38 protein-coding genes are annotated in these 45,495 nt (G+C 71.9%); 23 read left to right on the top strand and 15 right to left on the bottom strand.

From position 1 onward, the window contains the following. Positions 1-215 precede the first annotated feature (215 nt). Positions 216-1,445, bottom strand: coding sequence for an acyl-CoA dehydrogenase family protein (locus tag ACZ5PB_RS17920; RefSeq protein WP_399439645.1), 1,230 nt, complete (start codon positions 1,443-1,445; stop codon positions 216-218). A 156-nt stretch (positions 1,446-1,601) separates the two neighbouring features. Here ACZ5PB_RS17920 and ACZ5PB_RS17915 point away from each other — a divergent pair, with 156 nt between their 5' ends. Next, positions 1,602-2,261 (top strand): TetR/AcrR family transcriptional regulator, encoded by a 660-nt coding sequence (locus tag ACZ5PB_RS17915; RefSeq protein ID WP_468692187.1) that lies wholly within the window; start codon positions 1,602-1,604, stop codon positions 2,259-2,261. Positions 2,262-2,404: 143 nt separating this feature from the next. Here the strand turns inward: ACZ5PB_RS17915 and def are convergent, their stop codons facing one another. After that, the gene (gene def / locus ACZ5PB_RS17910) at positions 2,405-2,959 is read right to left on the bottom strand and encodes a peptide deformylase (protein ID WP_468692185.1); all 555 of its coding nucleotides are present in this window, start codon (positions 2,957-2,959) and stop codon (positions 2,405-2,407) included. A 172-nt stretch (positions 2,960-3,131) separates the two neighbouring features. Between def and ACZ5PB_RS17905 the strand changes: the two genes are divergently transcribed. From ACZ5PB_RS17905 to ACZ5PB_RS17890, 4 genes are all read left to right on the top strand, one after another. Further along, positions 3,132-4,370, top strand: a complete 1,239-nt coding sequence (locus tag ACZ5PB_RS17905; protein WP_468692184.1) for a MurT ligase domain-containing protein — start codon at positions 3,132-3,134, stop codon at positions 4,368-4,370. Positions 4,371-4,396: 26 nt separating this feature from the next. Beyond that, the gene (locus ACZ5PB_RS17900; RefSeq protein WP_468692182.1) at positions 4,397-5,125 is read left to right on the top strand and encodes a type 1 glutamine amidotransferase; all 729 of its coding nucleotides are present in this window, start codon (positions 4,397-4,399) and stop codon (positions 5,123-5,125) included. Between the two features lie 132 nt (positions 5,126-5,257). Next, a complete protein-coding gene (locus ACZ5PB_RS17895; protein ID WP_468692180.1) occupies positions 5,258-6,283 on the top strand; it encodes a 6-phosphofructokinase in 1,026 nt (341 codons plus the stop codon). Positions 6,284-6,409: 126 nt separating this feature from the next. Next, the gene (locus tag ACZ5PB_RS17890) at positions 6,410-7,381 is read left to right on the top strand and encodes a cytochrome c oxidase assembly protein (RefSeq protein WP_468692178.1); all 972 of its coding nucleotides are present in this window, start codon (positions 6,410-6,412) and stop codon (positions 7,379-7,381) included. A 34-nt stretch (positions 7,382-7,415) separates the two neighbouring features. Here ACZ5PB_RS17890 and ACZ5PB_RS17885 read toward each other — a convergent pair whose 3' ends face one another. Continuing rightward, positions 7,416-7,577 carry a hypothetical protein gene (locus ACZ5PB_RS17885; protein WP_468692177.1) on the bottom strand — a complete coding sequence of 54 codons (162 nt, stop codon included), beginning with the start codon at positions 7,575-7,577 and terminating at the stop codon, positions 7,416-7,418. Between the two features lie 188 nt (positions 7,578-7,765). Here ACZ5PB_RS17885 and ACZ5PB_RS17880 point away from each other — a divergent pair, with 188 nt between their 5' ends. Then, entirely contained in the window at positions 7,766-9,643 is a 1,878-nt protein-coding gene (locus tag ACZ5PB_RS17880; protein WP_468692175.1) for an ABC transporter ATP-binding protein, read from the top strand. Continuing rightward, positions 9,640-11,361: an ABC transporter ATP-binding protein gene (locus ACZ5PB_RS17875; RefSeq protein ID WP_468692174.1), complete on the top strand. Its 1,722-nt coding sequence runs from the start codon at positions 9,640-9,642 to the stop codon at positions 11,359-11,361. The genes ACZ5PB_RS17880 and ACZ5PB_RS17875 overlap by 4 nt, the downstream gene beginning before the upstream one ends. Positions 11,362-11,375: 14 nt before the next feature. Here ACZ5PB_RS17875 and ACZ5PB_RS17870 read toward each other — a convergent pair whose 3' ends face one another. Then, positions 11,376-11,807: an SSI family serine proteinase inhibitor gene (locus ACZ5PB_RS17870; protein WP_468692172.1), complete on the bottom strand. Its 432-nt coding sequence runs from the start codon at positions 11,805-11,807 to the stop codon at positions 11,376-11,378. A 186-nt stretch (positions 11,808-11,993) separates the two neighbouring features. On the opposite strand from ACZ5PB_RS17870, the gene ACZ5PB_RS17865 reads away from it, so the two are divergent. From ACZ5PB_RS17865 to ACZ5PB_RS17840, 6 genes are all read left to right on the top strand, one after another. Next, positions 11,994-12,992, top strand: coding sequence for a YdcF family protein (locus tag ACZ5PB_RS17865; protein WP_468692170.1), 999 nt, complete (start codon positions 11,994-11,996; stop codon positions 12,990-12,992). A gap of 32 nt (positions 12,993-13,024) precedes the next feature. Further along, positions 13,025-13,837, top strand: a complete 813-nt coding sequence (locus ACZ5PB_RS17860; protein WP_468692168.1) for a maleylpyruvate isomerase family mycothiol-dependent enzyme — start codon at positions 13,025-13,027, stop codon at positions 13,835-13,837. A gap of 178 nt (positions 13,838-14,015) precedes the next feature. Next, positions 14,016-15,329 (top strand): MFS transporter, encoded by a 1,314-nt coding sequence (locus tag ACZ5PB_RS17855; protein WP_468692167.1) that lies wholly within the window; start codon positions 14,016-14,018, stop codon positions 15,327-15,329. Beyond that, on the top strand, positions 15,289-26,550 hold the full coding sequence (locus ACZ5PB_RS17850; protein ID WP_468692165.1) for an amino acid adenylation domain-containing protein: 11,262 nt from the start codon (positions 15,289-15,291) through the stop codon (positions 26,548-26,550). The genes ACZ5PB_RS17855 and ACZ5PB_RS17850 overlap by 41 nt, the downstream gene beginning before the upstream one ends. 17 nt (positions 26,551-26,567) lie before the next feature. After that, complete coding sequence (locus ACZ5PB_RS17845; RefSeq protein WP_468692164.1) at positions 26,568-27,278, top strand: lysophospholipid acyltransferase family protein; 711 nt, start codon at positions 26,568-26,570, stop codon at positions 27,276-27,278. Between the two features lie 64 nt (positions 27,279-27,342). Beyond that, a complete protein-coding gene (locus ACZ5PB_RS17840) occupies positions 27,343-28,392 on the top strand; it encodes an NAD-dependent epimerase/dehydratase family protein (protein WP_468692162.1) in 1,050 nt (349 codons plus the stop codon). Positions 28,393-28,501: 109 nt separating this feature from the next. Here the strand turns inward: ACZ5PB_RS17840 and ACZ5PB_RS17835 are convergent, their stop codons facing one another. From ACZ5PB_RS17835 to ACZ5PB_RS17800, 8 genes are all read right to left on the bottom strand, one after another. After that, positions 28,502-30,112, bottom strand: a complete 1,611-nt coding sequence (locus tag ACZ5PB_RS17835) for an alpha/beta hydrolase (RefSeq protein WP_468692161.1) — start codon at positions 30,110-30,112, stop codon at positions 28,502-28,504. A gap of 173 nt (positions 30,113-30,285) precedes the next feature. Continuing rightward, positions 30,286-31,056, bottom strand: a complete 771-nt coding sequence (locus ACZ5PB_RS17830) for an urease accessory protein UreD (protein WP_468692159.1) — start codon at positions 31,054-31,056, stop codon at positions 30,286-30,288. Then, positions 31,053-31,742, bottom strand: coding sequence for an urease accessory protein UreG (gene ureG / locus ACZ5PB_RS17825; protein WP_468692158.1), 690 nt, complete (start codon positions 31,740-31,742; stop codon positions 31,053-31,055). The genes ACZ5PB_RS17830 and ureG overlap by 4 nt, the downstream gene beginning before the upstream one ends. A 108-nt stretch (positions 31,743-31,850) precedes the next feature. Further along, the gene (locus ACZ5PB_RS17820) at positions 31,851-32,552 is read right to left on the bottom strand and encodes an urease accessory protein UreF (protein ID WP_468692664.1); all 702 of its coding nucleotides are present in this window, start codon (positions 32,550-32,552) and stop codon (positions 31,851-31,853) included. A 32-nt stretch (positions 32,553-32,584) separates the two neighbouring features. Continuing rightward, the gene (locus tag ACZ5PB_RS17815) at positions 32,585-34,342 is read right to left on the bottom strand and encodes an urease subunit alpha (RefSeq protein WP_468692155.1); all 1,758 of its coding nucleotides are present in this window, start codon (positions 34,340-34,342) and stop codon (positions 32,585-32,587) included. After that, positions 34,335-34,646 carry an urease subunit beta gene (locus tag ACZ5PB_RS17810; protein ID WP_468692663.1) on the bottom strand — a complete coding sequence of 104 codons (312 nt, stop codon included), beginning with the start codon at positions 34,644-34,646 and terminating at the stop codon, positions 34,335-34,337. The genes ACZ5PB_RS17815 and ACZ5PB_RS17810 overlap by 8 nt, the downstream gene beginning before the upstream one ends. Before the next feature lie 59 nt (positions 34,647-34,705). Continuing rightward, on the bottom strand, positions 34,706-35,008 hold the full coding sequence (locus ACZ5PB_RS17805) for an urease subunit gamma (RefSeq protein ID WP_362415799.1): 303 nt from the start codon (positions 35,006-35,008) through the stop codon (positions 34,706-34,708). Positions 35,009-35,184: 176 nt separating this feature from the next. After that, a complete protein-coding gene (locus ACZ5PB_RS17800; protein ID WP_468692153.1) occupies positions 35,185-35,466 on the bottom strand; it encodes a type II toxin-antitoxin system Phd/YefM family antitoxin in 282 nt (93 codons plus the stop codon). Between the two features lie 57 nt (positions 35,467-35,523). On the opposite strand from ACZ5PB_RS17800, the gene ACZ5PB_RS17795 reads away from it, so the two are divergent. The 3 genes from ACZ5PB_RS17795 to ACZ5PB_RS17785 all read left to right on the top strand — a co-directional run bounded on the left by ACZ5PB_RS17795 (position 35,524) and on the right by ACZ5PB_RS17785 (position 37,302). After that, complete coding sequence (locus ACZ5PB_RS17795; RefSeq protein WP_468692152.1) at positions 35,524-36,156, top strand: ATP-dependent Clp protease proteolytic subunit; 633 nt, start codon at positions 35,524-35,526, stop codon at positions 36,154-36,156. An 8-nt stretch (positions 36,157-36,164) separates the two neighbouring features. Beyond that, a complete protein-coding gene (locus tag ACZ5PB_RS17790) occupies positions 36,165-36,473 on the top strand; it encodes a hypothetical protein (protein WP_468692661.1) in 309 nt (102 codons plus the stop codon). 349 nt (positions 36,474-36,822) lie between these two features. Further along, positions 36,823-37,302, top strand: a complete 480-nt coding sequence (locus tag ACZ5PB_RS17785) for a C40 family peptidase (protein ID WP_468692149.1) — start codon at positions 36,823-36,825, stop codon at positions 37,300-37,302. A 67-nt stretch (positions 37,303-37,369) separates the two neighbouring features. Here the strand turns inward: ACZ5PB_RS17785 and ACZ5PB_RS17780 are convergent, their stop codons facing one another. Next, positions 37,370-37,801, bottom strand: coding sequence for an ATP-binding protein (locus ACZ5PB_RS17780; RefSeq protein WP_468692148.1), 432 nt, complete (start codon positions 37,799-37,801; stop codon positions 37,370-37,372). Positions 37,802-38,054: 253 nt separating this feature from the next. Between ACZ5PB_RS17780 and ACZ5PB_RS17775 the strand changes: the two genes are divergently transcribed. Both ACZ5PB_RS17775 and ACZ5PB_RS17770 read left to right on the top strand, forming a co-directional pair. Beyond that, positions 38,055-38,903 (top strand): helix-turn-helix domain-containing protein, encoded by an 849-nt coding sequence (locus tag ACZ5PB_RS17775; protein ID WP_468692146.1) that lies wholly within the window; start codon positions 38,055-38,057, stop codon positions 38,901-38,903. 137 nt (positions 38,904-39,040) lie between these two features. Then, a complete protein-coding gene (locus ACZ5PB_RS17770) occupies positions 39,041-39,265 on the top strand; it encodes a DUF397 domain-containing protein (protein WP_468692145.1) in 225 nt (74 codons plus the stop codon). 32 nt (positions 39,266-39,297) lie between these two features. Here the strand turns inward: ACZ5PB_RS17770 and ACZ5PB_RS17765 are convergent, their stop codons facing one another. Beyond that, positions 39,298-40,473, bottom strand: a complete 1,176-nt coding sequence (locus tag ACZ5PB_RS17765) for an 8-amino-7-oxononanoate synthase (RefSeq protein ID WP_468692142.1) — start codon at positions 40,471-40,473, stop codon at positions 39,298-39,300. Between the two features lie 206 nt (positions 40,474-40,679). Here ACZ5PB_RS17765 and bioB point away from each other — a divergent pair, with 206 nt between their 5' ends. The 5 genes from bioB (at position 40,680) to ACZ5PB_RS17740 (ending at position 45,082) form a co-directional block, all read left to right on the top strand. Then, positions 40,680-41,840, top strand: coding sequence for a biotin synthase BioB (bioB, locus tag ACZ5PB_RS17760; RefSeq protein ID WP_468692140.1), 1,161 nt, complete (start codon positions 40,680-40,682; stop codon positions 41,838-41,840). Beyond that, positions 41,833-43,134, top strand: coding sequence for an adenosylmethionine--8-amino-7-oxononanoate transaminase (locus ACZ5PB_RS17755; protein ID WP_468692139.1), 1,302 nt, complete (start codon positions 41,833-41,835; stop codon positions 43,132-43,134). Before bioB ends, ACZ5PB_RS17755 begins: the two co-directional genes overlap by 8 nt. 51 nt (positions 43,135-43,185) lie before the next feature. Next, complete coding sequence (gene bioD / locus ACZ5PB_RS17750; protein ID WP_468692137.1) at positions 43,186-43,902, top strand: dethiobiotin synthase; 717 nt, start codon at positions 43,186-43,188, stop codon at positions 43,900-43,902. A 31-nt stretch (positions 43,903-43,933) separates the two neighbouring features. Beyond that, positions 43,934-44,278, top strand: a complete 345-nt coding sequence (locus ACZ5PB_RS17745; RefSeq protein ID WP_468692136.1) for a VOC family protein — start codon at positions 43,934-43,936, stop codon at positions 44,276-44,278. 81 nt (positions 44,279-44,359) lie between these two features. Next, the gene (locus ACZ5PB_RS17740) at positions 44,360-45,082 is read left to right on the top strand and encodes a class I SAM-dependent methyltransferase (RefSeq protein WP_468692134.1); all 723 of its coding nucleotides are present in this window, start codon (positions 44,360-44,362) and stop codon (positions 45,080-45,082) included. Between the two features lie 31 nt (positions 45,083-45,113). On the opposite strand, the gene ACZ5PB_RS17735 is transcribed toward ACZ5PB_RS17740, so the two are convergent. Beyond that, entirely contained in the window at positions 45,114-45,398 is a 285-nt protein-coding gene (locus ACZ5PB_RS17735) for a fic family toxin-antitoxin system, toxin component (protein ID WP_468692660.1), read from the bottom strand. Positions 45,399-45,495 lie beyond the last annotated feature (97 nt).

Genomic DNA, 45,495 nt, shown 5'->3' with positions numbered 1-45,495 from the left:
AGGGGGGGGGGGGTGGGGGGGGGGGTGGGGGGGGGGGGGGGGGGGGGGGGGGGGGGGGGGGGGGGGGGGGGGGGGGGGGGGGAGGGGGGGGGGGGGGGGGGGTTTCCCCCCCCCCCCCCCCCCCCCCCCCCCCCCCCCCCCCCGCCCACCTCGCCCCCGGTCGGCGCCTTCCGGTCAGCGTCTCCGGTCGGCACCCTCCGGTCGGCGCCCTCCGGTCAGCGGATCGGCATGCCCGAAAGCGTGCGCGCGATGACCAGGCGCTGGATCTCGCTCGTGCCCTCGAAGATCGTGTAGATCGCGCTGTCCCGGTGCATCCGCTCCACCGGGTACTCCCGCGTGTAGCCGTTGCCGCCGAGGATCTGCACCGCCTGCGCGGTGACCTTCTTGGACACCTCGCTCGCGTACAGCTTCGACATCGAGCCCTCCGCCGCCGTGAACGGCTTTCCGGAGACGGCCATCCAGGAGGCGCGCCAGACCAGCAGCCGTGCCGCGTCGATCTGGGTGCGCATGTCGGCGAGCTGGAAGGCGATGCCCTGGTTGTCGATGATCGGGCGGCCGAACTGTTCACGGGTCTTGGCGTAGTCGAGGGCGACCTCGTACGCGGCACGGGCCGTGCCGACCGCCATCGCGCCGACCGCCGGGCGGGAGGCCTCGAAGGTGGCCATGGCGGCGTTCTTCACGCGCTCGCCGCCGCCCTTGGCCGCCCGCTCGCGGGCCCTGGCCAGGCGCTCGTCCAGCTTCTCCTTGCCGCCGAGGAGGCAGGAGCCGGGGACGCGGGCGTCCTCCAGGACGACCTCCGCCGTGTGCGAGGCGCGGATGCCGTGCTTCTTGAACTTCTGGCCCTGGGACAGGCCGGGGGTGTTCGGCGGGACGATGAAGGAGGCGTGGCCCTTGGAGCCGAGGGAGGGGTCGACGCACGCCACGACCACGTGGACGTTGGCGATGCCGCCGTTGGTGGCCCAGGTCTTGGTGCCGTTGAGGACCCACTCGTCCTTGGCCTCGTCGTAGACCGCCCTCGTGCGCATCGACGCGACGTCGGAGCCCGCGTCCGGCTCGGAGGAGCAGAAGGCGGCGACCTTCACGTCGTTGGCGTCGCCGTACATCTGCGGTATCCAGGTGCCGATCTGCTCCTCGGTGCCGTTGGCGAGGACGCCGACCGCCGCGAGGCCCGTACCGACGATGGAAAGTCCGATGCCCGCGTCACCCCAGAACAGTTCCTCCATAGCCATGGGGATGCCGAGCCCCGTAGGGTCGAAGTACTGCTGCGCGTAGAAGTCGAGCGAGTAGATGCCGAGCTTGGCCGCCTCCTGGATCACCGGCCAGGGCGTTTCCTCACGCTCGTCCCATTCCGCGGCGGCCGGGCGCATCACATCCGCGGCGAAACCGTGGATCCAGTCGCGGACCTGCTTCTGGTCGTCGTTGAGATCGAGCGTGAACTCGGCCATGTGCCCTCCAGCGCGTGCACGTTACTTGCGGTAACCCCGAGTGTGTTACCCATGAGTAGCCCCTGTCAACAGCTCTCCCCCGCCGGTCGGTGTCCGGTCAGTGTTACGTTGCGCGGGCGTCACGGAACGGAATCGCTTGGGCGGGGAGAGCACACGATGGAGACCACACAGCAGGCCGGACAGCGTTCGTCCGCCGAGACCCGGCGCCGCGAGCTGCTCGAAGCGGCGGACCGGGTGGTGCTCCGGGACGGGCCGCAGGCCTCCATGAACGCCATAGCGGCCGAGGCGGGCATCACCAAGCCGATCCTCTACCGCCACTTCGGCGACAAGGGCGGCCTCTACCGCGCCCTCGCCAAGCGCCACACCGACGCCCTGCTGTCCGCCCTGCGCGCGGCCCTGGACGCGCCGGCCGAGCGCCGCGAGCGGGTGGAGCGCACGCTCGACACCTACCTCGCGGCCATCGAGGCCAGGCCGCAGGTCTACCGCTTCCTGATGCACCCGTCCGACAGCGGGACGGACCCCGCCGCCGCGCAGCCCGAGCAGGGCTTCGACGTCGGCCGGCACTCGGCGCCGCTGCTGCGGCGGATGGGCGAGGAACTGGCCGAGGTGATCGCCGAGCGCGTGGACCTCGGACCCCACAGCGAGCAGCTGGCCCGGGTGTGGGGGCACGGGATCGTCGGCATGATGCACGCGGCCGGGGACTGGTGGCTCGGCGAACGGCCGTGCTCCCGCGCCGAGTTGGTGAGCAGCCTGGCCGATCTGCTATGGGGACGCCTGGCCGCCGCCGGCGACCGCCCGGGCGGCCCCGGCTTCTAGCCACGCGAAGGACCCGCCCCGCCTAGCCGAGCCCCCTTGGGCGGCGGGGCCGCCCCCCGGGGGCGGAACGGGCGGGCAAGGGGGCGGCCCCCCTCGCTCCGGGCCCACCCCGGAGCTACCCCCCGCTCAGACCCCGTGCACGGTCACCCTTCGCCCCCGCCCCGCCCCCACGACGCCCTCCGCGCCGCCCGCAGCACCTTCGCCCTGCGCCACCCCGTCAACCGGTCCGGGTAGACCTTGCCGTCGAGGTGGTCGCACTCGTGCTGGAGGCAGCGGGCGAAGAATCCGGTGCCCGCGACCGTCACCGGTTCGCCCGTCATCGTGACGCCCTCCACGACCGCGTGGTCGTAGCGCTCGGTCCCCGCCTCCAGGCCCGGCAGCGACAGGCAGCCCTCCGGGCCCCGTACCACCGGACCGTCCGCCTCGACCAGCCGGGGGTTGACGACATGGCCGAGGTGGCGGACCTCCTCGTCGTCGGGGCAGTCGTAGACGAACACCCGCAGGGACTCGCCGACCTGGCTGGCGGCGAGACCCACGCCCTCGGCCGCGTACATCGTGGCGAACATGTCCTCGACGAGCCGGGCGAGGCCGGGGCCGAAGTCGGTCACGGTCTCGCACGGGGTGTGCAGGACCTCCTCGCCGAGCAGGGTCATCGGGCGTACGGTGCCGGAACTGCCGGGAATGGGGCGGTGTCGCATGGGCGCAAGCGTACGTTCACCGCCGCGTCCCGTACCGTCGACCCTGGTCCGCGCCCTTCCCCACGGGTGCCGCGGTTCGGGCACACTGCGGGACCTCGATAGGCTGAGCCCGGACTGTTGACCGGTGGACCTGGGGCAAGTGCGGCGCCGGATGCAAGGAGGATCAGTGACGATGGCAGGCAACACGGAGCCGTTGTCGCCGCGGGCCAAGCTGGCCGTGACGGCAGGCAAGGCCGCGGCGGCGGTGTCCCGTGCCGCGGGACGCGGAAGCGGTTCGGTGATCGGCGGAAAGGTCGCGCTCAAGCTCGACCCTGACCTGCTGGGACGACTCGCGAACCACCTGGACGTGGTGCTTGTCTCGGCGACCAACGGCAAGACGACGACGACCCGGCTGATCGCGGAGGCCCTGCGGGCCAGCGGTCCGGTCGTCTCCAACGCGCTCGGCGCCAACATGCCGGCGGGCATCACGTCCGCGCTGGCGGGCGGCTCGGACGCGAAGTACGGCGTGATCGAGGTCGACGAGAAGTACCTCGCGGGGGTGGCCCGCGATGTGACGCCCAAGGCGATCGCGCTGCTGAACCTGTCGCGCGACCAGCTCGACCGGGCCGCCGAGACGCGGATGCTGGCCGAGAAGTGGCGCGAGGGGCTGGCCGGTTCGAAGGCCGTCGTGATCGCGAACGCCGACGACCCGCTCATCGTGTGGGCGGCGTCCTCGTCGCCCAACGTGGTGTGGGTGGCGGCCGGCCAGGAGTGGAAGGACGACGCCTGGTCGTGCCCCTCCTGCGGCGGTGTGATGCAGCGTCCCGGTGACGACTGGTTCTGCGGCGACTGCGGCTTCCGCCGTCCGACGCCGAGCTGGGTGCTCTCCGGCGACCACGTCCTGGACCCGCACGGCTCCGCGTGGCCGATCCACCTCCAGCTGCCGGGCCGCGCCAACAAGGCGAACGCGGCCACCTCGGCGGCCGTCGCGGCGACCTTCGGCGTACCGCCGCAGGTGGCACTGGAGCGGATGTACCAGGTGCAGGCGGTGGCCGGCCGGTACGACGTCGTCCCGTTCCAGAACCGTGAGCTGCGGCTGCTGCTGGCGAAGAACCCGGCCGGCTGGCTGGAGACGTTCTCGCTGATCAACCCGCCGCCGACGCCGGTGATCCTGGCCGTCAACGCCCGTGGCGCCGACGGCACCGACACCTCGTGGCTGTGGGACGTCGACTACACCCGGCTGGCCGGTCACCCGATCTTCGTGCTCGGCGACCGCAAGCTGGACCTGGCCGTACGGCTGGAGGTCGCGAATCTGGACTTCCGGGTGTGCGAGACGCTGGACGAGGCCGTACAGCTCGCGCCGCCGGGGCTGATCGAGACGATCGCCAACTACACCGCCTTCCAGGACCTCCGCCGCCGCGTCGGCAACTGACAGAAACGGCGAAGATCATGACTCGCATGAACGACAACAGCCTGCGGCTGGTCTGGATCTACCCGGACCTCCTCAGCACGTACGGCGACCAGGGCAACGCCCTCGTCGTCGAACGCCGGGCCCGGCAGCGCGGCCTCGACGTGCAGCGCGTCGACGTCCGCAGCGACCAGCCCATCCCCACCTCGGGCGACATCTACCTGATCGGCGGCGGTGAGGACCGCCCGCAGCGGCTGGCGGCCGAGCGGCTGCGCAAGGACGGCGGGCTGAGCCGCGCCGTGTCCAACGGGGCGATCGTCTTCTCGGTCTGCGCCGGGTACCAGATCCTGGGCCACGAGTTCATCAACGACCTCGGCCAGCGCGAGCAGGGCCTCGGCCTGCTCGACGTGATCTCCACCCGCGGCGAGGGCGAGCGCTGCGTCGGCGACGTGCTCGGCGACATCGACGCCCCGCTGAACCTCCCGCAGCTCACCGGCTTCGAGAACCACCAGGGCATCACCCACCTCGGCCCCACCGCCCGCCCCTTCGCCCGGGTCCGCATCGGCAAGGGCAACGGCACCGGCGACGGCACCGAGGGCGCGTACAACGACACCGTCTTCGGTACGTACATGCACGGCCCCGTCCTGGCCCGCAACCCGCAGATCGCGGACCTGCTGCTCAAGCTGGCCCTCGATGTGAACGCACTGCCGCCGACCGACGACCGGTGGTACGAGGCGCTGCGCGCCGAGCGCATCGCCAGCGCGACGCAGCCCGCCTGACGGTCTCTCACCGTGCGCGTCCACCCGTTGGACGCCGGGTTCGGTCCCGTCACCCCGCGCTTGTAGGGTGACGGGACCCGCCCGGACGACGTGGTCCGGTCATTCGGCCCACGTTGCAAAGGTTTTCGCGCCATGCGCATTGGTGTCCTCACCTCCGGCGGCGACTGCCCCGGCCTGAACGCCGTCATCCGCTCCGTCGTCCACCGTGCCGTCGCCGATCACGGCGACGAGGTCATCGGATTCCACGACGGGTGGCGCGGCCTCCTCGACTGCGACTACCGCCCGCTCGACCTGGACGCCGTGAACGGCATCCTGGCCCGCGGCGGCACCATCCTCGGCTCCTCCCGCGTCCAGCCCGCGCACCTGCGCGGCGGCGTGGAGCAGGCCCGCGGCCACGTCGCCGACCTGGGGCTCGACGCGATCATCCCGATCGGCGGCGAGGGCACCCTGAAGGCGGCGCACCTGCTGTCCGAGGCGGGGCTGCCCATCGTCGGCGTACCCAAGACCATCGACAACGACATCGCGTCGACCGACGTCACCTTCGGTTTCGACACCGCGGTCGGTGTCGCCACGGAGGCGCTGGACCGGCTGAAGACCACCGCCGAATCGCACCAGCGGGTGCTGATCGTGGAGGTCATGGGCCGGCACACGGGGTGGATCGCGCTGCACTCCGGGATGGCGGCCGGCGCGCACGCCGTCGTCGTCCCCGAGCGCCCCTTCGACATAGGGGAACTCACCGAGCTGGTCGGCAAGCGGTTCTCGGCGGGCAAGAAGTTCGCGATCGTGGTCGTCGCCGAGGGCGCCAAGCCGCGCGAGGGGTCGATGGAGTTCGACGTCGGCAAGAAGGACCAGTACGGGCACGAGCGCTTCGCGGGCGTCGCCAACCAGCTCGCGATCGAGCTGGAGCAGCGCCTCGGCAAGGAGGCCCGCGCGGTGATCCTCGGCCATGTGCAGCGCGGCGGGACCCCGACCGCGTACGACCGCGTCCTGGCGACCCGGTTCGGCTGGCACGCGGTGGAGGCGGCGCACCGGGGCGAGTTCGGCATGATGACGGCGCTGCGCGGCACGGACATCGAGATGGTGCCGCTCGCCAGCGCGGTCGCCGAGCTGAAGACGGTTCCGGTGGACCGGTACGCGGAAGCGGAGTGCGTGCTCTGACCCTGCCGGGTCCCTGAGAGTTCCTGCGATTTCCTGCGGGTTCCCGAGAACTGCCCCCGGTCGCCGACGCGGCCGGGGGCAGTTCTACTCTGGACCGGACAACCGGCACGAAACAGGAGTCAGTGGATGGATCACAGCGGGCACGGCATGAACATGGATCTGCCGCCGTTCACGCTGGGACGGGGCCTGGAGCTTTCCCCCGATCCCTTCTTCCTGGTCGGGTGCCTGGCCGCGCTCGCCCTGTACGGGTGGGGCGTAGTGCGGCTGCGCAGGCGCGGCGACGGCTGGCCGGTGGGCCGGACGGTCTTCTTCGTCGTCGGTGTGCTGACCGTGCTGCTGGTGATGTGCACCAAGCTCAACGACTACGGCATGGTCATGTTTAGCGTGCACATGGTGCAGCACATGATCGTCAGCATGCTGTCGCCGATCCTGCTGCTGCTCGGCGCGCCGATCACCCTGGCGCTGCGCGCGCTGCCGGTGTCGGGGCGCAGCAGCAAGGGGCGCAAGCGCAAGGGTCCGCGCGAGCTGCTGCTCGCGCTGCTGCACAGCCGGTACATGAAGATCATCACGCACCCGGCGTTCACGATCCCGCTGTTCATCGCGAGCCTGTACGGGTTCTACTTCACGCCGCTCTTCGACACGCTCATGGGCAACCCGGTCGGGCACGTCGTGATGATGGTCCACTTCCTCGCCGTCGGCCTGGTCTTCTTCTGGCCGATCATGGGCGTCGACCCGGGGCCGCACCGGCCCGGCTATGTGATGCGGATGCTGGAGCTGTTCGCGGGGATGCCTTTCCACGCGTTCTTCGGCATCGCGCTGATGATGGCGTCCGAGCCCATGGTGGAGGCGTACAAGAGCCCGCCGGTCTCGCTGGGCATCGACGCGCTCGCCGATCAGAACGCGGCGGGCGGCATCGCCTGGGCGTTCAGTGAGATCCCGTCCGTGCTGGTGCTGATCGCCCTGGTCTTCCAGTGGTACCGCTCCGAGCAGCGGGTGGCACGGCGCACGGACCGGGCGGCGGACCGGGACGGCGACAAGGAGCTGGAGGAGTACAACGCGTACCTGGCGTCGCTCCAGGCGCGCGGCGGTCAGTCCTGACGGGTCCAGTGGCGGGCAGTCCGGCCGCCCTCGGCTAGCGGCCGCGCGTCGTGGCCGCCGCTCCCACCGTCGCGAGCAGCAGCACCACCCAGCCGAACCACAGCCAGCCGTTGCTGCCCATCGCCGCCGTGTACGCCGTGACGACCACCAGCGTCCCGACGGTCAGCACCCCCATCGTTCTGGATGAACCGGGCATACGCGCCGCCTCCTTCGAGTGGAGGACATAGTCACCCGGCGGGGCCGCCCGCCGCTACGGCTCGGCGGCCCTCACTTCGTACGACCACCCGTTTCGACCACCCACAACGGCTCGTCCGCACTCCGCGGGCGGGCCGTTCGCCGTGCTCGGCACTTCACAGCGCCGGGCCGGGATGCTACTTTCCGAACATGTTCCTAAAGTCACGCACCACACCCGGAGAAGGCCTCGGCGGTTTACTCCGCCCCCATCTCCGCACCTTCACCGCCCTGGTCGCCCTCCAGCTCGTCGGCGCCGTCGCCGGTCTGGCCCCGTTCCTCGCGGTCGTCGAACTGGGGCGCACCCTGCTCTCCCCCGGGCCCGTCGACCACTCCCACGTCAGGTTCGTGGTGATCGCGGGCGCCGCCGGTCTGCTGGTCCGGCTGGTGTGCACGGCCGCGTCGTCCGCCATCGGGCACCTGCTCGACGGGCAGGTCCAGCTGGGCTTCCGGCGGCTGCTGGCCGCGCGGCTGGGGCGGGTGCCGATCGGCTGGTTCTCCCGGCGGCGCACCGGCGAGCTGGCCAAGGTCGTCGGGGACGACGTGAGCGCCGTGCACCCGCTCGTCGCGCACACCCCGGGCGAGCTCATCTCCGCCTTCGTGGTGCCGCTGGTGTCGCTCACGTACCTGTTCATCGTCGACTGGCGGCTCACGCTGATCACTCTGATCCCGGTGGTGCTGGCGTTGGCGCTGGTGCCGTTCCTGATGATGCCGGCCAGGCTGCGCGAGCAGCGGGACTTCGATGTGGCCATGGGGCGGATCGCGACCTCGGTCGTCGAGTTCGTGCAGGGCATCGCGGTGGTCAAGGCGTTCGGCGCCGCCGGGCGCGCCCACCGGAGGTTCCGTGACGCCACGGACGACTTCACCCGGATCTTCTACCGGATGGTGCGGGGGCTCTCCGGGGTCGCGGCGGGGATGCAGGTGGCGCTGTCGCCGCCGTTCGTGCTGCTGGTCGTACTGGCCGGCGGTGCGATGTTGATCACGGACGGCTCGCTGGCCCCGGCCGATCTGCTGCCGTTCCTGCTGCTCGGGCTCGGTCTGACCGCGCCGGTGGCCGCCCTCCAGCACGGTTTCGACGACCTCCAGGCGGCGCGGCGCGCGGTCGGCCGGATCCGTGACGTACTGGCGGTTCCGCCACTGCCGGAACCCACGCGTCCGGCCGTGCCCGAGGGGTTCCGGGTGGAGCTGCGCGGCGTGCGGTTCGGGTACGAGGCGGGGCACGAGGTGCTGCGCGGGATCGATCTGGTGCTGGAGCCGGGCACGGTCTCCGCGCTCGTCGGTCCTTCCGGGAGCGGGAAGTCCACGCTGGTCCAGCTGCTGCCGAGGTTCTTCGACCCGACCCACGGCTGCGTACTGCTCGGTGGGGCCGACCTGCGCGAGCTCGCCGGGCGGGACCTCTACCGGACGGTGTCCTTCGTCTTCCAGGACGTACGGCTGCTGCGCGCCTCGGTCGCGGACAACATCGCGCTGGCCGTCCCGACGGCGGACCGCGAGGACGTGGTGCGCGCCGCCCGCGCGGCCAACATCCACGACCGCGTGCTCCAACTCCCGCACGGCTACGAGACGGTGATCGGCGAGGACGTCAGGCTGTCCGGCGGCGAGGCGCAGCGGATCGCGCTCGCCCGCGCGCTGCTGGCCGACACCCCCGTACTCGTACTGGACGAGGCGACCGCCTTCGCCGACCCGGCGACCGAACAGGCCGTCCACCGGGCCCTGGCCGCCCTGGAGGGCGAGCGGACGATCCTGGTCATCGCCCACCGGCCGGAGACGATCGCCGACGCCGACCGCGTCGTGATGCTCGACGACGGCGTGATCGTCGAGCAGGGACCACCCGCCGAACTGCTGTCCCGGCGCGGGAGGTTCGCCGATTTCTGGGAGTCCGGGCTCCGGGATTCCGGGCATCCGGAGGGCGCGCGACCGGACGCCGGATCCGACGCGGCGGCCGCGAAGGTCGGCGCAGCGGTGGGCGCGCCCGGCCCCTCCCCCGTGACCGTCCACAGCCACGTACCGCAAGGAGACGACCCCCGATGATTCGCCTGCTGCTCCGCATTCTGGGGCCGGAGTACGCCCGGCCCGTGCGCCGGACCGTGGCCCTGATGACGACGGCCTCGGTCTTCGAAGGGCTGTCGTACGCGCTGCTCGTCCCGGTGCTGCGGGCCCTGCTCGGCAGCACCCCCGGCGACGCCACGCCCTGGCTGATCGCGTTCGGTTCGGCGGTCGCGGTCTACGCGGTCCTGCGGTACGTCGGCGACCTGACCGGATTCCGTGCCGGGACCACCCTGCTGCACGGCATGTACCACCGGCTCGGCGACCACCTGGCCCGGCTGCCGATGGGCTGGTACAGCGCGGCCCGGGTCGGCGAGGTGTCCGTGCTGGCCAGCAACGGTGTCCTGCGGGCGATGGGGGTGATCGCGCACCTGCTGTCGCCGTACATCTCCGCCCTGGTCACGCCACTGACGATCATCGTCGTGATGCTCGCGTTCAACTGGCAGCTGGGGCTGGCCGCGCTGATCGCCGTACCGCTCGTGGCGGTGATCCAGGTCCGGGCGGGGCGCGCGGCCTCGGCCGGTGACGCCGAGCGTGCCGCACGCGACCAGGAGGCCACCGGCCGGGTCATCGAGTACCTCCAGGCCCAGCCGGTGCTGCGGGCCGGGGGGCGCACCGGCGAGCGCTTCGAGCTGCTCGACGACTCGCTCCGGGAGCTCCGCCGCTCCGGCCGCCGCTCGGTACGGGCGGCGCTGCCCGGCGTGCTGGGCCTGGCCGTCACCGTGCAGGCCGTCTTCAGCGTGCTGCTTGCCCTGGGCGCGTACCTCGCGCTCGGCGGGAGCATCGGGGCGGCCGAGCTGTTGTCGATACTCGTTCTGGCCGCCCGCTGTGCGGATCCGCTGCTGTCACTGGCCGACCTGGGTGGTCAACTACGGGCGGCCCAGCACGAGTTGGAGAGGATCGAAGTGGTGCTGCGGACCGAGCCGCTGCCCGCCGCCGCCAAGCCGGTGCGGCCGCGGGGGCACGGCCTGGAGTTCGACTCGGTGGTCTTCCGGCACGGCGACCGTACGGTCATGGACGGTGTCTCGCTGTCGGTCCCCCAGGGGCAGCGGCTGGCTGTGGTCGGCCCTTCGGGCGCGGGCAAGAGCACCTTGCTGCAGTTGATCGCACGGTTCTACGACGTGGACGCGGGCGCGGTGCGGGTGGGTGGCGTGGACGTCCGGCAGATCGACGCGGAGGAGCTGATGTCGCGGATCTCCGTCGTCTTCCAGGACGTCTACCTCTTCGACGGCACGATCGAGGAGAACGTACGCCTCGGCCGTCCCGACGCCACCGACGAGGAGGTACGGGAGGCGGCTGCCGCGGCGCGGCTGGACGAGGTGGTCGCACGGCTGCCCGACGGCTGGGCGGCGAACGTCGGCGAGGGCGGCGCGCTGCTGTCCGGCGGGGAGCGCCAGCGGGTGTCCATCGCCCGCGCGCTGCTGAAGGACGCCCCGCTGGTGCTGCTCGACGAGGTGACCTCGGCCCTGGACCCGGTCAACGAGGCCGCAGTCCAGGAGGGCATCGAGCGTCTGATGGCGGGCCGGACGGTGGTGATGGTGGCGCACCGGATGCGGACGGTCCGGCGCGCCGACCGCATCGTGTTCCTGGAGGACGGCCACCTCGTGGAGGAGGGCACGCACGACGAACTGCTGCGCGGGGGCGGCCGGTACGCCGATTTCTGGAGCACCTCGGAGGTCCGGCTCCCCGCGCCCACCCCGTAGCGCGGCGAGCGGGCTCAGAAGCGGAAGACCGACCCGGTCTCCGCGTCGAGCATGCAGGCGTTGCCGAAGGTCTTCTTCCAGTGGACGGGACGTCCGTGCCAGGTGCCGTCGGCGGTCGCGGTGACCGGCTCGTACTGCTTGGTGCAGGCGTGCGGGTCGCCGGGCAGCGCGTCGAGGTCGCCGCGTGCCCAGGTCAGTTCGGAGCAGGCGGCCAGGGCGTCCGGGTGCCCGCCGCCGGCCTCCGGCGAGCAGATCAGGCCGACGCCCCTGACCCAGCTGCTCCCGGAGCCGGAGCCGGAGCCGGAATCGGAGCCGGAATCGGAGCCGGAGACGGTGAGCAGCAGACCTCGCGGGGGGCTGGGGTGGCTGCCGGCGACCGCCGAGGCCGCAGGGGCGAGAGCGAGCAGGGCAGTGACCGCGACGGCGGCGGCGTAACGGATGCGCACGGGACCTCCGGGAGGATGACGAGCGGATACGACGGGGAAGTGCCCACCGCACCCGTCCTCCCGGGGCCCGCCAACCGGCCGCGCCGTCCGTGCTTCGCGCGTCCCTCGAACGTGGCCGTCGATTGCCCCACTTGGCCTCGCCGGGAGCGGGTCGGGGGGCCGTCCGGGCTGCCGTACCGTAACCGCATGATCGTATTCGCACCGGCCGGAGTCTTCCTCCTGGCTCTCGTCGTCAGCATGCTGAGGGACCGCAGACGTCTCCGCAACGGCGTCTATCTGGTCTTCACCCTCTTCTTCGCCCTTCTCGGGCTGATGCTGAAGGCCGGTCAGGCGCATCCACTGTTCGCGACGGCCGTCGCCGCCTTCCTCTTCCTCCTGGCCCTGCTCTCCGCGTTCACGCTGGCGGTCTTCCTGGTCAGGAACGGGCTGACGATGGTCCGCAAGGAGGGGCGCAGCCCGGCCAACCTCCTTTCCCTGCTTGCCGGTCTGGGCATCTTCGGTCTCGGCGCGATGCTCCTGGCGACGGTCTCGACCGGCTGGCGCACGCTGGGCACGGTGACCGTGGTGGCCACGCTGGTCGTCGGGTACGTCTCGTTCCTGTTCACGTGTTTCCTGCTGTACGCGCTGCTGTACGGGTGGCTCAGGCCGCGCGGCAGCTTCGACTTCGTGGTGGTGCTGGGATCCGGGCTGATCCGCAACAAGGTGCCGCCGCTGCTGGCGAGCAGGCTCGACAAGGGCCGTGCGGTGTACGAGGCCCAGGTCGCGGCGGGCGGGACGCCGATGCTGGTCACCTCGGGCGGGCAGGGTCCCGACGAGGACCGGCCGGAGGGGCAGGCCATGGCCGAGTACCTGATCGAGGCGGGCGTCCCGGCGGACCGGATCCTGGCCGAGACCCAGTCGCGCACCACCGAGGAGAACCTGACGTTCAGCGGCGCCCTGATGCGGGAGCACGACCCGGGCTACCGGTGCGTGGTGGTCACCAACAACTACCACGCCTTCCGTGCCGCCCTGATGGCACGCAAGACGCGGCTCAACGGGCAGGTGATCGGGTCCCCCACGGCCCGCTACTTCTGGCCGAGCGCGATCATCCGGGAGTTCGCCGCGGTGTTCATGCAGCACAAGGTCATCAACTTCACCATGTGCGCCTTCCTGGTGTTCATGGGATCGCTGACCGGACTCGCCTGATCCCGGGCCACGGCTCCCCTACCGTGGCCCGTATGCATCGCGACTCCGCCGCCCCCGTCGGCCACACCGTCGACCACACCGCCGAACTCGTCACCCAGAGCGCACTGCTGGCCGCCGCGCTCGACGGCGCGGACCTCTCGGCCCCGGTGGGGGGCTGCCCCGGCTGGGACGTGGCCCGGCTGGTGCGCCACGTCGGCGGTGCGCACCGCTGGACCGAGGAGATCGTACGGACCCGGGCGACCGGCCCGGTGGCGGAGGACATCAACGACCCGGACGCCCACGCCGGAGTGCCCGCGTCCGCACTCGCCGACTGGCTCACCGAAGGCGCCGGGGCCCTCGCGAAGGCACTGCGCGACGCGGGCCCCGACGCCCCGTTGTGGACGGTGGTACCCGGCGGGACCGCCCGCTTCTGGGCGCGCAGGATGACGTACGAAACGGCCGTGCACCGCTACGACGTGGCGACGGCACTGGGTCTCCCGTACACGCTGGAGGACGCGGTCGCCCGCAGCGGGCTCGACGAGTGGACGGAGTTCAGCGTCCTGCCACAGGTGTTCGAGTCACCACAAGCACTGCGGGCACTGCTGAGCCCCGGCCGGACCCTGCTGCTCCGCACCACCGACGGCAACGACGGCTGGCTCCTGGACCTCGGCGGCGAGGCCCCGGTCCGACGACCCGCACTCCCCGGCGAGCACGCCACCACCACGGCCACCGGCACACCGGCCGACCTCCTGCTGCTGATGTACGGCCGACTGACACCCCGCTCCCCGGGCATCGAGGTGTCCGGAGCGACCGAGGTCCTCAACTCCTGGCTGCACGAGGTGAGTTCGTGGCTGCGCGTCGAGTAGCCCTCCTCCGGCCGTACGCCGCACCGGCCGCCCGGCGCGCGGCCGGTGCGAGACGAGACCGGGTTTAGGGCACGGTAGGCGTCGTCTGGCTGAAAGACGATGGTCGGGGCCGTGGGGTGTTGGTTACGATCGAGGATCTTTGTGGCCGGTGCGTCAGTTGGGGCGATGAGGGGGCGCAGTGGCGGGGGTCGACCTGCGTTTTCGGGTGCTCGTATCGGCCACCGCTGTGTCCGCCTACGGCAACTTCCTCAATCTGATCGCGTTGAGCCTGTTCTCGTACGAGGTCACCGGTAGCGCGTTCGGCGTCGGTGCGGTGATGGCGGTGCGGCTGTTCTGCGGTTTCCTGGCGGGGCTCACCGCCGGGGTGCTGATGGCCAGGGTCACCCGGCGGACCGTCATGATCTGTGCGGACGTCGCTCAGGGCACCGCCATGGTCGCTCTGGCGCTCAGCGTCGGGCACACCCCGCTGTGGCTGCTCGGTTCGGTGGCGGCGGTGCTGGGCTCGGGGAACACGTTCTTCAGTGTGGCCCTGCGCAGTGCGGTTCCGGTCATGGTCGGGCAGGACTCCCGCGCCCGGGCGAACGGGCTGCTGGTCACGGCGCGGTCCCTGGCCACGGTGCTCGGTTTCGCCTCGGCGGCTCCCGTCATCGGGTTCGGCGGGTACGGGCTCGCGTTCGCCTTCAACGCGGCGAGCTTCGCCGTGTCCGCCGCCGCGCTGCTGGTGCTGCGGCCGAGTACGCATGACGCGACGGGTCATGACACGACGGGTACGGAAGGCGCGGAGCGGGCCGGGTCGGCGCGGGGCCCACGGCTGTGGCGCGGGGCGGCGGCGCTGCCCGCGCTGTTGCTCGGCATGGTGCTGCTCAGGGGAATCGACGCGCTGGCGTCCTCCTCGCACAACGTCGCCCTGCCCGTGGTCGCGCACGCCACCGCTCCGGACGGGCCCGCCGTGTTCATGGCCCGGTTCTGGGCCGCGTGGGCGGTGGGCACCTTCCTCGCCCATTTCGTACTGAAGCGCCGGCGGGGCGAAGCGGCGTGGGGTGAGCGTGCGTTCGCGCTCGGCACCTGCGCGATGGCGCTCTCGTTCGTGGCGGCGTTCCTCGGGCTGCCCGCGTTCGCGCTGGTCGTGGCCGCCTTGGCGGCGGGGTTCGCGGACGGCTGGACCGAGATCGTCTACACCTCACGCCTTCAGGCGGCCCCGGACCGGCAGCGCGACCGGTTGTTCGGGCTGTCCGCCACGGCGGAGCAGTCCGGGTTCGCACTGGGCACGGTGGCCGCCGCGGCCGCGCTGGAGGCGCTGCCCGCCCTGGCCGTCGTGGGAGCCTTCCACGGTGTGGCCCTGTGCGGGGCACTGGTTCTGCTGGTGTTCACCGTCCGGCGCCGTGGCCCCGCCCGGCCGCGGGGGTCCGCGAGTGGAGAAGGACCGTTCAGAGAAGACGGAGAGGACTCGCATGGCACGCGTACGGGGACAAGCACTCTGCCGGGGTCCTGAGCCGGAGCGCACCGAGGACGACCCGGGCGACGCCGTGCGGGCGCTGCTGCGGGCTGCGGGGTCCGCTTCCGGCGGGCGGGTCGTCACGATCGCCGTGGACGGCTCGACGTCCTCGCAGTCGTACCCCGAACTGCTGGACAGCGCACGGCGTTTGCTCACCGGGTTGCGGGAGCGCGGCCTGCGCCCCGGGGACGCGGTGGTGCTCTGCGGGCTGCCGCTGGCCGAGTTCTTTCCCGCCTTCTGGGCCTGCGTACTGGGCGGTGCGCGTCCCGTCGCCCTCGCGGAGTCCCCCGTGCCCGGCTCCCCCGCCCTTCAACGGCTGCTGCACACCGATCAGTTGCTGGGTCGGCCCCTCGTACTCGGTGACGCGGCGGGCGCGGCGGAGCTCGCGCAGGCCGCACCCGGGCTGCGAGTCGTCGTCTATCAGGACTGTCTAAGCGCGCCTCCCTCGGACGATCACGTCGAGCCGGACGGTTCCGACACCGCCCTGCTGATGCTGTCCTCCGGCAGCACCGGCGCCCCGAAGGCCGCCCGGCTGACGCACGCCGGGCTCGCGGACTTCGCGGCGAGCTCCCGGCGGATCCTGGACGTAGGCCCTGACGACACCATGGTGAACTGGCTGCCCGTCGACCACAGCGGCGCCTTTCTCCTGTACCACCTGCTCGCGGTCTTCACCGGCTGCACCAACGTCCACGCCCCGACCGAACGGATCCTGGCCGATCCCCTGCGCTGGCTCGACCTCCTCCACGAACACCGGGCGCAGCACGGCTGGGCTCCGGCCTTCGCCTACCAGCTCGTCGCCGATGCGCTCGCCGGGAGCCCGGAGAGGAGTTGGGACCTCGGCGGGCTCAAGTCCCTGGTCTGCGGGGGTGAGCAGATCGCGCTGCCGGTGCTGCGCCGCTTCCTCGACGCGACGGGCCCGTACGGGATCCACGAGGGGCACATCGTGCCCGCGTGGGGCATGGCCGAGACGGTCACCGCCGTCACCTACGGCCGGCTCGACCGGCCGGGCACCGTACACCGCCTCCTCAAGAGCAGCCTGGGCGGCGAGCTGGTGCGGGCCGACGAGGAGACCCCGGACGCGGACTGTGTCACCTTCGTCGCCTGCGGGTCGCCCGCGCACGGCGTCACCCTGCGCGTCCTCGACGAGAGCGGTGACCTCTGTCCCGAGGGGCGGATCGGCAGGCTCCAGGTCCACTCGCCCGCGCGCCTCACTCCCGGCTACGTGAACGCCCCGGAGGCGGACGCGGCGGCCTTCCCCGTCGGACCGGACTGGCTGGACACCGGCGATCTGGCCTTCCTCGACGACGGTCAGCTCGTCCTCACCGGGCGGCGCAAGGACCTCATCATCCTCAACGGGCACAACCTCTACTGCCATGAAGTGGAGGAGGTCGTCGCCTCGGTCCCCGGCGTTCGGCAGGGCGAGGTGGCCGCCTGCGGCATCCCGCACCCGGGCCGGGGCACGGAGGAACTGGCCGTGTTCTTCGTCAGCCGGGGTGCTGCGGAAGACGTACGGATCGCGGACGGGGTGCGGGCCGTGCTGTTCACCCGGCTGCGGCTCACCGCCGCACATGTCCTGCCCGTTCCTCGGGACGAGTTCCCGAGAACGCCTGCGGGGAAGGTGCGCCGCACCGAGCTCCGGGACCGACTGATCGGCGGCGGTTTCCACATGAGTACGGGGATGAGTACGGGGATGAGTACGGGTGCGGGCTCGGTTCCGGGCCTGGCCACCGGCCTGAGCGCACAGGCTGCCCCTGACGCGGTGACCCGGGCCGTGCGTGAGGAACTCGCTGCCGTCCTGGGGCGCCCGGTGGAAGCGGACCTGCCGTTCTACGAGCTCGGCCTGACCTCCGTGCTGCTCGTGCGCCTGCGGACCCGGCTGGAGGAGCGGCTCGGGAGGCGGATCGCCCAGACCGCGTTCTTCGAGCACCCGACGGCCGCCGACCTCGCCACCCACCTGTCCGACGGCGCCGCAGCACAAGCCGAGGCCCAACCCGCCCGCACCGCCCCTACGGACACCCCCGATCAACGCATCGCCGTCATCGGACTCTCGCTGCGCTTTCCAGGCGCGGACTCCCCCGAGCGATTCTGGGCCAATCTGCGCGACGGGGTGGACAGCGTCCGGGTCTTCACGGAGGAGGAGCTCGCGGCGGCGGGCCTGACCCCGGAGCAACGGCGCGCCCCCGGCCTCGTACCGGTCGCCGGAATCCTCGACGGCGCCGAGGAGTTCGACACGGAATTCTTCGGCATGAGCCCCAAGGAGGCCGAACTCACACACCCCGCACACCGGTTGTTCCTGGAGTGCTGCCACCTGGCGCTGGAGGACGGTGGGTACGCGGCTGCCGCAGAGGGCACCACGGTCGGGGTGTTCGCGGGCTCGGGCATGCATCTGTACGACCACCAGCAGCCGCCGGCAACGGGGGCGCCGCGCGACGAGTCGGACCCCGCCAACGGCATGCGGGCGGCCATCGGACGGGAACCGGACTTCCTCGCCGCCCGGGTCGCGTACCGCCTCGGGCTCACGGGACCGGCGATCGGCGTGCAGACCGCCTGCTCCACCTCGCTGGTCGCCGTGCACCTCGCGGTCCAGGCGCTGCTGAGCGGCGATACGGACCTGGCGCTGGCGGGCGCGGCGGCCGTGCACCTGCCCCAGCAGACCGGCTACCGCAGCCATCCCGGGTCGATCCTGTCGCCCACCGGGCGCTGCCGGGCCTTCGACGCGGAGGCCGACGGCACCGTCGGCGGCAACGGTGTGGCCGCCGTCCTGCTGAAGCGGCTCGACCGGGCGCTGGCCGACGGGGACACCGTGCACGCGGTGATCCTTGGCTCCGCGGTGAACAACGACGGCGCGGGCAAGGTCGGCTTCAGCGCACCCGGCGTCGCGGGTCAGGTCGATGTCGTACGACGGGCCCTGCGCAGGGCGGGCGTTGCCCCGGAGACCCTCTCGTACGTGGAGGCGCACGGCACCGGTACCCCGCTCGGCGACCCGGTGGAACTGGAGGCCCTCGGCCGGGCGCTCGGCGAAGCTTCCGGGCGTACGGCTTTCTGCACGGTCGGCTCCGTGAAGCCGAGCATCGGGCACCTCGACAGTTGTGCAGGAATGGCCGGGCTCATCAAGACGGTCCTCATGCTGCGCCACCGCACTCTGGTGCCCACTCTGCACCTGACTCGCCCCAACCCCGAACTCCGGCTGGAGGGTGGGCCATTGACGTTGGCCACCGAACTGCGGCCGTGGTCCGTGCCGGAGGGGACACCGCGCCGGGCGGGGGTCAGCGCGCTCGGTGTGGGCGGCACCAACGCCCATGTAGTGCTGGAGGAAGCCCCGCAAGCGGCGCCGGAACCCGATTCCGAACTGCCTTTCCTGGTACCGGTGTCGGCGCGCGATCCGCAGGCTCTGGACGAGCTCACCGGGCTGCTCCGCGACCGGCTGCGGGAGCGGCCGGTGCCTTCGGCCGCCGATGTGGCCGCCACGCTGGCGCTCGGCAGGCCGCACCGCGCGGCACGCACTTCGGCCGTCGGCCGCACCGCCGGGGAGATCGCCCGCGCGCTGGAGGAGGGGCCGGTGCGCGCGCCGTCCGCACCGGCCGGACCGCTCGCCTTCGCCTTCTCGGGGCAGGGCAGCGCGCGCCTCGGCATGGCGAGCGGACTGTACGCCGCGTATCCCGCAGCCCGGCGGGTGCTCGACCGCTGCGAGGAGCTCTACGCCGACGAATTCGCGGCCCACTTGCTGCCGTTGCTGCTGGCGGGAGCCCCCTCCGGGAGCGAGGACTGGCCCACCGAAACCGCCCAGGCGGCCCTTTTCGCCCATCAGGCGGCGCTCGCGGACGTATGGCGTGCGGCGGGGATCCGGCCCGCGCTGCTGCTGGGCCACAGCATCGGCGAGTACGCGGCGCTGTACGCGGGCGGTGCCCTCACGCTGGAGGACGGCCTGCGGCTGACCGCCTGGCGCGGGCGCCTCATGCAGTCGGCCTGCGCGCCCGGCGGGATGATCGCCGTGCGCGCCAACATCGGGACCGTGCGGCGCATCGCCCGGGCCGCCGGTGTCGAGATCGCAGCGGTCAATGGCCCGCGCGCACAGGTGATCTCCGGGCCGCCGGAAGCCCTGCGAGAGGCCACGCGGCTGCTCGACCAGGAGGGGTTGCAGTGGCGGGCACTGCCCGTCGACCGGGCCTTCCATTCGGCCGCGATCGAACCCGCGCTGCACGCATTCCGGTCCCATGCGGAGAAGGTGACCTACCGTCCGCTGCACACCCCTCTGGTGACCGCGACGGACGGCGAGGTGCGCCGCGCGGGCTGGATCGTCGACGCCGACCACCTCGGCCGCCAGGCCCGGGAGCCGGTGCGCTTCGACCTGGCCATGGCCTCGGCCGCCCGGCAGGGGTGCGAGGACTTCGTGGAGATCGGGGCCGGGAACACCCTCACCGGCCTCGGCCGGCACTGCGTACCGGCGAGCCGCTGGCTGAGCGGGCAGGGTGCGGGCGAGGGGGCGGCCTCCCAGGTGCACGGGCTGCTCACCGCGCTCGGCTCGCTGTACGGCAGGGGCGTCGATCTGGACTGGCGTGCGCTCACCCGTGGCGGAGGCCGGGTGCCGCTGCCGGGCCACCCGCTGCGACGGCGCCCGGTGGCGTCCGGCGCGCTGCGGGTGCCCGCGCGGGGGGAAGACGCACCGACCACTGCGAAGGAGACGGACGTGCCCGACGCATTGCTCGATGGGGTAAGGGAGTTGACGGCTGAAAAGCTCGGCAGGGAGGTGCCGGATGTCGCGCCCGACAGCTCGTTCTTCGAGCTGGGTGCGGACTCGCTCTCCCTGATGGGCATGACGGCGGAGCTGGACCAGCGGTACGGAGTACGCGTCCCGGTCCGGGAGCTGTTCGACTCGGCCGACACCCCGCGACGGCTGGCCGAACGGCTGGCGCAGCTGCGGGGGAATGTGGCGGAAGTCCGGGAAGCGGTGGTTCCGGCGACGCGTGCGGTTCCGGCGGCCCCGGCGGCTCCTGCGGCTACTGCGGCTACTGCGGCTACTGCGGCTACTGCGGCATCCGCGATACCGGCGACACCCGCACTACCCGCGATACCCGCGCCCCCTCAGGCGAACGCACTCTCCTCGGAACTGCACACCCTGTTCGGCCAGCAGCTCCAACTTGCCGGGCAACTCATTGACCAGGTAGGCGGAGTGATAGCCCGTCAGCTGGATGTACTCGCGTCCGCCACCAGGACGACGCCAACCGCGCCTGCCGCCCCGACCCAGGTCCCGAAGACCCCGGCCCCAGCGACCCAGGCCTCGACGTCCCCGGTCCCAGCGACCCCGGCGACCCCGGCGACCCCGGCCCCAGCGAACCAGGTCCCAGCAGCCCATGCCCCGACGACCCAGGTCCCGAAGACCCAGGCCCCGACGCCCCCCGCCCCAACGAACCAGACCCCGGCAACCCCGGCCCCAACGAACCAGGCTCCGACGCCCCCGGCCCCGGTGATCCCAGTCCCACGCCCCGCGCCAGCGCCCGCCCCCCTCGCCCCCACCTCCCTACCCACCCCCCTCACACCCCTCGCCCCTCCCAAAGGCTGCGACTTCAGCCTGTACTTCTTCGGCGATTACCCCGAGCACGCCGACCACGACAAGTACGCGCTGATCATGGAAGCGTCGGAGTTCGCCGACCGGCACGGGTTCCACGCCCTGTGGTTCCCGGAGCGCCACTTCAACTCCTTCGGCGCGCTCTTCCCCAACCCGTCCGTGCTCGCCGCCGCGCTCGCGGGGCGGACGAGCCGCATCCGCCTGCACGCGGGCTCCGTCGTCCTGCCGCTGCACCACCCGGTCCGGGTCGCCGAGGAGTGGTCGGTCGTCGACAACATCTCCGGCGGCCGCGCAGGGCTGTGCTTCGCGAGCGGCTGGCACGCCACCGACTTCGCGCTCGCCCCGCAGCACTTCGGCCGGCACCGCGAGGTGATGTACGAGCACCTGGAGACCGTACGCAGGCTCTGGTCCGGCCGGCCGGTGACGACGACGGCGGGCGACGGACAGCCCGTCGACATCCGGCTGCACCCGAGCCCCGTACAACCCCAACTCCCCATGTACGCGGCCGTGGTGGGCAACCCGGACAGCTACCGTCGGGCGGCCGCCGAGGGCCTTGGCGTGGTCACCAACCTGATGACGCAGACCGTCGAACAGCTGACGGAGAACATCGCGCTGTACCGGCGCACCCGCGCGGAGCACGGGCTCGATCCCTCGGCGGGCCGGGTGGTGGTCCTGGTGCACACGTACCTCGGCGAGGACGCGGAACGCGCGCGGGCCGAGGCGTACCGGCCGTTCATCTCGTACCTGCGGTCCTCGCTCTCCCTCTTCGACCAGGTAACGAACAGCCTCGGCTTCGACGTGGACCTGGAGAACACCCCCGAGGAGGACGTCAAGTTCCTGCTCGGGCGCGCGTACGAGCGCTACTGCGCCTCGCGCGCGCTGATCGGCGGCGAGGACACGGCTGCCGAGGCGGTGCGGAGTCTCGTGGCTGCCGGGGCGAACGAGATCGCCTGCTTCGTGGACTTCGGCGTGCCGAAGGAGAAGGTCCTGGCGTCGCTGCCGCTGCTCGACCGGCTCCGGAGCCGTGAACAGCCGAAGGAAGCAACAGAGCCGGAGGCGACCGAGGAGCCGACCGCGCTCGTACCTGCTCAGCGCCCCCTCACGCCCGCGCAGCGCCGCATCTGGTTCCTGGAGCGGCTGCATCCGGGGACCCTCATGTACCACGAGCCCAAGGCCGTACGCCTCGAAGGGCCGCTCGACGTGCCCGCGCTGCGCTGGGCCCTTCAGTGCGTCGCGGACCGGCACCCGGCCCTGCGCACGGTGTTCGGCGACCGGGACGGAGTGCCGTACCAGGAGGTGCGCGAGCACGTACCGCTCGACTGTCCGGTCGAGGACCACCACGGGGCCACGGAGGAAGAGGCCCTGCGTGCCGTACTGGAGACCGAGGGGCGCCGGGTACTCGACCTGACCACAGGGCCGCTCGTCACGGCCCGGCTGCTGCGGCTGTCGGAGGAGCGGCACCTGCTCTTCCTGGTGGCCCACCACATCGTCTTCGACTCCTCCTCCACGGCCGTACTGGTCCGCGACGTAGCAGCCTGCTACCGCGCCCGTACCCAGAACCAGACCCAGACCCAGACCCAGGCACCAGACGGCCCCGGACTGCTGCCCCTGGCACCCCTGCCACAACTGCCCCCGACCGAGCCGCCGAGCGAAGCCGAGCTCGCCGCGTCGCTCGACTTCTGGCGCCGCGAACTGCACGGCGCCACGGACCTGACACTGCCCACCGACCGGCCGCGCCCGCCGGTCAGGTCCGGAGCGGGCGCGAGCCTCACCCACGCCCTGGATGCCGAACTCGTCGGCAGGCTGCGGATGTACGCCGCAAACCAACGCGCCACCCTCTTCATGACCCTCACCAGCGCCATCGGCGCCGTGCTCGGCCGGTTCGGCGGACAGCGGGACCTGGTACTGGGCACGGCGGTCGCCGCCCGCCCCACCGGCGCCGAGGACCACGTCGGCCTCTTCCTCGACACCGTGCCGCTGCGCCTGGACCTCAGCGGCAACCCGGACTTCCCGACGCTGCTGCGCCGGGTGCGCGACGGCAGCACGGCGGCGTTCGAACACCGTGGCATCCCCTTCGACGAACTCGTCGGCGCGCTCAACCCCCGCCGCAGCCCGGGGCGCAACCCGCTGTTCCAGGTGATGGTGGAGTACGAGAACGAGGGCGAGGTGGAGTTCGACCCGCCCCGGCTGACGGCGACCCTGCTCGACGTGCCGAGCGCCCGCGCCCCGTTCGACCTCAGCGTCTACCTGACGCACCACCGCGACGGCGTGCGGTTCATGGTCGAGTACGACACGGCGCTCTTCGACGAGAGCACCGTCCGCCGCTTCGTTGACTACGTCGAGCAGGTGCTGCGCCGCGTACTCGAAGCCCCCGGCGCGCTGCTCGCCGAACTGACCGCCGTCACCGCGCCCGACCGCGCGGCCCTCACCCAGCTGGGCCACCTGGACGAGCCGCCGCCCGCCGGGGACACCTCCGGGGACTCCTCCGGGGGTACTCTGCACGGCCTGGTGGAGCAGCAGGCACACCGCACCCCTGACGCCCTCGCACTGATCTGCGGCGAACAGCACGTCTCGTACGGCGAGTTGGACGCACACGCCAACCGACTCGCCCATCTGCTGCGCGCCCGGGGCGCGGTGCGCGGGCAACGCGTGGCAGTGCTCCTGCCGCGCGGCCCGCAACTGATCACCGCCCTGCTGGCCGTACTCAAGAGCGGGGCCGCCTACCTGCCCCTCGACCCGTCCGTGCCCACCGCGCGGCTCGCCGCCCTTCTCGACGACGGCGCCCCCGTCCTGCTTCTGACCTGCGGCGAGGCCCTGGCAGGGCACCCGGGGCTCGCGACGCGCCTGCCCGTGCTGCTGGCCGACCGGGAGACGGACGACACGCTTCCGGCCGGTCCCCCGGCGGACGGAGCCGGTCCCGAGGACCCCGCGTACTGCATCTACACCTCGGGGTCGACCGGCCGCCCCAAGGGCGTCGTGGTCCCGCACCGCGGCCCGGCGAACGTCGTCGCCGGACACCTCCGGCGGCATCCCGCGCTGCGCACCCTCCAGTGGACCTCGCCCGCGTTCGACGTCAGCGTTCAGGAGGTCTTCACCACCCTCGCCGCCGGGGCCGCCCTCGTCCTGATCGACGACGCGGTGCGGTACGACCCCGCGGCCGTGGCCGAGGAGGTACGCCGCCACGGGGTGGAGCGGATGTTCATGCCCTGCACCCCGCTGAAGTACCTGATCGAGACGGGACCCGAACTGCCCTCCCTGCGCGAGCTGTTCACCGCCGGTGAGGCGCTCCGGCTCACCGACGCCTTCCGCCGCTTCCTCGCCGCGCACCCGCAGTGCGCGCTGTACAACCAGTACGGCCCTACGGAGGCCTCGGTCATCGTCACCTCGCACCGCGTGGACCCGGACGGCGATCAGTGGCCGCCGATCGGCACACCGGTGCCCGGGGCGCGGATCGTGCTCCTGGACGGCGCCGGGCAGGAGGTGCCCGTGGGCGCGGTGGGCGAGATCCACGTGGGCGGCGTGCCGGTCGCGTACGGGTATCACGCCCGGCCCGACGAGACCGCCGCCGCGTTCCTCGACGACGGCGCGGGCGGGGCCTCGTACCGGACGGGCGACCTCGCGCGCTGGCGCACGGACGGCACTCTCCAGTACTGCGGCCGGGTCGACGACCAGGTCAAGATTCGCGGCCACCGGGTCGAACCCGGCGAGGTCCAGGCGGAGTTGACGGGGCTGCCCGGTGTACGGGACGCGGCGGTCGTGCCCCGCCGTGACCGGCACGGCGACATGGAGCTCGTCGCGTACGTGGTCCCGGCCACGCCGAGCACAGAGCTGCGCGGGCTGCGCGCCGCGCTCTCCGCCGCGCTCCCCGACCACCTCGTACCGCGCCACTGGGTGCGGCTGGAGCGGCTCCCCGTGAACGCCTCGGGCAAGCTGGACCGCGCGGCCCTGCCCGCGCCGGCACCCGCACCCTCGACCTCGACCTCGACCGACGACGAGACCCGTGCGGCCGGCGCCGGTCCCGGCACGCCCCTGGAGAAGGCCCTGCACGACCTGTGGTGCGAGGAACTCGCCCTGAACCAGGCCCCGGTGGACCGGTCCTTCTTCGAGCTGGGCGGCCACTCGCTCAGCGCGATCCGGCTGGTGAACCGGATGGCCGTGGAGCTGGAACTGGCCCTGCCCATGGCCGACTTCTTCCGTAAGCCCACGATTCGGGGCATCGCGACAAGCCTCGAAACAGACCTCGAACAGCCAGGAGCGGCACCCCCGTCCCTGGAACCCTTCGCTGTCGGTGTGCAGGACGTCGTACCCATGACGTCCGTACTGCGCAGGTTGTGGCGCCGCCACCACGACCACCCCGACCCCAGCGTCTACAACGTCGCCCACCGCATCGATCTGCACGGCGACCTCGTCCCCGAAGACCTCGGACACGCCCTGGCGGACCTGGTGGCCCGCCACGACGCACTCCGCAGCCGCGCGGTGCACCGCGACGGTGAGCAGCTCTTCGAGGTACTCGCCCACGTGCCCGTGGAGCTGCCGGTCACCGACCTGTCCGAGCACACCCACGACGAAGGTCAGCTTGAACGCTGGTGCCGGGAGCACGCGTCCCGCCCGTTCGTGATGGACCGTGCTCCGCTGTTCCGCTTCCGGCTGGCCCGACTCGGCCCGGACCGCTGGACGTTGCTGACCGTCCTGCACCACGCGATCTGCGACGGCTGGTCGATGGGGATCGTGTGGCGTGAGCTCCAGGAGCTCTACAACGCCCGCCGCCGTGGCACCGGCGACCCGCTCCCGCCGCCTTCCGCACAGTTCACGGACTGTGCTCGCGCGGAGCACGGCCTCGGTGCCGAACGCCGGGCGGAGCTGGAGCGGTTCTGGCGTACCGAACTGGAAGGGGTCCCCGTCACGCTGGACCTGCCCCACGACCGTCCTCGTCCCCCGGTGCTGTCCGGCCGCGGGGCCCTGCACACACGGACCCTCGACGGCGACCTGACCGAGCGGGTCAACCGGGCCGCCGGCCGGCTGGGCACGACGCCGTACGCCGTGCTTGCCGCGGGGTTCGCCGTCTGGGCCGCCCGCCGCCGGGGCGGGTCCGCCGACCTGGTGCTGGCCGCTTCCAGCGCCAACCGGTTGCATCCCGAACGCGGCGACGTGGTCGGCCTGTTGGGCGACGCCGTCCTCCTGCGGGCCAGGATCAGCGAGGCCGGTACCTTCGCCGATCTGGCGCGGCAGCTGGGCGCCACGCTCTTCACCGCGCTCGACCAACAGGAGCTGCCGCTGACCGACGTGGCCGACCTGGTCGCACCCGGCACCTCCGACGGGCTGTTCCCCAACGTGCTGTTCACCGTGGTCACCACACCCCGCCCTGCCCTGGAACTCGACGCGTTGACGGCCACGGTGCGCGACCTGCCCACGGCGGGCGTCGCACGCAACGAGCTGTACTGCGTGCTGGTCCCGCACGACGAGGGCATGACCGTGACCTTCGAGTACTCGACGGATCTGTTCGAGCACACGACCATCGAGTCCTGGGTCACGGAGTTCGCCGGGCTGCTGGACACGGCCGTGAGGGACCCCTCGCGACCGCTGCCGAGTACACTGAGCACTCCCGAAACAGCCTCTGACCAGCCAGAACCTGGGCCGCACCGCGGCAGGTGACAGTAGGGAGCGACCGAGTGTTCTATTACGTGCTCAAGTACGTCTTCATCGGACCGTTGTTGAGGTTGTTGTTCCGCCCCCGGATCGAGGGGCTTTCGAACGTGCCCGAGAGCGGGGCGGCGATCGTCGCGGGCAATCACCTGTCCTTCTCCGACCACTTCCTGATGCCCGCCGTGCTGAAGCGGCGGATCACCTTCCTGGCGAAGGCCGAGTACTTCACCGGGCCCGGGGTGAAGGGGCGGCTGACGGCGGCGTTCTTCCGCAGTGCGGGGCAGATCCCGGTGGACCGTTCCGGCAAGGAGGCCGGGAAGGCGGCGGTGCGCGAGGGGCTCGGAGTGCTGGCCAAGGACGAGCTGCTGGGGATCTACCCGGAGGGCACGAGGTCGCACGACGGACGGCTCTACAAGGGCAAGGTCGGGGTCGCGGTGATGGCGATCACCGCGGGCGTGCCGGTGGTGCCGTGCGCGATGGTGGGCACGTTCGAGATCCAGCCGCCGGGACGGAAGATCCCGAAGATCAAGCGCGTCACCATCCGCTTCGGGGAGCCCCTCGACTTCTCCCGGTACGCCGGAATGGAGAAGGAGAAGGCGGCGCTGCGGGCCGTCACCGACGAGATCATGTACGCGGTGCTCGGGCTGTCCGGGCAGGAGTACGTGGACCGCTACGCGGCCGAGGTGAAGGCCGAACAGGCTGCGCAGGGGCGGAAGTTCCCCAGGCTGCGACGCTGACGGCGGAATCGCCGTGGGCGAAACGCCCTTGGACCCGGTGATCACGGTCCGTAGCGTGCACGGCATGACGACAGAGGGAAGCAGCAGGTCCAGGGGCAGTGCGCTCGTCGTGGGCGCGACGGGACAGATCGGCCGGGCGGCGGTGCGCGCGCTGGCCGCCGACGGGTGGGAGGTGCGGGCGGGCTCGCGCGGTGGCGGCCGGGGCGAGCGCTGGCCGGCGGAGGTCCGTACGGTACGGGTGGACCGGGAGGACGACGCGTCGCTCGCGGCGGCGGTCGGCGACGGTGTGGACGTGGTCGTCGACATGGTGGCCTTCACTGAGGCGCACGCACGGCAGTGGACGGCGTTGAGCGACCGGATCGGGTCGGCCGTGGTGATCTCCAGCGTCGCGGTGTACGCCGACGACCAGGGACGCAGCTTCGACACCCAGGAACAGCCGGACGGCTTCCCGCGCTTCCCGGTGCCGCTGGCGGAGACACTGGGGACGGTGGCCGCGGGCGACACGTCGTACGGCACCCGGAAGGTGGCGATCGAGCGGGAGCTGCTGACCGCGCGGGACCTGCCGTCGACGCTGATACGGGCGGGTGCCGTGCACGGTCCGCACTGCCGCACTCCGCGCGAACTGTACTTCGTGAAGCGGGTGTTGGACGGGCGGCCGGTCCGGGTGCTGGCGCACGGCGGCGAGAGCCGGTTCCATCCGGTGCACGTCGACAACCTGGCCGAGCTGATCCGGCTGGCGGCGGCGAAGCCGGGCAACCGGGTGCTCAACGGGGGCGACGCCGAGGCCCCGACGGTGGCCGGGATCGCCGTAATGATCGACCGCGTGATGGGGGCCAAGAGCGAGCTGGTCACCCTGGCGGGGCCGCCCGCCGAGGGCGCTGTGGGTGAGACTCCGTGGAGCGCGACGCACCCCGTGGTGCTCGACATGGGCTCGGCCGAAAGGGAGTTGGGGTACCGCCCGGTGACCGGGTACGAGGAGTCGCTGCCGGCGACGGTGGAGTGGCTGGTGGGGCAGCTGAAGGGGCGCGACTGGGCGGAGGCGTTCCCGAAGATGGCGGCGCGCGGGGACATGTTCGACTACGCGGCGGAGGACGCCTGGCTGGCGAAGCGGTAGCGCGCCCACGCGCACTATTGGCCCACGCGCCTTGGCCCACGCTCCTTGAGCGTGGGAAGGGGCAGCCGGTGGGAGAGCACCGGCCGCCCCTTCGTTCACTTGGCCGGTGTTACTCCGGCTTGGGCGTGGCGTGCGGTGCGCACGTCACGTCGCGGCTGTCCAGCTTGCCGCTCACCAGGTACGACTGGACCCGTGTGTCGATGCACGGGTTGCCGATGTTGGTGATGCCGTGCGAGCCCGCGTCGCGCTCGGTGATCATGCGCGAGCCCTTGAGACGCTTGTGCAGTTCCACCGCGCCCTCGTACGGCGTGGCCGCGTCCCGGGTGGACTGGGTGATCAGCACCGGCGGCAGGCCCTTGCCGGTCCTGACCTCCGTGGCGTGCTGCTGCTTGACGCCCCAGGTGGCGCAGGGCAGGTTCATCCAGGCGTTGGACCAGGTGAGGAAGGGGTACTTCTCGTGCAGCCGGGTGTTGTCCCGGTTCCACTTGTTCCAGCTGGTCGGCCACTTGGCGTCCGCGCACTCGACCGCCGTGTAGACGGCGTTGCCGTTCTCGCTGGCGATGTTGCCCGCGGTGTCGCTCAGGTCGGGGCCTGCCGCCTCGACGAGGGCCTTGGTGTCACCCGCGAGGTACTTGCTCCAGGTCGAGGCGACGGGCGCCCAGCTGGAGTCGTAGTACGGGGCACCCTGGAAGAAGATGATCAGCTCGGCCGGGCCGACGACCCCGCCGATGGGGTTCTTCTTGGCCGAGGCGCGCAGCTTGTCCCACTGCTTGCGCACCTTCTCGACGGTGTTGCCGATGTGGTAGGTCGCGTCGTTCTTGGCGACCCACTGCATCCAGTCCTTCCACCGGCCCTCGAAGGCGATGTCCTGGTCGAGGTTGACCTCGTACCAGATCTTCTTCGTGGACGGGTTGACGACGCTGTCGAGGACCATGCGGCGCACGTGCGTCGGGAAGAGCGTGCTGTAGACGGCGCCCAGGTAGGTGCCGTACGAGACGCCCACGTAGTTGAGCTTGCGGTCGCCGAGTGCGGCCCGGATGACGTCCAGGTCGCGTGCGGTGTTGGGGGTCGTCATGTGCGGCAGCATCCAGCCGCTGCGCTCCTTGCAGCCCGCCGCGTACTCGGCTGCCAGCTTGCGCTGTGCGCTCTTGTCGGCCTCGCTGTCGGGCACCGGGTCCAGCTTCGGCGCCTTGACGAACTCCTGCGGGTCGACGCAGGAGATCGGGGTCGACTTGCCGACACCGCGCGGGTCGAAGCCGACCAGATCGTACGCCTTGGCGGCGCCCGCCCAGATCGGGTTCTTGGTGACCACCCGGCGCGGGAACCTCAGCCCCGAGCCGCCGGGGCCGCCCGGGTTGTAGACCAGGGAGCCCTGCCGGTCCTGCTTGGAGCCGGTGTTGCCGATCCGGTCGACGGCGAGGGTGATCTGCTTGCCGTACGGCTTGCTGTAGTCCAGCGGTACGGAGACATAGCCGCACTGGATGGGCTTCTCCAGGCCCCAGTCGGCGGGGCAGTCCTTCCAGGCGATGCCGGTACGGGCGGCCCGTGCCGCCGCCACCTGCACTCCGTACGCCTCGGAACTGCCGGTCTGGAGGCGGCTGTTGGTGTTCTGCCGGCCCTGGGTGTCGTCCGCCGTCGCGGCGGGCGCCGCCATCGCTCCTGCTATGAGCGTGCCCGCGAGCAGGGTGCCGGCCGAGCCGAGCACTGCGGTGCGTCGCAAGTGGTACCTCCCCCTGTGAGTTGGCCCGCGCCCTGAATGGGGCGTCCGGCGGCATCCTTCCGCCAGGTGGGCCACCGGGAGAAGACCGTACTGGTGTTTCTTTGCCGAACCAATAACCGTGCGGCATGTCCCGTTGAGCGGTACTCCGGGGTTCTCCGGAGGCCCGGTGGCCCTCAGGCGGCGGGCACGAAGGCCCGGCTCCGCACCTCGGCCAGCACGCCGTCGAGCACCCCGCGCAGCTCGCGGGCGTCCGGTGCGACGGCCGTGACGAGGAACCCGGGGCCCGCGAGCGGGGTGAGCACCGCGTGCTCGCCGAGCATCCTGGGCAGCACCGGTTCCTCGGCCAGCCTCGGGTCCACCACGAGGAGCTGGCCGATTGCGCGGTGGCCGCCCAGGACCGCGCCGCCGTCCCAGCCGCCGGGGGCGCCGGGTCCGTAGCGCAGTTCCTGGTCGAACAGGGGGCGTCCGGCGCGGCGGACGGTGAGGCGGGTGGCGAGGGTGCCGGTGGGCTCGCCGTGCCGGCCGAGCACCTGCTCCTCGCGGAGCACCAGGCGGGCGGTGGGGGCAAGGCCGACGCGGGTGGTCATGCACAGGTCGCTGCCGTGCGCGGAGATGAGCTGCTCCGGCAGCCAGTGCAGCTCCGCATCCTGACCCACCGTCAGGCGTACGTCGTACGAGGCGGGTTCGGGGACTCGGCCGGGCAGGGCCACGGTGGCCGCCGCCGCGTCGACGGTCAGCCGGACCCCGTCCCGTACCTCCGCCTCGATCGCCAGCCGGTCCCCGCCCAGCGGTGCGCTCATCGCGCCGACGACGGTGACCCTGCTGGCATCGGGCCCGCCCGTCAGGTCCCTCGTACGGCGCAGGGCGAGCGGCCCGTCGCTCTCCAGGAGCGGCAGCCGGCCGCCCCGGTCGGCGACGATCCGGGCGGTGGCGCGGATGCTCACGCCGTGACGCTCTTCGCGGTCCAGTCGGCCAGTTGGGCGCGCACCCAGTCCGCGATCGGCTTGACGCCCTCGCCGGTGGTCAACGAGGTGAAGGCGACGGGGAGTTCGCCGCGCTGCTCCTTGGCGTCGCGGGCCATCCGCGCCAAGTCGGAGCCGACGTACGGGGCGAGGTCGGTCTTGTTGACGACGAGGAGGTCGGCGGTGGTGACGCCGGGGCCGCCCTTGCGCGGGATGTCGTCGCCGCCCGCCACGTCGATGACGAAGATCTGGGCGTCGACGAGCCCCTTGGAGAAGGTCGCGGTGAGGTTGTCGCCGCCGGACTCGACGAGGATGAGGTCGAGCGGGCCGACCGCGTCCTCCAGGTCCTCCACCGCTTCGAGGTTGGCCGAGATGTCGTCGCGGATGGCGGTGTGCGGGCAGGCGCCGGTCTCGACGGCCTGGATCCGCTCGGGCGGCAGGACGGCGTTGCGCAGCAGGAACTCGGCGTCCTCGCGGGTGTAGATGTCGTTGGTGACGACGGCGAGGGAGAGGGTGTCGCGCAGTTCGCGGCAGAGGGCCGCGACGGTGGCGGTCTTGCCGGAGCCGACCGGTCCGCCGAGTCCGATGCGCAGGGCGCGGCGGGTGCCGTCGGGGCGGGCGGCGTCGGCGCTGACGGCGGAGGCGGAGTGTCCGTGGTCAAGGTGCATGGTGCGGCTCCTCGTTGCTTGCGGTGATGCGGTTGTTGAGGCGTTGGGATGTTGAGGGGTTGGGATGTCGGGGTGTTGGGGTGTTGAGGTCTCGGGAGGCGAAGGGCGTTACGAGGCGAACAGGCGGACCGGCCAGGCCGCGTGCGCTTCCGCCGTGATGTCGAGCAGCGGCGCCGAGGCGGCGGGCAGCTCGTCGATGTCGCCCCGCAGGGCCGCCTCGGCGGCCCGCCGCGCGACCTCGTCCATCTCGGGCGCGAGCCGTGCGAGGACACCGGTGGCCTCGAACGGGTCCAGGCTCAGCAGCCGTACGACGGCGGTCGCCGCACCACTGACGCTCTCGTACGCGGCACAGTGCGCGGCGTCCTCGGGCCCGAGCCCCGCCGCGCGCGCCGCGAGACCAAGTACGACGGGCTGGTGCGCCCCGCGCGGCCGGGCGGCGGCGAGCGCGTCGAGCTCGGCGGACGGCCAGGTGGCGCGGGCGGCCCGCATCATCTGCCGCCCCAGCTTGCGGGCGGTGGCCCGCAGCGCGGGCGACGGGGTACGGGCGTCCGCCGCTTCGTCGAGCTCCAGCGGATCGAGCCCGCAGGCGGCCCCGGCGGCGAGCCCCGCCGAGGTGAGGCCGCTGGTGTGCAGCCGTCCCCGGCAGAACTCCGCCAGGTCCCGGTGGTCCCGGATCCGGCCCGCCTTGACGGCGCCCTCGGCCCCGCCGGAGTGCGCGTGTCCTCCGGCGGGAAAGCGGCCGTCGGCGAGCACCAGCAGTGCGGCCCGCGAGCCACCGGACCGTACGGGAACGGCTTCGGGCGACGGCATGGCTTGCGGAAGGAAATCCATCGTGTCCACGCTCAGAAGAGGAAGTAGCGCTGGGCCATGGGCAGTTCGGCCGCCGGGGCGGGGTCCACGGCGTCGCCGTCGATGGTGACCGTGAAGGTGTCGGCGTCGACCTCGACCCTCGGCATCGCGTCGTTCTCCCGCATGTCGGCCTTGGTGACGCCCCGGGTGCTGGTGATCGGCACGAACTGCTTGCCGAGGCCGAGGCGTTCGGTGATGCCGTCCTCGATCGCGGCCTCGGCCACGAAGTTGAAGGAGTTCGCGGCGGGCGCGCGGCCGATCGCTCCGAACATCGGGCGGGGCAGCACCGGTTGCGGGGTGGGGATCGACGCGTTGGCGTCGCCCATCTGCGCGTACGCGATCTGGCCGCCCTTGATGACCAGCAGCGGTTTCACGCCGAAGAATGCGGGTTCCCACAGGACGAGGTCGGCCAGCTTGCCGGTCTCGACGGAGCCGATCTCGTGGCCGAGGCCCTGGGCGACGGCCGGGTTGATCGTGTACTTGGCGACGTAGCGGCGGGCCCGGTGGTTGTCCGCGCGGCCGTCGCCCGGCAGGGTGCCGCGCCGCTTCTTCATCACGTGGGCGGTCTGCCAGGTGCGCAGGATCACCTCGCCGACCCGGCCCATGGCCTGCGAGTCCGAGGAGATGATCGAGATCGCGCCGAGGTCGTGGAGGATGTCCTCCGCCGCGATGGTGGAGGGGCGGATCCGGGATTCGGCGAACGCCAGGTCCTCGGGGACCGCCGGGTTCAGGTGGTGGCAGACCATCAGCATGTCGAGGTGTTCGTCGAGCGTGTTGAGGGTGTGCGGTCTGGTGGGGTTGGTCGAACTGGGCAGGACGTACGGCTCGGAGACGACGGTGATGATGTCGGGTGCGTGCCCGCCGCCCGCGCCCTCGGTGTGGTACGCGTGGATGGTGCGGCCCGCGATGGCGGCGAGGGTATCGCCGACGAAGCCCGCCTCGTTCAACGTGTCGGTGTGGATGGCGAGTTGGGCGCCGGTCTCGTCGCAGACGGACAGGCAGGCGTCGATGACGGCGGGGGTGGCGCCCCAGTCCTCGTGGATCTTGAAGCCGAGTGCGCCGCCCCGGAGCTGGGCGTGCATGGCCTCGCGGGACATGGTGTTGCCCTTGCCGAGCAGGCCGATGTTGACGGGGTAGTGCTCCAGCGCCGCGAACATCCGGGCCAGGTGCCAGCTGCCGGGGGTGACCGTGGTCGCCTTGGAGCCCTCGGCGGGGCCGGTGCCGCCGCCGACGAGGGTGGTGATGCCCGAGGACAGCGCCTGGTCGACGACGGTCGGCGAGATGAAGTGGACGTGGGCGTCGATGGCGCCGGCGGTGACGATCCGGCCGTTGCCCGCGATGATCTCGGTCTCGGGTCCGATGACGAGGTCGGGGTGGACGCCGTCCATGGTGTCGGGGTTGCCGGCCTTGCCGATGCCGGTGATGCGGCCGTCGCGGATGCCGACGTCGGCCTTGACGATGCCCCAGTGGTCGAGGATCACGACACCGGTGATGACGGTGTCGGGGGCGCCCTCGGCCCTTGTCGTACGGGCCTGGCCCATCGACTCGCGGATGACCTTGCCGCCGCCGAACACCGCCTCGTCGCCCGCGAGGCCGGGCCCGCCGGAGCGGTCCTCCTCGATCTCGACGAGCAGATCGGTGTCGGCGAGCCGGATGCGGTCGCCGGTGGTGGGGCCGAACAGGTCGGCGTATACGGCCCGGGAGATCCCGGGGTGTGCGGACGTGCGGTCGCCGCGTATGGACTCAGGCATCGAGGGCACCTCCGGTTTCCCCGCGCAGACCGGCGATCACGCGCAGGCCGCCGATGGGGACGAGTTCGACGTCGACGGGTACGCCGGGCTCGAAGCGCACGGCGGTGCCCGCGGCGATGTTCAGCCGCAGGCCGCGGGCGGCGGCGCGGTCGAAGTCGAGACCGGGGTTGGCCTCGGCGAAGTGGTAGTGGGAGCCGACCTGGACGGGCCGGTCGGCCGCGTTGAGGACGGTGATACGGGTGACGGGGCGGCCCTCGTTGATCAGTACGGGCGCCTCGGCATAGAGGATCTCGCCGGGAATCACGGCGGCCGGGGCGGCCGGGACCCCGGGGTTCTGCTCGCTCATCGGTGTCTGTGGCCCCGTCACTGGATGGGCTCGTGGACGGTGACCAGCTTGGTGCCGTCGGGGAAGGTGGCCTCGACCTGGACGTCGTGGATCATCTCGGGGATGCCGTCCATGACTTCGTCGCGGTGCAGCACCTTGCGGCCCGAGGACATCAGCTGGGCGACGGTGTGCCCGTCCCTGGCGCCTTCGAGGATGTGCGAGGTGATGAGGGCGACCGCCTCGGGGTGATTGAGTCTCACCCCGCGCGCCCTGCGCTTCTCTGCCACGTCCGCGGCCACATGGATGAGCAGTCGTTCCTGCTCGTGCGGGGTCAGCTGCACGGGTCCACACCTCACAGTCCTCGCGCCGGACCACCCGGCCCGGCTGCCGCGGTCTCCACGACGGAAATAGGTGTACCACTCACCTAGCAAAGCAGAAGCAAAGTGCCCGCCAAGGGTGCGGTCCGTCAGGTGACGTCGTGTCGAGGCTAGTTGTGCGGAGTTTCCGTCGCGTTAACTCAGCCGTCGGTGCTTTCGCCCCGGTATTCGGCCGCGATGCCGAACCTCCGGCGTTCGCCGGCAGCGGACGCCGCCGCACCGAACGACGAGACGGAACTGATCACCTGCTCCTCCGCGACCTCCGGCTCGCTCTCCAGTCGCTCCAGGTCAGCGGCCGAGACCAGGGCGACGAGCGGCTTCCCGTGACGGGTCACGACCACCCGCTCCCCGCCGTACACGACGCGGTTGATCAGGTCGGCGAGCTCAGCGCGGGCTTGCGTCACCGGAATCTCGTAGGTCATGCTCCCCATCGTACTGAACGTACGTCCTGTACATTTTTTACATGAAGGGAGCGCGCCATGATCCAGCCGTCCACCCGCTACGTCCTGCCGTCGTTCACCGAGCGCACCAGTACCGGGACCCGCACGCTCGATCCGTACTCGAAGATGCTCGGCGAGCGGATCGTCTTCCTCGGCACCCCGGTCGACGACGCCTCGGCGAACGACATCGCCGCCCAGTTCATGTACCTGGAGCACGACGCCCCCGACCAGGACATCTCGCTCTACATCAACTCCCCCGGCGGCTCGTACACCGCGATGTCGGCCATCTACGACACGCTCCGGTTCGTGACCTGCGACGTGGAGACGATCTGTCTGGGCCAGGCCCTGGACAGCGCCGCCGTGCTGCTGGCCGCCGGTACCCCGGGCAAGCGGCTCGCGCTGCCCGGCGCCCGCATCGCGCTCAGCCAGCCCTCGCTGGACGAACCGCAGCGGGGCCGGCCCACCGATCTGGAGATCCAGGCGCGGGAGCTGCTGCGGCTGCGCGAGATGACCGCCGGGATGCTGGCCCGGCACACCGGGAGGCCCGCCGAGGAGATCGAGGCCGACTTCGACCGTACGAAGGTGCTCGACGCCGAAGAGGCCCTGGAATACGGGCTGGTGGACCGGATCGTCGCGAGCCGCCGCGGCGCCTCACCCACCGCACTGCGGTGAGCGGCCGGATGCTGCCGCCGGAACTGCCGCCGCTGCCCGCCCTGACCCGGGCCGAATGCGACCTGGTGGACAGCTACTTGGAGGTCGTCGACCTGCTGGGCCGGATCAACCCGGCCCGCACGACGGACACTTACGGCGCCCTGCGCGCCGCCCAGGCCCTGGTCGGCCGGGCCACGGCCCTGCGCGACGCGCTCACCCTGATGCACGACCGGGGCGAGAGCGGCCTGCACCCGTTCGCCCTGGCCCGGGCGCTGCGCGTACTGGACGGCGAGCGGCGGGCCGGGCGGCTCACCGTGCCGCCGGAACAGGCGAGTTGATCACTCGCGGGCCCGCACGGGTACCAGAGCGCCTCCCCCATTCGGCCCATCGGTGTCTGCGCCATTGGTACTGATCGAGTTGCGCAGGGCAGCCGCAGCACAAGCGGAGTGATCCGTTTCGCCGCTGGTGCGGGCGTCGTCGGGTGGCGACGCCCATGATCGGATCCGTCCTTGTCCACCCGAACGGCCCAGTGGTGAGGAGCCTCACAAACCCCCCTTTCCGCTCGGAAACCAGACGTTCACCGGGTCAAGATCCGTGGGACGACAAGCCCCCGCCGTCGTGGCGGGGCGGCCTTGGCGGACGCCGCACCCGGCGCCGCCGGGGCGTCTGGTCGACGAAGGGTTGCGCATGACTGCGCACGCAAGGATTCGGGTCCCGTCGCTGATCGCCAGGGCCTCCACCGCATCGGCCCTCACCCTCGCCGTGGTGTGCGGCGGCATGCTGGTACCGGGCGCCGCCTCGGAGGCGGCAGCGGCGACCCATGCGACGAAGGCACTGCAGATCGCCGCCTCCAAGCGGGGCGCCCCCTACAAGTACGGGGCGGCGGGCCCGTACCGCTTCGACTGCTCGGGGCTGACGCTCTACTCGTACAAGCGGGCGGGCAAGAGCCTGCCGCGCACCGCGCAGCAGCAGTACAACAAGACCCGGCACATCAGCCGGTCCCAACGGCAGCGCGGGGACCTGGTGTTCTTCCACCGGGGCCGCAGTGTCTACCACGTCGGCATCTACGCCGGCGCGGGCAAGATCTGGCACTCGCCGAAGCGGAACACGGTGGTGCGGCTGGAGCGGATCTGGTCGAAGAACGTCTGGTACGGCAGGGTGCGGTAGCCCCTCGCCCGGTTCCTCTCTGCCGGTTCCCGTCCACCGGTCCCCCGCTGCGGCTCTCCCGCCGCCGCTATCTCTGCACCCGTACGTCCCAGGGCAGGGCGATCCACACCGTCTTCCCGCCCTCGGCGGTGGGGGTGACCGACAGCCGCCCGCCGCATTCCGCGGTGAGGGACCGAATGATCACCATCCCCCGTCCGTTGTCCTGCTGGACCGCGGCCGGCAGGCGCTGGGGCCAGCGCGGGTGGCTGTCGGTGACGCCGATGCGCAGTTGTTCGTCGCGCTCCAGCTGGACGTCCACGGTGAAGTTGGGCGACTGGCCGAAAGTGTGCTGGACGGCGTTGGTGGCGAGTTCCGAAACGATCAGCCGAATGGTGTCGGCCGCTTCGCAATCCTTCGGAAGTCCCCATTCGGCCAGCACTTCGGCCACGTACTTCCTGGCTGTCGACACCGAGGCAGGATCGCTCGGCAGGGTGACGGATACTTCCTGGTGGTCTGCCATGGCGACACTGTCCCTTTCCCACCGGGGCTGGACTCGGACTCGTAACACGGATCCGTGCGGGGGCGGCCCCGGTACTCTGCTTCCGCCCGTGTTCCGCGCCAGAGTGTCACTCATGGTGCAGTCACCGTCGGCGTTCCTCCCAGACATACATATATCTGCCACTCAAAGTAGTGAACTCTGCTACGCGAGACCGTATTTGACCGGCAGACTGGCCCCCGGCGGGGAAGGGATGCAACGCGATAAGGAGTCGGGAATGCGGCACGGTCCCGCGGTACGCCGCCGCAAGCTGGGGGAAGAACTGCGCAGGCTGCGCGACAGGGCAGGGCTCACCAGCCCGGAGGTCGCGCGCCTCGTCGGATGGCACCAGTCGAAGGTGAGCCGGATCGAGACGGGGCGCAGCGGCGCGAAGCCGGAGGACGTGGCGCTGCTACTCAGCGTGTACGACGTGACGGAGCCCCAACTCCGGCAGCTGCTGGAGGCGTTGGCCGAAACCTGTGGTGAGTCGGGGACGCAGTGGTGGCACGCCTACCGGGGTCTCCTGCCGCCCCAGTACCGGGACTTCATCAGTCTGGAGTCGCGGGCGTGCACGGCCAGGACCCTGGAGACCTCGGTGGTGCCGGGGCTGTTGCAGACGCCGGACTACGCGCGGGCGGTGACCCGGGTGATGCTGCCGGAGCTGCCGGAGAAGAAGCTGAACTCGCTGGTGGAGGTACGGCTGGCCCGGCAGGAGGTACTGCGGGCGGCCGAACCGCTGGAGCTGAGCGTGGTGCTGGACGAGGCGGTGCTGCGCAGGGTGATGGGCGGGCAGCGGGTGATGAAGGAACAGGTGCGTCAGCTGCTGGAGACGGCGCAGTTGCCCCACGTCCGGTTACAGGTGTTGCCGTTCGCGGCGGGAGCGCACGCGGGTCTCACCGGTGCTTTCGTTATCTTCTCCTTTCCGAACATTGCCGATCTGGATGTGGTTGTTATCGACCACTTGGCGAGTAGCCTCTATCTGGAACGGAAAGAACATCTGACGGAATACACCGCGGCATTCCAGCGGATCCAGGCCCAGTCCCTGCCTCCCGAGGACTCGCTGGACATGATCGCCGGCATTCACTGAACCCGCTCGTTCCCGCTCGTTCCCGCTCGTTCCCGCTCTTTCCCCTTCGTTCAGGCGCGTTCCCGCTCCACTCCCGCCGGTCCGCCGGCCCGCCGTTCCACAACCCCATACCGGTGACGACGCACGGGGAGGAATCCATGCCCCCACACCTCCAAGTCGTACGTTCCAGCCTTCTCCTGCACGGCGCAGCGTGGCGCCGCAGCAGCCGAAGCACGGCCATGAACAACTGTGTCGAGACGGCTTCGGTCCCTCTCGGCCTCACCGCGGTCCGCGACTCCAAGCGGATCACCGGCCCCGCTCTCCTCTTCACCGCCTCCTCGTGGTCGCGCTTCGTCGGCGCGGTGCGCGAGGAGGTGCTGTGAGCGGCGCCGGCCGAAATTGAATTGACGAACCGTCAGATCGAGGGTGCGGTACGGACGATGGCGTCCACCGCACCCTCGATCTCCGCGTCCGTGAGGTCGGCCCTGGCCGTCAGCCGCAGCCGGGAGATGCCGTCCGGCACGGACGGCGGGCGGAAGCAGCCGACCGCGATCCCTTCGGTCCGGCAGTCCGCCGCCCACCGCAGGGCCGCCTCCGCCGACGGCGCGCGCACCGACACCACGGCCGCGTCCGGCCGTACGGCGGCGAGCCCCGCGGCGGTCAACTTCCCGTGCAGCGCGGCCGATACCTCAAGGGCACGGGCCGCACGCCCGGGTTCGCGGCGCAGCATACGCAGGCTCGCGAGCGCGGCTCCGGCGGCGGCCGGGGCGAGCCCGGTGTCGAAGATGAAGGTGCGGGCCGCGTTGACGAGGTGGTCGATGACGCGTGCCGGGCCGAGCACCGCGCCGCCCTGACTGCCGAGGGACTTGGAGAGAGTGACCGTGGCGATCACGTCGGGGGCGCCCGCGAGTCCCGCCGCGTGCGCCGCGCCGCGTCCGCCGTCGCCGAGGACGCCGAGCCCGTGCGCGTCGTCGATGACGAGCGCAGCCCCGAACTCCCGTACCACCGCGATGTGTTCGGCGAGCGGGGCGGCGTCGCCGTCGACCGAGAAGACCGAGTCGGTGACCACCAGTGCCCGGCCGGTGTGGCCGTCGAGTGCCTTGCGCACGGCGGCGGGGTCCGCGTGCGGCACCACGGCGGTCTCCGCGCGGGAGAGCCGGCAGCCGTCCACGAGGGAGGCGTGGTTGCCCGCGTCGGAGACGATCAGTGAGCCCCTGGCGGTCAGAGCGGTGAGCGCGGCCAGGTTGGCGGCGTAACCGGAGGACAGTACGAGTGCGGCCTCGAATCCGGTGAACTCGGCGAGCTCCCGCTCCAGTTCGGTGTGGAGTTCGGTGGTGCCGGTGACGAGCCGCGAGCCGGTGGCGCCCGCGCCCCAGCGGTGGGCGGCCGACGCGGCGGCCCCGGTGGTCTCCGGGTGGCGGGTCAGGCCGAGGTAGTCGTTGCTCGCGAGGTCGAGCAGCGGGCTGTCCGCGGGGCGCGGTCGCAGCGTCCGGACGAGTCCGGCCCTGGCCCGGCGCTCGGACTCCTCCTCGATCCAGCCGAAGGGGTCGGCGGAAGCCGGTTCCTGGCGGTCCTGGAGGTCCTGGAGCATGGGTGATCCCCTCGGGGCGCGATGGTGCGGGAGCACGGCCGTACGACGTGGAAGCGCAGCCGTACGTCAGCCGTATTTGTAGGCAGCCCACAGACACTAGCCGGACGGAACCACCGTCAGGGTGTGGCAATACCCACACCTCGAACCCGCGCTCTTGTCCGAATCCTCCTTGGCCCGGAGCCGTGGCGTACGTCAGGATCATGCGCATGGACCTGCTGAACACACTGGTGGAGAAGGGGTTGCGGCGCGAGCTGCCGACCCGCGAGGAAGCGCTCGCCGTACTGGCGACGACCGACGACGAACTGCTCGACGTGGTGGCCGCCGCGGGCAAGGTGCGCCGTCAGTGGTTCGGGCGGCGGGTGAAGCTGAACTACCTGGTCAACCTGAAGTCGGGTCTGTGCCCCGAGGACTGCTCCTACTGCTCGCAGCGGCTGGGCTCGAAGGCGGAGATCCTCAAGTACACCTGGCTGAAGGCCGACGAGGCGTCGAAGGCCGCCGCGGCCGGTGTCGCGGGCGGCGCGAAGCGGGTGTGTCTGGTGGCGAGCGGGCGCGGTCCCACGGACAAGGACGTGGACCGGGTCTCGAAGACCATCGAGGCGATCAAGGAGTCCAACGAGGGCGTCGAGGTCTGCGCCTGCCTGGGCCTGCTCTCCGACGGCCAGGCGGAGCGGCTGCGGGCCGCGGGCGCCGACGCGTACAACCACAACCTCAACACGTCGGAGTCGACGTACGGGGACATCACCACGACCCACACCTACGCGGACCGGGTCGAGACCGTCCAGCAGGCGCAGGCGGCCGGGCTGTCGGCCTGCTCGGGTCTGATCGCGGGCATGGGCGAGTCGGACGCGGACCTGGTGGACGTGGTGTTCTCGCTGCGCGAGCTGGACCCGGACTCGGTGCCGGTGAACTTCCTCATCCCGTTCGAGGGGACGCCGCTCGCCAAGGAGTGGAACCTGACGCCGCAGCGGGCGCTGCGCATCCTGGCGATGGTGCGGTTCGTCTGCCCGGACGTGGAGGTACGGCTCGCGGGCGGCCGCGAGGTGCACCTGCGCACGATGCAGCCGCTCGCCCTGCACCTGGTCAACTCGATCTTCCTGGGCGACTACCTGACCAGCGAGGGCCAGGCCGGGCAGGCGGACCTGGAGATGATCGCGGACGCGGGCTTCGAGGTGGAGGGCACCGACACGACGACGCTGCCGGAGCACCGGGGCGGCGGCGCGTGCGGTTCGGTGTGCGGGAGCGGGGAGCCGGCGGGCGAGGAGCCGGCAACCGGCGAAGCGGTGGCCCCGTCGGTTCCCGGTGCGCGCACCGACCTGGTGTCCGTACGCCGCCGGGGCGCGGGCACCGATGTGGCGCCCAATGCCTGAGCCGGCTCTCGCCCCCGACGAGTTGCTCCGCCTCGACCGGGAGCACGTCTGGCATCCGTACGGTCCGATGCCGGGGCGGGCCGAGCCGCTGATCGTGGAGTCGGCCTCCGGCGTACGGCTGCGGCTCGGCCGGCCCGCGTACGGGCAGACCGAGCTGATCGACGGCATGTCGTCCTGGTGGTCGGCCGTGCACGGCTACAACCACCCCGTCCTCAACGAGGCGGTGCAGGACCAGCTGGGGCGCATGAGCCATGTGATGTTCGGCGGGCTCACCCACGAGCCCGCCGTCCGCCTCGCCGCCCGCCTGGTGGAGATCACCCCGGAGCCGCTGCGCCACGTCTTCCTCGCCGACTCGGGATCGGTCTCGGTCGAGGTCGCGGTGAAGATGTGCCTCCAGTACTGGCGTTCGGTGGGCCGGCCCGCCAAGCAGCGCCTGATGACCTGGCGCGGCGGCTACCACGGCGACACCTGGCAGCCGATGTCCGTCTGCGACCCCCAGGGCGGGATGCACGAGCTGTGGCAGGGCGCACTGCCCCGCCAGCTCTTCGTCGGCCCGCCGCCGGTGGAGTACGAGGAGGAGTACGCCGACGAACTGCGCCGGACCGTCGCCTCGCACGCCGACGAGCTGGCGGCCGTGATCGTCGAGCCGGTGGTGCAGGGCGCGGGCGGTATGCGGTTCCACTCGCCCGAGTACCTGCGGGTGCTCCGCGAGGCCTGCGACGCGCACGACGTGCTGCTGGTGTTCGACGAGATCGCCACCGGCTTCGGCCGTACGGGCACGCTCTTCGCGGCCGGCCAGGCATCGGTCTCCCCCGATGTGATGTGCCTCGGCAAGGCGCTGACCGGCGGCTATCTGACGATGGCGGCGACTCTGTGCACGGCGAGGGTGGCGGACGGGATCTCGCGGGGCGAGGTCCCCGTGCTGGCCCACGGCCCGACCTTCATGGGCAACCCGCTCGCCGCCGCCGTCGCCTGTGCGTCGATCGACCTGCTGCTCGGCCAGGACTGGCAGCAGGAGGTCAAGCGGCTGGAGGCGGGCCTGCGCGACGGGCTGGCCGCCGCCGCGGACCTGCCGGGAGTGCGGGAGGTACGGGTGCTGGGCGGCATCGGCGTCGTACAGCTCGAAGGACCGGTGGACATGGCGGCGGCGACGGAGGCGGCGGTGCGCGAGGGGGTCTGGGTCCGGCCGTTCCGGGACCTGATCTACACGATGCCGCCGTACGTGACGTCGGACGCCGACCTGGCGCGCATCTGCCGCGCGGTCACGGCGGCCGCGGCGACCCACCGCGCGTAGTTCCTGCCTTCCTCCCCTGCTCCAGCACCTCTCAGAGAAAGCCCCTCCCCTATGACCGTCCTCGTCATCAGCGGCACCAACACCGACATCGGCAAGACCGTGGTCACCGCCGCCATCGCCGCCCTCGCCCGTGCTCAGGGCAGGAGCGTCGTCGTCCTGAAGCCCGCGCAGACGGGGGTCGGTCCCGGTGAGGACGGGGACGCCCAGGTGGCGGCGCGGCTCGCCGGGGAGGGGGTGGCGGCCGTCGAACTCGCCCGGTTCCCCGAGCCGTTGGCCCCCGCGACGGCCGCCCGGCGGGCGGGAATGGCGCCGGTCACTCCGCAGGACGTGGCCGATGCGGCGGCGAAGCTGGCGGCCGAGTACGACCTCGTGCTCGTCGAGGGCGCGGGCGGTCTTCTCGTACGGCTGGACTCCGACGGCGGCACCCTCGCCGACGCGGCACGGCTGCTGGGCGCGCCCGTCCTCGTGGTCGCCGCGCCCGCCCTCGGCACGCTCAACTCGGTGCAGCTGACCGGCGAGGCCCTGCGGGCACGGCAGCTGACCGCGCTGGGCGTGGTGATCGGCAGCTGGCCGGACGCGCCCGGTCTGGCCGAGCGGTGCAACGTCGAGGAGCTGGCCGAGATGGCGGGGGCGCCACTGCTTGGCGCCGTGCCCGAGGGGGCGGGTGCCCTGGAGCCCGTACGGTTCCGGGAGGCTGCGCGGGAGTGGCTGGCGGCGGAGCTGGGCGGTGGCTGGGAGGCGACGGCCTTCGCGGAGGGCGTCCGTTGACGCGTGGGGTTCCATAAGTAAGGTGCGGGGCATGCGAGCACGAATCGACGAGATCGTTTTCGACTGTGCCGACCCGGCGGCCCTGGTGCGTTTCTGGGCGGCCCTGGTGGGCGGCGAGCCGGTGGACCGGGATCCTGACTGGTCGTACATCGACGTACCGGATTTCACCCGGCTCGCGTTCCAGCGCGTACCGGAGGGCAAGTCGGTGAAGAACCGGCTGCACATCGACCTGGTGGCGGACGACATTCCGGCCTTCAGCGCGGAGGCGGAGGCGCTCGGGGCGAAGCTGTCGGGCGGGATCGTGACGCAGGAGCCGGGTTCGTTCCAGGTGCTGCTGGACCCGGAGGGCAACGAGTTCTGTTTCGTCTCCGGATGAGATTCGGGGCCGTGTCTGGCTAGTCGCGCTCCGTACCGGGCACACTCGCCCTGTCCGTCCGTTCCACGGAGGAGGGCCACCATGGCGGTACGTCCGGTGTCAGGGGCAGGGTCGGGTTCGGGGAGAGGCGGCCGGGGCAGGGGCAAGGTGCCTCCGCGCGACGCCGTGCACCACCCGCTGTTCGCCCGCGCCTACGCCAGGATCAGCATCGCCGCCGACCGGCACGGCGGGGTCGCCGCGTACCGGGACGAACTGCTGCGCGGGCTCTCCGGCCGGGTCCTGGAGATCGGCGCCGGAAACGGGCTGAACTTCGCCCACTACCCGGCGGCCGTCTCCGAGGTCGTCGCCATCGAACCGGAGGGCTCCCTGCGGAAGCTGGCGATGACGGCGGCCCTGAAGGCCGAGGTCCCGGTGGACGTGGTGCCGGGTGCGGCGGAGGCGCTGCCGGTCAAGAGCGAGGCGTACGACGCGGTGGTGTTCTCGCTGGTGCTGTGCAGCGTACGGAACGTGGAGCGGGCCCTGTCGGAGGCGAAGCGGGTCCTGCGGCCCGGCGGTGAGCTGCGGTTCTTCGAGCACGGCCGGGGCGGCGGGCGGTGGATGCGAATGTCCCAGCGGGCGGTGGACCGTACGGTGTGGCCGCTGCTGTTCGGCAACTGTCACACCGCGCGGGACCCGCTCGGCGCGATCGGGGCGGCCGGGTTCGAACTCGGCGAGTACCGGCGGCTGATGGTGCCGGAGGGCGGCTTGCGGGTGCCGTCGTCGCCGTGTGTACTGGGGGTGGCGCGACGGCCGGAGGCGGTGTGAGGCGCACCGGCCGGCGGCACGGCAGGCGGGTTCAGTCGCTCCACCGGCGCAGCTCCTCGGCGAGGGCCCTGACGTCCGCCTTGCCGTCCTTGACGAGCCTGGCCAGGTCCCGTACCCGCTCGGGCGAGGGCCGGATGCCCAGCCCGCAGGCCATCAGGTAGCCGTAGGCCACCGAGGTCGCGTACATGGCGTTGGAGCGCTCCAACGCCGGTACGTGGAGCAGGAGTTGGAGCAGCGCGGCGGCGCGGGCGTACGGGTCGGGGTAGACCGGGACGCCGAATATCTCCGCCTCGTGGCGGGCGACGGCGGCCACCAGCGCGCCACGTTAACTGAACTAGTTCCGTTCTTCTCGCAGGTCAGGTGACGTTTCGGAGATCCGCGCGTTAGTCGGTCCGTGAACGAGTCAGAGGCAC

It is taken from the genome of Streptomyces sp. NPDC032721 (assembly GCF_055579625.1).
Note: the sequence above shows the minus strand (reverse complement) of the source record. Positions and strands in the feature narration are given on the sequence as shown.

Bases quoted from the DNA above. Each gene is read 5' to 3' on its own strand.
- ACZ5PB_RS17920 (WP_399439645.1), bottom strand. From the start codon at position 1,445: ATGGCCGAGTTCACGCTCGATCTCAACGACGACCAGAAGCAGGTCCGC.
- ACZ5PB_RS17915 (WP_468692187.1), top strand. From the start codon at position 1,602: ATGGAGACCACACAGCAGGCCGGACAGCGTTCGTCCGCCGAGACCCGG.
- def (WP_468692185.1), bottom strand. From the start codon at position 2,959: ATGCGACACCGCCCCATTCCCGGCAGTTCCGGCACCGTACGCCCGATG.
- ACZ5PB_RS17905 (WP_468692184.1), top strand. From the start codon at position 3,132: ATGGCAGGCAACACGGAGCCGTTGTCGCCGCGGGCCAAGCTGGCCGTG.
- ACZ5PB_RS17900 (WP_468692182.1), top strand. From the start codon at position 4,397: ATGAACGACAACAGCCTGCGGCTGGTCTGGATCTACCCGGACCTCCTC.
- ACZ5PB_RS17895 (WP_468692180.1), top strand. From the start codon at position 5,258: ATGCGCATTGGTGTCCTCACCTCCGGCGGCGACTGCCCCGGCCTGAAC.
- ACZ5PB_RS17890 (WP_468692178.1), top strand. From the start codon at position 6,410: ATGGATCACAGCGGGCACGGCATGAACATGGATCTGCCGCCGTTCACG.
- ACZ5PB_RS17885 (WP_468692177.1), bottom strand. From the start codon at position 7,577: ATGCCCGGTTCATCCAGAACGATGGGGGTGCTGACCGTCGGGACGCTG.
- ACZ5PB_RS17880 (WP_468692175.1), top strand. From the start codon at position 7,766: ATGTTCCTAAAGTCACGCACCACACCCGGAGAAGGCCTCGGCGGTTTA.
- ACZ5PB_RS17875 (WP_468692174.1), top strand. From the start codon at position 9,640: ATGATTCGCCTGCTGCTCCGCATTCTGGGGCCGGAGTACGCCCGGCCC.
- ACZ5PB_RS17865 (WP_468692170.1), top strand. From the start codon at position 11,994: ATGATCGTATTCGCACCGGCCGGAGTCTTCCTCCTGGCTCTCGTCGTC.
- ACZ5PB_RS17860 (WP_468692168.1), top strand. From the start codon at position 13,025: ATGCATCGCGACTCCGCCGCCCCCGTCGGCCACACCGTCGACCACACC.
- ACZ5PB_RS17850 (WP_468692165.1), top strand. From the start codon at position 15,289: ATGGCACGCGTACGGGGACAAGCACTCTGCCGGGGTCCTGAGCCGGAG.
- ACZ5PB_RS17840 (WP_468692162.1), top strand. From the start codon at position 27,343: ATGACGACAGAGGGAAGCAGCAGGTCCAGGGGCAGTGCGCTCGTCGTG.
- ureG (WP_468692158.1), bottom strand. From the start codon at position 31,742: ATGCACCTTGACCACGGACACTCCGCCTCCGCCGTCAGCGCCGACGCC.
- ACZ5PB_RS17820 (WP_468692664.1), bottom strand. From the start codon at position 32,552: ATGCCGTCGCCCGAAGCCGTTCCCGTACGGTCCGGTGGCTCGCGGGCC.
- ACZ5PB_RS17815 (WP_468692155.1), bottom strand. From the start codon at position 34,342: ATGCCTGAGTCCATACGCGGCGACCGCACGTCCGCACACCCCGGGATC.
- ACZ5PB_RS17800 (WP_468692153.1), bottom strand. From the start codon at position 35,466: ATGACCTACGAGATTCCGGTGACGCAAGCCCGCGCTGAGCTCGCCGAC.
- ACZ5PB_RS17795 (WP_468692152.1), top strand. From the start codon at position 35,524: ATGATCCAGCCGTCCACCCGCTACGTCCTGCCGTCGTTCACCGAGCGC.
- ACZ5PB_RS17790 (WP_468692661.1), top strand. From the start codon at position 36,165: ATGCTGCCGCCGGAACTGCCGCCGCTGCCCGCCCTGACCCGGGCCGAA.
- ACZ5PB_RS17785 (WP_468692149.1), top strand. From the start codon at position 36,823: ATGACTGCGCACGCAAGGATTCGGGTCCCGTCGCTGATCGCCAGGGCC.
- ACZ5PB_RS17780 (WP_468692148.1), bottom strand. From the start codon at position 37,801: ATGGCAGACCACCAGGAAGTATCCGTCACCCTGCCGAGCGATCCTGCC.
- ACZ5PB_RS17775 (WP_468692146.1), top strand. From the start codon at position 38,055: ATGCGGCACGGTCCCGCGGTACGCCGCCGCAAGCTGGGGGAAGAACTG.
- ACZ5PB_RS17770 (WP_468692145.1), top strand. From the start codon at position 39,041: ATGCCCCCACACCTCCAAGTCGTACGTTCCAGCCTTCTCCTGCACGGC.
- ACZ5PB_RS17765 (WP_468692142.1), bottom strand. From the start codon at position 40,473: ATGCTCCAGGACCTCCAGGACCGCCAGGAACCGGCTTCCGCCGACCCC.
- bioB (WP_468692140.1), top strand. From the start codon at position 40,680: ATGGACCTGCTGAACACACTGGTGGAGAAGGGGTTGCGGCGCGAGCTG.
- ACZ5PB_RS17755 (WP_468692139.1), top strand. From the start codon at position 41,833: ATGCCTGAGCCGGCTCTCGCCCCCGACGAGTTGCTCCGCCTCGACCGG.
- bioD (WP_468692137.1), top strand. From the start codon at position 43,186: ATGACCGTCCTCGTCATCAGCGGCACCAACACCGACATCGGCAAGACC.
- ACZ5PB_RS17745 (WP_468692136.1), top strand. From the start codon at position 43,934: ATGCGAGCACGAATCGACGAGATCGTTTTCGACTGTGCCGACCCGGCG.
- ACZ5PB_RS17740 (WP_468692134.1), top strand. From the start codon at position 44,360: ATGGCGGTACGTCCGGTGTCAGGGGCAGGGTCGGGTTCGGGGAGAGGC.